The organism is Micromonospora sp. DSM 45708, assembly GCF_039566955.1.
Classification (GTDB): Bacteria; Actinomycetota; Actinomycetes; order Mycobacteriales; family Micromonosporaceae; genus Micromonospora.
This window is the reverse complement of sequence record NZ_CP154796.1, coordinates 4,620,341-4,676,222: the sequence shown is the minus strand read 5'-3', so window position 1 is coordinate 4,676,222 and position 55,882 is coordinate 4,620,341. Positions and strand designations below refer to the sequence as shown.

Below are 55,882 nucleotides of genomic sequence, written 5' to 3'. Positions count from 1 at the left end.
CCAGGCCGGCCACCGACGCGAACTCCTTGATCACCGGGTACAGCGGGGGTGAGGGACAGCGCGGGGTCAGCGGGGAGGGTGGAGGCGGGCGGCGCGGGTCAGCAGGTACTCCTGTTCGGGGCGGCTGGTGGTTCTCGCGGCGGCGGCACGATAGTGGGCCGCGGCGGCGTCGTGGTCGCCGGCCATCTCGTGCAGGTGGGCGCGGGCCGCGTCGAGCCGGTGCGAGCCGGCCAGCCGGGGATCGTCGACCAGGCCGGCGAGCGCGTCCAGCCCGGCGGTCGGCCCGTGCACCATGGCGGTCGCCACCGCACGGTTCAACGCCACCACCGGGCTGCCGGTGAGCCGCTCCAGCACCCCGTACAGCGCGAGGATCTGCGGCCAGTCGGTGGCCGCCGCGGTCGGCGCCTCGTCGTGCAGCGCGGCGACGGCGGCCTGGAGCTGGTACGGCCCCACCGGCCCCCGGGTCATCGCGTCGGTGACCAGCGTCGTGCCCTCGGCGATCGCGGCGGCGTCCCAGCGGGAGCGGTCCTGCTCGGCGAGCGGGATCAGCTCGCCCGACGGGCCGGTCCGGGCGGCGGCGCGGGCGTCGGTGAGCCGCATCAGGGCGAGCAGCCCGGCGACCTCGCTGTCGTCGGGCAGCAGCCGGTGCATCTCGCGGGCCAGCCGGATCGCCTCGTCGGAGAGGTCGACCCGCCGCAGGTCGTCGCCGAGGCTTGCGGTGTGCCCCTCGGTGAAGATCAGGTAGAGCACGTGCAGCACGGCGGCGAGCCGGGCCTGCCGGTCGGGCGGCTCGGGCAGCCGGAACGGCAGCCGGGAGTCGCTGATGCGTTGCTTGGCCCGGCTGATCCGCTGCGCCATGGTGGCCTCGGGCACCAGGAACGCGCGGGCGATCTCGGCGGTGCTCAGGCCACCCACCGCGCGCAGCGTCAGCGCGATCGCCGAGGGCGTGGTCAGCGACGGGTGGCAGCAGAGGAAGAGCAGTACCAGCGTGTCGTCCCGGTCGCCGGTCAACGGCTCGTCGGCGGCGGGTGCGGTCCGCCGGTCGTCGCCGGAGCGGCGGGCCGCGCGGTCCTCCCGGTCCCGTCGGGCCGTCTCGGCACGCACCAGTTCGATCATCCGCCGGTACGCGACCTGCGTGAGCCAGCCACGCGGATGCGTCGGCAGCCCCTCGACCGGCCACTGCCGGCTGGCCGCGAGCAGCGCCTCCTGCACCGCGTCCTCGGCGGTGGCGAAGTCACCGAAGCGGCGGGCGAGTACGCCGAGGACCTGCGGCGCCAGTTCGCGCAGCAGGCCCTCGACGACGTGCCCGGCCAGGGTCACATCTCCTGCGGCGGCCCGGACATCACCGGGTGCACCTCGATCGGCATGTGCAGCGGCCGGCCACCCGGGCCGGGCGCGGCGGAGATGAACGCGGCGATCTCGACCGCCCGCTGCGGCGTCTCGCAGTCGACGATCCAGAAGCCGGCCAGGAACTCCTTCGTCTCCGCGAACGGACCCTCGGTGACCACCGGCGCGCCGTTCTCGCCGGCCCGCACGATCCGGGCCTGCTGCGGGCCGCCCAGCCCCTCGCCCTGCACGAACTCGCCGTCGGCCATGAGCTTCGCGTTGACCTCGCCCATGAAGTCGATGTGCGCCCGGAACTCCTCCGGCGTCCAGGTGTCCACCGGCGGGAAGTCGGTCCCGGCGGCGCTGAACTGCATCAGCAGCATGTACTTCACGATTCGCTCCTCACGCCCGAGCACCGATTGTCGGTGCTTCCACGCTCAGGTAGAAGCCACCACCCCGCGTCTCGACATCCGTCAGCGAAGTTTTTCAGAAAAGTGCGGTGACCTCCCACAGCAGCGCCTGCTCCGGGTGCAGGGCCGGCAGTTGCAGGCCGACCGTCCCGAGCACCGACCCGGGCAGCGTCACCCCGGCGCCGGACGCCAGCCAACCCGGCGGGGTCAGCTCCAGCAGCGCCGGCTCCGGCACCCCGGCCGGCGGACGCACCAGGTAGCGCCGCCGCGGGTCCAGCCCCGGCAACCGCACCGCGCCTGGCACCTGGGCGACGGACGTGGCGACCCGGCTGACCGCGTACACCGCCCGGGAGCGGTCGTGGGCGACCACGCCGTGGGCCTGCACGGCCGGGTCCGGGTGGTCGACCCGGACCACCCGCCCGCCGTGCAGCAGCGGGCGCAGCCGCTTGTGCAACGCCACCCAGGCGGCCAGTTCGGCCCGGGTGGACGCGTCGATCGCGGTGATGTCCCACTCGATGCCGTGGTGGCCGAAGAGCGCGGTGACCGCCCGGAAGCCGAGGTCGTGCACGCGGTGCGTGGTGTGCGAGCGGTCCGGCCCGATGTGCGTGCCGATCAGCTCCGGCGGGAGCAGCAGGCCGGTCCAGCGTTGGACGGCCAGCCGTTCCAGCGCGTCGTTGCAGTCGCTGGCCCAGACCCGGTCGGTACGACGCAGGATCTCCAGGTCTACCCGGGCTCCGCCGGACGAGCAGCTCTCGATCTCCAGGCCGGGGTGCCGGGCGCGCAGTTCGTCCAGCAGGCGGTAGACGGCCACGGTCTGCGCGTGCACGCCGGGCCGGCCGGCGTGCCCGGCCTCGGTGAGGTCACGGTTGTGGTCCCACTTGAGGTACGCGATCCCGGCGTGCTCGCGCAGCACCGCGTCGAGCCGGTCGCGCAGGTACGCGTACGCGTCCGGGTGGGCCAGGTCCAGCACCTGCTGGTGCCGCCACGGCAGCGGCAGCCGGCCGGGTGCCTGGAGCACCCAGTCGGGGTGGGCGCGGAACAGGTCGGAGTCGGGGTTGACCATCTCCGGCTCGACCCAGAGCCCGAACTGCATGCCGTGCCCGCGGACGTGGTCGATGAGTGGTTGCAGGCCGCCGGGCCACACCTGCTCGTCGACCCACCAGTCGCCGAGCCCGGCGAGGTCGTGCCGCCGGCCGCGGAACCAGCCGTCGTCGAGCACGAAGCGTTCCACGCCCACCTCGGCGGCCCGGTCGGCGAGCGCCCGCAGCCGGTCCAGGTCGTGGTCGAAGTAGACCGCCTCCCACACGTTCAGCGTCACTGGGCGCGGCGCGGGCGGATGCCCCGGCCGGGCGCGCAGGTGGGTGTGCAGCACGTGGCTGAGCCCGTCCAGCCCGTCCGACGACCGGACCGCGTACAGCAGCGGCGTGGCGTACTCCTCGCCGGGCCCGAGCACGATCTCGCCGGGTGCGAGCAGTTCACCGCCGCCGAGTGTGGCCTCGCCGGTGGGGCGGCGCTCGGCCACCGTGACGTGGTCGCCGCTCCACGCGGTGTGCACCGCCCACACCTCGCCGTGCCCGAAGCCGAAGCCGGGCGTGCCGGCCACCAGCAGCAACGTGGCGTCGTGCCCGGTGCGGCCGTGCCGCCCCTCGCGGACCCAGGCGCCCATCGGCCACGGGTGCCGCTGCGGCTCGCGTTCCCGGCACCAACGCCCGGTCAGGTCGAGCAGCTCGGTGGCGACCGCCGGCACCGGCAGCACGGGGGTCAGCTCGCGCAGCTCGTAGCGGCCGTCGCCGTCGTTGCGCAGCCGGTGCCGCAGCGTCAGCAACCCCGCCGGGTCCAGCGTGATCTCGATCGTCAGGCTCAACCCCGCGCCCGGGTCCGCCGCCCGCACCACCACCCGCCCGCGGGAAAGGAGGGGCCCCCGGTTAACGCCTGGTGCAGGTGCGGGGGCCCCTCCTAACCGCTCGGGGGCGGGGGAGGGGGAGGTGGGTGACGGTGGGGCGGGGTCGTCGTGGACGTCGAGCCCGGTCAGCCGGAACGCCGTCGACCAGTCCCGGCCGTCGCGGTGACCGGCCAGGCCGGGCCGGCCGCCCCAGCCGGCGCTCGCCTCCGGCAGCAGCGACAGCACGGTCGGCGCGTCGAAGCTGCTCGGCACCACCGGCGGCACGGTGGCGTCGACGAGCGCGGGCAGCTCCTCGGCCGACAGTGGCCCGAGGTCGGCGCCCCAGTGCACGACCCGGGGCAGCCCCGGGCCGCGCGCGTCGAGCACCAGGCTGGTTCCGGCCCGGTGCAGGTGGAGGATCGTCATCCCTTGGAGGCTCCCAGCGTCAGGCCCCGGACGAACTGCTTCTGAAGCAGGAAGAAGATCACCAGGGTGGGGATCGCGACCAGCACCGAGCCGGCCGAGACGAGGTTGTTGTCGGTGAAGAACTGGCCGCGCAGGTTGTTCAGCGAGCTGGTCACCGGGAACTTGTCGCCGGTACGCATCAGCACGGTCGCCCAGAAGAACTCGTTGTAGATCCAGGTGACCTCCAGCGTGGCCAGCGCGGCCAGGGCCGGTCGGCACAGCGGCATGGTCACCTGCCAGTACTGCCGCCACACGCTGGCCCCGTCGACCATCGCGGCCTCGTACAGCTCGTGCGGCAGCGCCTTCATGTAGTTGCTCAGCACGAAGACGCAGAAGCCGCACTGGAACGCGACGTTGACCAGGATCAGCCCCCAGTAGCTGTCGTAGAGCAGCTCCGAGTCGCTCATCCAGGCCGGCAGCGGGATCTGGGTGAACATCCGGAACAGCGGGATCAGCAGCGCCTGCTGCGGCAGCAGGTTCGCGGCGGTGAAGAGGCCCAGCAGCGCGATGTTGAGCTTCCAACTGAACCGGGCGATCACGAACGCCACACAGGAGGCGAGGAAGAGCGTGAGCAGCACCGCCGGCACGGTGATGTAGACCGAGTTGAGGAAGTGCCTGCCGAACTCGGCGGTCCGCCACGCGGTGACGTAGTTGTCGATCGTCCAGCCGCCGAACGAGACGTAGCCGTGCACGGCGGTGTACTGGTACGAGCGGAACGAGGTGAGCACCGCCCAGAACAGCGGGAACAACCAGCCGACGGCGATCGTACCCAGGAAGAGGTGCAGCACCACCCGGGCCGGCCGCAGCGGCCGGCGGCGGCCGGGGGAGACGGCGGCGGTCATCGCTTGTCCTCCCGCATGACGGTCCAGAGGTAGACGGTGATGAAGATCAGGGAGACGGCGAGCATGATGGTGGCCAGCGCGGAGCCGAAGCCGATCCGACTCGCCTCGCCGACCACGTTCTGGGTGACCAGCGCCGAGATCAGTTCCAGCCCGTTGCGGCCCTTGTTGATGACCCAGACCAGGTCGAACGCGCGCAGCGACTCGATCACGGTCACCACCAGCACGATGATGTTGATCGGGCGCATCACCGGGAAGACGACCCGGAAGAACGTGCTGGTCTCCGAGGAGCCGTCCACGGCGGCGGCCTCCCGCAGCGACGGGTCGACGCCCTTCAGACCGGCCAGGTAGAGCAGCATGACGTAGCCGACGTGCCGCCAACCGGCGGCCACCAGCACCGCCCAGATGTTGACGTGCGGGTCGCCGTACCAGTCGGTGTCGCCGCCGAACACGCCGTTGAGCAGGCCCTGGTCCCGGCTGTAGATGAGCTGCCAGATGAAGCCGACAAGCGCCAGCGAGAGCACCACCGGCAGGTAGAGCGCGGTCTGGTAGAACCGGCTGCCGCGCAGTTCCTTGTCCAGCAGCACGGCGAGGAACATGCCGAGCGGGGTGGCGACCACGAAGAGCGCGGCCAGCCAGAGCAGGTTGTTCTGCACCGCGGGGACGAACGGCGGGTAGTTGTTCACCACGTCGTCGTAGTTCCGCCACCCGACCCAGTCGATCTCGCCGAGCGGGCCGATGCCGTCCCAGTCCGTGCCGGAGAGCAGCACGGTCGCCGCCGCGGGCAGCCAGACCAGGGCGAGGACGAGCAGCAGGGGTACCAGCACCATCAGCGTGATCACCACGCGGTCGGTGCCGGACAGGAGCCGTAGCCGTCGACCGCGACCACCGGTGGTGGTGGTCGCGGCCGGTGGCGGCACGGCGCGATCCGCTTGGATCAGGGGCAGGTCGGACATGGTGTCCTTCCCCCTTCCGCCGTCAGCTTGTGAAGATCGACTTCTTCTGGTTCTCGACGCTGGTGAGCATTCCGCCGATGTCCTTCGGGTTCTTGATGAACTGCTGGAGGGCCGGGATGATCACGGTGGAGGCGAAGTCCGGCCGGGTGTCCCGGTCCAGGAACTGGGCGATCTCGGTGGCGGAGCCGACCAGTTCGGCGGCCTTCTTCTGGAGCGCGGTGTAGCCGGCGGTGTCCGCGCCGCTGTTGGCGACCAGCGTGCTCGGGTCGTTCTTGACCGTGACGTTCGCGGCGTCCTTCGAGCCCAGGTACGTCAGCAGCTTGGTGGCGGCGTCCTTGGACTTCGGCTTGCGGGCCATCATGTAGCCGTCGATCGGCGCGTCCAGGCTCTTCGCGCCGATGGTGGAGTCGACCTCCGGGAACGTGAAGAAGTCCAGGTCCTCCAGGTCCGCGCCGCTGAACTGCTGGCCGACGAAGAGGCCGAGCAGGTACATGCCGCTCTTCTTCTGCTGCAACGACTGGGCGGCCTCCTGCCAGGTGCGGCCCAGCGCGTCCGGCTGGTGCAGGGGGAGCAGCCCGGCCCAGGTGTCGAAGACCTTCTTCACCTTGTCGGAGGTCCACGCCTCCTTGCCGGCCATCAGGTCGATGTGGAACTGGTAGCCGTTGATCCGCAGGTTGAGGATGTCGAACGTGCCCATCGCCGGCCAGCCGTCCTTGTCGGCGAAGGCGATCGGGGTCAGGCCGTCCTTCTTCATCTGCGCGCCGAGCGCGCTGAGCTGGTCCAGGGTGGTCGGCACCTGGTAGCCGCGCTGCTGCCAGACCGACTTGCGGTAGAAGACCGCCCACGGGTAGTACGACGCCGGCACGAAGTACTGCTTGCCGTCGTCGCCGGTGGACGCCTTCTTGAACGCGTCGGAGTAGCCGTCGAGCTTGCCCCACACGTCGCTGAGGTCACCGGCCAGGCCCTTGGCCGCGAAGAACCGCATCCGGTAGCCGGCGAACCAGGTGAACACGTCGTCCGGCTTGCCCTGGAGGTAGTTGTTGATGTTCTCCTGGAACGTGTTGTGGTCGACCGTGTTGATGTTGACGGTCACCCCGGACGACGTCTTGAAGCCGTCCATCACCTTGGCGATGACGTCCTTGGGTTTCGGATCCGACTGGTTCGAGCCGAGCGTGACGCTCTTCGCGTCCGTGCCGGAACCGGAGTCGGAGTCGCCGCAGCCGGCGAGCAGGCCGGTGCCGAGCAGTGCGCCCGCGCCGGCCGCGCCGGCCAGCAGTGAGCGCCGGTGCAGGCCGGCGGCGGACGGGGGGACGAGCCGGGCGAGGTACTCGGCTTGCGAGCGGGGACGAGACATGGTGCCTCCTGCGGGGACGAGGTGGCTACGAGATCCACCGAGAATCCACACGTCCGAACAGAAATAGCCGGTGGCGGTTGAAGCTACCCCTTGGTTCGGCGCTGTCAAGAGGACAAAAGGGCAGCGATAACCGTGCTGTGGCAGGGAAAAAAGATGGTAAACGTTGTAATCGCTGTCGATGTTGGAAAGTGTTGACTTGGCCGCCGAACGGGGGCAGCCTCAGCTCTCATGCGGAACTGGCACGGCGAGGGCATCTGGTACGGCGCCGACTACAACCCGGAGCAGTGGCCCGAGCAGGTGTGGCCCGAGGACGTCGCGCTGATGCGCCGAGCCGGGGTCAACCTGGTCTCGGTCGGCATCTTCTCCTGGGCCCTGCTGGAGCCGGCTCCCGGCCGGTACGAGTTCGGCTGGCTCGACCGCGTGCTCGACCTGCTGCACGACGGCGGCATCAGCGTCGACCTGGCCACCGCCACCGCCAGCCCGCCGCCGTGGCTGGCGCACCGGCACCCGGAGACGCTGCCCCGCCGCGCCGACGGCACCGTGCTGTGGCCCGGCGGCCGGCAGGCCTACTGCCCCAGCTCGCCGATCTTCCGGGACCGCTCGCTCGCCCTGGTCGAGGCCGTCGCGACGCGGTACGCCGCCCACCCGGCGGTGGTGCTCTGGCACGTCTCCAACGAACTCGGCTGCCACAACGTGCACTGCTTCTGCGACGTCAGCGCCGAGGCGTACCGCCGCTGGCTGCGCGCGCGGTACGGCGACCTGGACGCGCTCAACGCCGCCTGGGGCACCGCGTTCTGGAGCCAGCGCTACCACGACTGGGCCGAGGTGAACCCGCCGCGTGCCGCGCCCACGTTCGCCAACCCGACCCAGCAGCTCGACTTCCTGCGCTTCTCCTCCGACGAGCAGCGCGCCCAGCTCCGCGCCGAACGGGAGCTGCTCGACCGGCTCGTCACCCAACCGGTCACCACCAACTTCATGATCGGCACCGGCATCAAGCACCTGGACTACCACGCCTGGGCGTCCGACGTGGACGTGGTCGCCAACGACCACTACCTCCCCGCCGCCGACCCGCAGCCGCAGGTGAACCTCGCGCTCGCCGCCGACCACACCCGTGGCGTGGCCGGCGGCGCCCCCTGGCTGCTCATGGAGCACTCCACCAGCGCGGTCAACTGGCAGCCCCGCAACGTGGCCAAGACGCCCGGCCAGCTACGCCGCAACAGCCTGGCGCACGTCGCGCGCGGCGCCGACGGGGTGCTCTTCTTCCAGTGGCGCGCGTCCCGGGCCGGCGCGGAGAAGTTCCACTCCGCGCTGCTCCCGCACGCCGGGCCGGACACGAAGGTGTTCCGCGAGGTCAGCCGGCTCGGCGCCGACCTGCGCGCGCTCGCCGAGGTCCGCGGCAGCCGCGTCGACGCCGACGTCGCCGTGCTGTTCGACTACGAGGCGTGGTGGGGCGCGGAACTCGACTCCCATCCCAGCGTCGACGTCACCTACACCGACCGGCTGGCCGCGCTGCACGCCGCGCTGTGGCGGGCCGGCGTCACCGCCGACGTGGTGCACCCGTCCACCGACCTGTCCCGCTACCGGCTGGTCCTGGTGCCCACGCTCTACCTGATCCGCAACGCCGACGCCGACGCGCTGCGACGCTTCGTCGAAGCCGGCGGCACCGCGCTCGTCACCTACTTCAGCGGCATCGTCGACGAGCACGACCACATCCGGCTCGGCGGCTACCCGGGCGCGTTCCGTGACCTGCTCGGCGTACGCGTGGAGGAGTTCTTCCCGCTGCGCGCCGGCGAGACGGTACGCCTCGACGACGGCGCCCACGCCGACGTGTGGACCGAGTGGCTGCACGCCGAGGGCGCCGAGGTGCTCGCCGCGTACGCCGACGGGCCGCTGCCCGGCGTGCCGGCGCTGACCCGGCACGCCGTCGGCGCGGGTGCCGCCTGGTACGTCGGCACCCGGCTCGACGACGCGGCCACCGACCGGCTGGTGGCCCGGCTGCTCACCGAGGCCGGGGTCCGCCCGCCGGTGCCCGCCCCGACCGGCGTGGAGGTGGTGCGGCGCCGCTCGACGCGGCGGAGCTGGCTGTTCGTGGTCAACCACACGGACGGACCGGCCCGGCTGCCGGCCACCGGCGTCGAGCTGCTCACCGGTGAGCGGTGCGACGGGGACCTGGTGGTGCCGGCGGGGGAGGTGGCGGTGGTCCGCGAGGAGCCGGTCTGATGCTCGCCCAGCAACGGCAGAGCGCCATCCTGGAGCTGATCCGCCAGCGCGGCGGCGTCCGGGTCAGCCACCTGGTCGACCGGTTCGGCGTGTCGGACATGACCATCCGCCGCGACCTGGAGGTGCTGGCCGAGCGCGGGCTGATCGACAAGGTGCACGGCGGCGCGACGCTGGCCGGCCCCGGCTCGACCGAGGAGCCCGGCTTCGCCGCCAAGTCGGTGCGGCAGCGGGCCGAGAAGCGGGCCATCGTCGAGCGGGCCGCCGGGCTGGTCGAGCCGGGCATGGCGGTGGCGCTCTCCGCCGGCACGACCACCGCCGCGCTGGCCGCCCGGCTCGCCGGGGTACGCGGGCTGACCGTGGTCACCAACTCGATCCCGGTCGCCGACGCGCTCTACCAGAATCCCCGCGCCGACCAGAGCGTGGTGCTCACCGGCGGCATCCGTACCCCGTCGGACGCGTTGACCGGCCCGGTCGCCGAGGCGGCCATCGCCGCGCTCAACGTGGACCTGCTCTTCCTCGGCGTGCACGGGATGAGCCGGCGTACCGGCTTCACCACCCCCAACCTGCTGGAGGCGGCGGTGAACCGGCGGCTGATCGGCGCCGCCCGCCGGCTGGTGGTGCTCGCCGACCACACCAAGTGGGAGACGATCGGCATCGCCACCATCGCGCCGCTGGACGAGGCCGACGTGCTGATCACCGACGCCGGCCTGCCCGCGCCGGCCCGCCGCGAACTCGGCGACCAGGTCGGCGAGCTGATCATCGTCCCCACCACCTGACCTGCCCCCGCGCCTCCGCCCCGGCCGGCCGGATGGGCGCGCCTCACAGGCACTTCTCAGCGGCGCCGGTTAGGGTCCCCTCACCACGCGTCCGACGGTCCATGTCGGAGCGCCGTCCCGCGGGAGTGACCGATGGTCTTCAAGAAGATGTTGAGCGCGTTCGGCGTGGGCGGTCCCAGCGTCGACACCGTGCTCACCAACCCGAACACCAGGCCTGGGCTGGCCCTGGACGGGCACGTCAACCTGGTCGGCGGCGACGCGCCGGCGCGCATCGAGCAGATCACCGTCGGCCTGGTCACCCGGGTCGAGATCGAGGGCGGCGACAGCGAGTACGCCGGCATCATGGAGTTCCACCGGATGCCGGTCAGCGGCGCGTTCGAGCTGGCGCCGAAGCAGCAGCTCGCCATCCCGTTCCAGATGCCGGTGCCGTGGGAGACCCCGGTCACCGACGTCTTCGGCCAGCGGCTGCACGGCATGACGATGGGCCTGCGTACCGAGCTGGCGGTGGCGCGGGCGGTCGACAAGTCCGACCTGGACCAGGTGTCGGTGCACCCGCTGCCGATCCACGAGCGGATCCTCGACGCGTTCCAGGCGCTGGGTTTCCGGTTCAAGCACGCGGACCTGGAGCGCGGCCACATCTCCGGCGTGCCGCAGACGCTGCCGTTCTACCAGGAGATCGAGTTCTTCGCCTCGCCGCAGTACGCGCAGACGGTCACCGAGGTCGAGCTGACGTTCGTGACCAGCCAGCAGGGCGTCGAGGTGATCCTGGAGTGCGACAAGCGCGGCGGCTTCCTCAGCGCCGGGCACGACGTCTTCGGGCGGTACGCCGTCCCGCACAGCGACGCCGCGCGCACCGACTGGGCGCAGGTCGTCGACGGTTGGCTGCGGGAGACCACGTCCCGGTACGGCGGCCTGCGCGCCCAGGGCTTCGGCGGCCACTACGGCGCCCCCGGTCACTACGGCCCGCAGGGTCACCACGGTCGTCGTGGCGGCGGCATGGGCGGCATGGTGGCGGGCGCCGCGCTGGGCGTCGCCGGCGGTCTGGTGGCCGGCGAGATGCTCGAGGACGCCTTCGAGGGCGACGACGGCGGGGACTTCGGCGACGAGTGACGGCACGCGACGACGCCCCCGGGACGGATCCCGGGGGCGTCGCCGGTCGCGCGGCGCGGGTCAGCGCCGGCCTCGACGCTCCCTGCCGGAGCGGCGCGCGCTGCCCGCCTTGGACAGACCACGGCTGATCAGGTACGCGCCGGTCAGCGCGGTCAGGTACCACCAGGCCTGGTTCGGGTTGTTGATGTTCAGGCCGTTGGCGGTGGTGCCCTTCCAGAACGCGGCGATCACGACCACCGCGGCGGCTGCGGCGTACACCCAGAACTCGGTGGTGAGGAACGCCTGCTTCGTCTCGGTGCCGGGAGCGGGCATCTCCTCCCGGTGGCCGTCGTGCATCGACGGCATCGGACGGGTCGGCGACTCCATCATGCTCGACCGGTTCTGGACGTCCGACATCGGCCGGTTCATCGGCCTGGTGGATGCGGCCTGCGTGCTCATCTGGTCCTCCTCAGGATTTGATGAGTCGTACGGCACCCTCGCCCCGCTGCCGCAGGTCGGCCACGGCACGGTTCGCACACTGTGGCGGGGGCACCCTCCGACTACCCGGCCCCCGAGACAAGCTAACCGCCGGGCGCCGGCCGTATCCCACCCCACCGACTGCGCCGGTCGTGGGCCTGCGGTGCCACGTTCGACCGTTTTGTCGGTTATCGGAGGTGCCGCAACGCCACGCTCGACGACCAGGGGTGCGGGAAGGTGGGGCGGTTTCAGCGATCGGGCGTCGGGCACGCACCGGGGTACCCACACCGAGAGCTGCGAGGTGGTTGACGTGCGTGAGGACGACATCCGGCAGGACGCCGCCCGGCGGGCCGAACAGCGGGTCGCCGGCGGCGTGTACGGCGAGGGCGCGCTGGACGAGGTCACGGTGCCGCGGACCGACGAACAGCGGGTGATGCAGGAGTCGGATCGGGACGACCCGGCGCACGTGGCGGTCGACCCGGAGGTGCTGCGCGACGGCGGCCCGACCCGGGGCCAGGGCGCGCTGACCACGACCGGCGGCACGGCCGGCCCGGCCAGTGTGCGCCGGGTGGCCCGGCAGCCGGAACAGCACCGGGGCAGGGTGGCGCCGACGACCACCGGGGACGCCACCACCGGCGGACTGAGCACCCCGGCCGGCGGCTCGACGAGTGACGCCTCGGCCCCCGGCGCCCAGGTCGGCAACGTCACCGACGAGAACGCCAACCCCGGCTGAGCGTTGGTCGAGACGGGGCCCCTTCTCTACCGGAAGCGTTGAGAAGGGGCCCCTCCTTACGTCCGGAGGATGCCGAGGCGCTGGGTGGCGCGGGTGAGGGCGACGTAGAGGTCGCTGTGGCCGCGGGGGGACTCGGCGACGATCCGGTCCGGGTCCACCACCAGCACCGAGTCGAACTCCAGGCCCTTGGCCTGCTCGGTGGTGAGCACCACCACCCGGTTCGCCAGTTCCGGCTGCTCGCCGACGGCCGCCTCGGGCAGCGCCGCCACCACCGCCGCGCCCAGGTCGGCCACCCGCCCGGCCGGCACGATCACGCCGAGCCGGCCGTCCGCCAGCCCGGTCGCCTCGCGGGCGCACGCGTCGACCAGCTCGGCGGCCAGCCGGTCCGCCGGCACGGTCCGGTCCCACGGCGGTACGCCGGTGGCGCGTACCGAGCGGGGTGGACGCAGCGCCGGGTCGATTTCGGCGAGCACGTCGGCGGCGACCGCCATGATCTCGGCCGGGGTGCGGTAGCTGACGGTCAGCTCCTCCAGACGCCACCGGTCCGCCACGTACGGGGCGAGCGCCGCGCCCCAGGACGGCGTGCCGGCCAGCGCGCCGGTCTGCGCCACGTCCCCGACGATCGTCATCGAACGGCTCGGGCAGCGGCGCATCAGCAGCCGCCAGGCCATCGGCGAGAGTTCCTGGGCCTCGTCCACGATGACGTGCCCGAACGCCCAGGTCCGGTCCGCGGCGGCGCGCTGGGCGGTGGTGAGCCGGTCGGACTCCTCCTGCCGTTCGGAGAGCCGGGCGGCGTCGATCAGGTCGGTCACGCCGAGGATCTCGCCGCCGTCGGCCTCGTCCTCCACGTCGATCGAGCGGGAGCCACGCCAGATCTCCAGCACACCCTCGGCGTACTCGCGTTCCATCGCGCGGATCCGGTCCCGGCGGGCGGCGGCGGCGCGTTCGTCCTCGCCGAGCAGCTCGGCGGCCTCGTCGAGCAGCGGCACGTCGGCCGGTGTCCAGCCGCCGGGCTCCCGGTGCAGGGCGGCCCGCTCGGCGTCGGTGAGCATCGGCGCGGCGGTGGCGATCCGCTCCGGCGACGCTAACAGGTCGGCGAGCAGGCGCTGCGGGGTGAGCACCGGCCACAGCTCGTCGAGCGCGGCCACGATCTCCGGTTCCTCGCGCAGCTCACGGCGGATCTCCGCCCGGTCGGCCTCGGAGAGCAGGTTTTCCCCGCCGAGCGGGTCGGCGCCGATCCGCTCGGCCACCTGGTCGGCGAGCGCGTGCACGATCTCGATGTCGAACAGCGCGCGGGCCAGGTTGTGCGGGCGGCCGGTGCGCCGGACGCGGTCGCGGGCCTGGCGGACCGTCTCCGGGTCGAGCGTGAGCACCTCCCGCTGGGGCAGCTCGACGGTGATCGGCTCGGCCGGCACCCACTGCCGGTCCCGGACCGCGCCGGCGAGCACCTCGGTCAGCACCGCGCGACCCTTCAGCGCTGCGGTGGTCGCCGGCTCGGCCCGTCGGGCGTGCACGCCCGGGAACAGGTCGGCCTGGGTACGCAGCAGCACGCCGGTCTCGGCCAGCGCCGGCAGCACCTGGGAGATGTAGCGCAGGAACGTGGCGTTCGGGCCGACCAGCAGCACGCCGCGGGTGGAGAGCTGCTGGCGGTGGGTGTAGAGCAGGTACGCGGCCCGGTGCAACGCGACAGCGGTCTTGCCGGTGCCGGGCCCGCCCTGCACCACCATGACGCCGGGCAGGTCGGCGCGGATGATGCGGTCCTGCTCGACCTGGATCGTCTCGACGATGTCGCGCATCCGGCCGGTGCGTCCGGCGTTGAGCGCGGCGAGCAGCGACGCCTCGCCGGTGACCTCCTCGTGCGCGGTGGGGGAGGCGGCGGTGATGTCCAGCACCTCGTCGTTGAGCCCGGTGACCTTGCGGTCGCGGGTGCGCAGGTGCCGACGTCGGCGTACGCCCTGCGGGTTGGCGGCGGTGGCCAGGTAGAACGGGCGGGCGGCCGGGGCACGCCAGTCCATCAGCAGCGGGTCGTACTCGCCCGACGTGTCGAAGATGCCGATCCGGCCGATGTAGCGGGCGGCGTCGTCGTCACCGTCGAGGCGGCCGAAGCAGAGGCCGGACTCGACGGCCGAGTACTGCTCGACCTGGTCGGCGTACATCGCCACGGTGGAGTCGCGCTGCGAGCGGGCCTGCTGGGTGCCGCCGGTCAGGCGCAGCTCCTCGTCGAGCCGGCGGGCGGCCTGCTCGCGCAGCCCGTCCAGCCGGTCGTAGAGCATCGAGACGTACTCCTGCTCGCGACCGATCTCGTCGTCCTGGTGCAGCTCACCCGACACGTCGGAGTGCGTTGACAAGCGGGCTCCTCATTGACTAAAATTGCCGCAGGAATGGCATTCAAAAGCCATTCCTTTTCTGTGTCTGAACTGAGAAAGATAGCGCGTCGCCCGCCATTCGACCAAGCCCGGACACGGCTCGGGGCCCGACGTTCGATCAGCCCTTCGCGGCCTGGTAGAGCCGCTCCGGTGTGACCAGACCGGCCACCACCCGACCGTCGTCGGTCAGCAGCACGCTGAACAGCTTGCCGCTGAGCAGCCGGCCGCTGCCCCAGTCGCCGCTGACCTTCGGCAGGTCACCGAGCACCTTTGCCAGCATGTCGGCGTCCGGCGCGTCCGCGCCGGCCTTCGCGCCGCCGGCCTTGGCCGCGCCGTCGAGCGTGGCCGGGTCGCCGAGCTTGGCGACCACCACCGTGGTCCAGCCGGTGCCGACGGTACGCACGTCCGGCCGCTCCGCCCCGCCGGGCCGCCTGCCCGGCGACTTGTCGGGCGCCTTGCCGGCCGGGCCGGGGCGCGCGCCGGCCGTCTCCTCGGTGACCTTCACACCGGGCGGCGGGTTGAAGTGGAACTGGTCGGCGTCCGGCGTGCGGAAGTCGACCTGGGTGAACGCCACCTCGAACGCCGGCTCGTCCTGACCGTCGGCGAGCACCTCGAAGCGCAGCGGCACGTGCTCCTTCGCGTCCAGCGCGATCCGGACCTGGTGCACCAGCGACGCCGTGTCGCGCGGCGTGAGCACCAGCTCGTACGCGTCCCGCCCGGCCACGGTGGCGGACCGGCCGACGGTCACCGCGGTGGTCGGGTCGATCGCGGCCAGCGCCTGCTGGGCGGCGTCGGCCGGGGTGGCCGGCGCGGACGGCAGGGCCTTGCCGTCGGCGGGCAGCCGGCGGTGGACGGCGGTGTTCTCCCGGCTGCGCCAGGTCCAGACGTCGCGGCCGTTGCGCAGCACGTCCTGCTCGCCGAGCGTGTCGACCAGGGCGATCCGCTGCCGGTCCTCGCCGCCGTACCAGACGCGCAGCGTGTGCGTGCCGCTGACCAGGCCGGCCAGTTCGTTGCCGGTGGCCCGGCCGGCGAGCGCGGCGATCGGCGGCAGGCCGAGGTCGGCGCGCTGCACGACGGTGCCGGAGAGCCCGTCCAGGCGGGACGTACGCAGGTCGTCGAGCAGTTGGGCGGCGCTGCGCGGCGGCAGGGCGGGGTCGGCGCCGGCGGCGAACGTGCCGACGGCGGCGCCGCCCCCGATCACGGCGACCCCCGCGGTCACCGGGACCAGCCAGCGCAGCACGGCGCGGTTCTTCATCACGGACATAAGTGTGCACCTCCTGCGCCCCATGCTGCGGGATCGTCGCTGTGACCACGCTGAGGAGATCCCCTACGGGTGACCCGGTGGTGGCACCCTGGACCGGTGCGGTTGCTGGTGGTGGAGGACGAGACGCGGCTCGCCGCGGCGCTGCGGCGGGGCCTGTCCGCGGAGGGCTTCGTGGTGGACGTGGCGGCCACCGGCCCGGCCGGGCTGGACGCGGCCCGGCACGGCGACTACGACGCGATGATCCTGGACGTGATGCTGCCCGGCCTCTCCGGCTACGAGGTGGTGCGCCGGTTGCGGGCCGAGCAGCGCTGGTTGCCGGTGTTGATGCTGTCCGCCAAGGACGGCGAGTACGACCAGGCCGACGGCCTGGACTGCGGCGCCGACGACTACCTCACCAAGCCCTTCTCGTACGTGGTGCTGCTGGCCCGGCTGCGGGCGCTGCTGCGCCGGGGCGCGCCCCGCCGGCCGGCCGTGCTCACGGTCGGCGACCTGCGGCTGGACCCGGCCCGGCGGCGGGTCACCCGGGCCGACGTCGAGGTGGCGCTGACCAGCCGTGAGTACGCGCTGCTCGACTACCTGATGCGCCGTCCCGGCGAGGTGGTGTCCAAGACCGAGCTGCTGGACCACGTCTGGGACGCCTCGGTGGACACCGCCCCGAACGCGGTGGAGGTCTACGTCGGCTACCTGCGTCGCAAGATCGGCCGGGAGCGGCTGGAGACGGTCCGCGGCGCCGGTTACCGGTTGGCCACATGATCCGTCGGCTGCGGAGCCCCGGCCTGCGGGCCCGGCTGCTCGCGTTGGGCGTGCTCGGCCTGGTGCTCGGGTTCGCGCTCGGCGGGGCGCTGCTGCTCGGCGCGCTCGGCTGGACGCTGCAACGCTCGGTCGACGCGGAGGCGCTACGGACCGCCGACGCGGTCGCGTTGCTCACCGCCGAGGACGCGCTGCCGGACCCGCTGCCGGTGGCCGGCGGGCAGTTGCGCGTACAGGTGGTGGACGGGCAGGGCCGGATCCGGGCCGCCTCGATCGACGCGGACCGGCTGGTGCCGATGCTCGGCCCGGACCGGTTGCGGCCCGGCCAGCGGCAGCGGCTGGTGGTGGACGGCCAGCGGGTCGGCCTGTCCGGGCCGGTCCGGGTGGTCACGGTGCCGGCCGGTACGCCGGCGGAGCCGCGCACGGTGCTGGTGGCCAAGTCGCTCTCCGACGTGCGGCACAGCCTGCACGTGGTGCGCAACCTGCTGCTGGTCGGCTTCCCGCTGCTGGTGGCGGGCCTGGCGGTGGTGGCCTGGCGGGTGGTGGGCGCGACGCTGCGCCCGGTGGAGGAGCTGCGCAGCGGCGCCGCCGAGATCACCGGGCGGGCCGGGGCGGAACGGCTGCCGGTGCCGGCCGGGCAGGACGAGATCCACCGCCTCGCGGTCACGCTCAACGACATGCTGGACCGGCTGGCCGCGTCCCGGGACCGGCAGCGGGCGTTCGTGGCCGACGCCGCGCACGAGCTGCGCAGCCCGTTGACGAACATGCGGACCGAGCTGGAGGTGGCCCGGCGTCTCGGTGACGACACCGACTGGCCGGCGGTCGCCGACGACCTGCTCGCCGACACCGAGCGGCTGAGCCGTCTGGTCGACGACCTGCTGCTGCTGGCCCGCCTCGACGAGGCCGAGGCGCACCCCGCGCGGCCGGCGGCGGTGGGTCCGGTGGAACTGGGTGAGCTGCTGCGCGGCGTGGCGGCCCGCTACCCGTCGCCGCCGGTGCGGCTGGCGGTGCCGGCCGGGGCGTGGTGGACCGAGGGGGATCCGGGGGAGCTGCGCCGGGTGCTGGTCAACCTGGTGGAGAACGCGCTGCGGCACGCGCACGCCGAGGTGCGGCTGGCGGTCACCGGCCCGGAGGGCGCGTACCACCTGGTCACGGTGACCGACGACGGGCCGGGCATCCCGGCGGCGGACCGGGAGCGGGTGTTCGCCCGTTTCACCCGGCTGGACGACGCGCGGGCCCGGGACGCCGGCGGCGCGGGCCTCGGCCTGGCCATCGTGCGGGAGCTGGTGCGCCGGGCCGGCGGCACGGTGGAGCTAACGGACGCGACGCCGGGCGCCGCCGTGCCGGGGCTGCGGGCGACGGTACGGCTGCCCACGCTGGTCGAGCCGGACCCGGAGTGACAGTCAGCGGCGTCGCTTCGTGCAGACCGGGGCGGCGCGGGCGACCGTGTCGGTGGACCAGACCAGCGCCACGGTGAAGCAGTAGTCGGTGGTGCGGTCGAGCCCGTAGGCGATGTAGTCGCCCGAGCCGGCGGGCAGTGTCGCGAACGTGTGCTGCGGCTGGCCGGCGCGGCCCCCGGCGACCACCACCGGCCCTTCCGCGCCGGCCGGGTACGTCCAGCTCAGCACGATGCTGTCGCGTCGGTCGGTGAGCGCGAACCGGCCCGGTGGGGTGCCCGGGGAGGCGGCCGGCCGGGCACTTGCGGTCGGGCGCGCGGAGGTCGGCGGCGGTCCGCTCGTCGGCGGTCCGCCCGACGGGGCGGCCGGGGTGTCGTGGCCACCGCCCACCCGCGACACGCCGGCGATCACCGCGATGGTGCCGAGCAGCAGCGCCACCACCACGCCGAGCACCGCCAGCGGCAGCCAGGGCCGTTCGCGCCGGGGCGTGGCGGGGGGCCGGGGCACGTGCACCGGCAGGTAGCGCGACGGCGACTCGGGGGCCGGGGGCGGCGGCACCCGGCGTACGCCGGGCGGCGCGTCGTCGGCGAGCCCGACCACGGTGGGCGGCAACGCGTCCTCGCCCGGCGGCCAGGGCTGCTCGGCCGACCCGCCGGCCCGTCGGGGGTCGGCCGGCTCGTCCGGCGGCCAGGGCTGGTCGGCCGGCTGCCAGCGCTGCTCCGCGGGCCCGTCGGGTCGCCAGGGCTGCTCATGCTCCGGCGGCCACGGGTAGTCGTCGAACGGCTCGCCGTCGGCCTCGGGCGGGGTGCGGGGCGTGGGCACGTGCCCGGCGTCGGTGGCCCGGCCCGGCGGGTGGTAGAGCGGCGTCTGCACCGGCTCGTCGAGCGCGGGCGGCGTGTAGGGCGGCAGGTCGGGTGGACCCTCGACGGGTGGGGCGACCCGGGCGGCGGGCACCACCGGCGTCCGTGGCGCGGGTGGCTCGGGCGCGGCGCAGACATGGTCGGGGTCGGCGGCGGCCCGGGCCAGGCCGGCCACCTGGACGGCGAGCGGGTCGTCCACGGCCAGGTGCTGGCGGCACAGGTCCTCGGCGAGCGCCAGGTGCTCGTGCGCCTCGGCGTACCGGCCGCAGTCGCGTTCCATGGCGCCGAGCTTGGCCAGCATCTTGATGCCGCTGGGGTGGTCGTCGCCGTAGACCTCGCGGTGCAGCTCCCACGCGTCGGCGAGGCGGTCGCGGGCCACCTCGCACTGACCGCGTGCGTATTCCACCGTGGCCAGGTCGGCGTGCGCGGCCAGCACCCGCTGCGACTCGGGCCCGTCGCGGGCGGTCAGCTCGATGATGACGTCGGAGTAGAGCCGGGCGGCGCGGGCGTCGCTGCCGACCCGGTGCAGCACCGCGGCCAGCGTCGCGGCGGCGGTGACGGTGCGTTCGTCGGAGCGGCCGAACAGGCGGGTGGCCGCCGCGTACGCGAACGCGGCCCAGCCGCGCGCGGAGTGCGGTTCGCCGAGCGCGACGAGCAGTCGCGCCTGGAGGCCGGCCGCCTCGGCCAGCTCGGGGGAGGCGTTGCCGGGGCGCGGGTCGGCGTCGCTGAGCGCGTCGGCGAGCAGCCGTTGCGCACCGGTGAGGTCGCCTTCGGACACCAGTTGGTGCGCCTGGACGGTCAGGTCAGCGAAGCCGGAGGACACGCCCCATCGTGCTCATCCGGCGACGGTAAGTACAACCCCCGGAGTGGATCAGTTTGGTGCCGATTGGGTCAAGTGGTCGGCGAGCGTCTCGCTGATCCGGCGGAGCTGGTCGACCTGGGCCGGGCTGAGCGCGTCGAACAGGTGCCGGCGTACCCCCTCGACGTGCCCGGGCGCGGCGGCGCCCAGCGTGGCGAAGCCGTCGTCGGTGAGCACGGCGAGCTGGCCGCGCCGGTCGGTGGGGCAGTCCTCCCGGCGGATCCAACCGGCGGCCTCCAGCCGGGCGGCGGCGTGCGAGAGCCGGCTGCGCGAGGAGCCGGTGGCATCGGCCAGCTCGCTCATCCGCAGCCGCCGGTCGGGGGCCTCGGAGAGCCGGACCAGGATCTCGTAGTACGCGTGCGGCATGCCGGCGTCGCGTTGCAGCTCGCGGTCGAGCGTGTCCATCAGCGCGCGGGAGGCGGCGAGGAAGGCCCGCCAGGTCCGCTGCTCGTCGGGGTCCAGCCACCGGGTCATGACGCCCATCATAGCGCCAATGGTTGAACGCTCAATCAAAACGCGGTACCGTCGAGGGCATGGGAATCCACCGGCTCAACCACGCCGTCCTCTACGTCAGTGACCTGGAGCGCAGCGTCGCCTTCTACCGCGACGTGCTGGGCTTCCGCCGGGTCCCGATGACGCCGGACGGCTTCCGCGGCGCCGCCTTCCTCCAGGCGCCCGACTCCACCAACGACCACGACCTCGGGCTGTTCGAGATCGGCGCGGCGGCCGGGGCGTCCCAGGCCGGCCGGGGCACCGTCGGCCTCTACCACCTCGCCTGGGAGCTGGACACGCTCGACGAGCTGGCCGCCACCGCCGAGCGGCTGGCCGCCGCCGACGCGCTGGCCGGCGCGTCCGACCACGGCACCACCAAGAGCCTCTACGGCCGCGACCCCGACGGGCTGGAGTTCGAGATCGTCTGGATCGTCCCGGCGAACCTGCTGGACGACGCCGCGCTCACCGCCCGCAAGCGGATCGGTCGGCTCGACCTCGACCGGGAACGGCAACGCTACGGCGGCCAGACCCGCGGCGGCGTGGGCGTCTCCGTCCCGGCCTGACCGGGGTTCCCGGCCGGCCGCCCGGTCGGGTGCGGTAGAAACGGCACCATGTCGACCGACGCCGTCCTGCGCGAGCTGCTCGTCCGCCAGCTCGACCACTGGCTCCCCGCGGCGCTGCACCGGGCGCGGCGGGCCACGCTCGCCCTGGCGTACGCCGGGGGAGACGCCGGCGGCGCGGAGGCGGCGCTGCGCGTGGTGGCCGAGTTCGCCGACCGGCTGCGCGGGCGGCGGCTGACCGTGCTGGTGCTGGCCGAGGGCGACGCGGAGCTGCCGGCACGGCTCGGCGCCGCCGAGGCCGCCCTCCCGGCGGACGTGGCCGTGCACCTGGTGCCCGGCCGGCCGGACCGGCTGCCGGTGGCGCTCAAGGCGGCCGGCGCGGCCGGCGCGCCGCTGCTGGCCGTGGTCGACGGCGGCGAGCCCGACCCGGCCCTGCTGGCCGCCGTGGCCGCCGGCCGCCCGGCCGAGCTGCTGCTGGTGACCGCGCCCGGCCGGTCGCTGCGGCCGGCGTTGACCGGGGCCGGTTTCCCGTTGGTCACCGAGGTGGAGCTGGTGCCGGAGGACGGGCCGGCCCGGCTGCTCGGCTACGCCACCGGTTCCGACCGCGGCCTGGAGACGGTGAAGGACGCGCTCTGGGCGGTCGACGGGTTCGCCGGTGTGCGTTACCGCGACCCGGCCGACCCGGCGGGACCGCTGCTCGACGTCACGCTCGACCCGGAGGCGGGCCCGCTGCGCCGTGAGCTGTTGGCCGAGCTGGCCCGCTCCGGCCCCCGTACGGTGACCGAGCTGCGCCGGTTCGCGGCCACCGCCACTGTCTACCGGACCGCCGACGCCAACCGGGCGCTCGCCTCGCTGCTCGCCGGCGGCGCGGTGACCCGCGACCCGGAGCCCGGCCGGCTCGGTGGGGACGTGGTGATCAGCGCCGTGAGGACCGCTGGGTCATCTGCCTGACCACCACCGACGCGCCGGTGGCGACCACGCCGATGCTGAACACCATCTGCGCGCAGACCGCCACCCGGGCGATCTGCCCCTGTGCGTGCACGTCGCCGTAGCCGATCGTGGTGAGCGTGGCCAGCGCGAAGTAGAGCGCGTCGATCCGGGTGCGCAACCCGACGAACTCACCGGGGCGGGTGTTCGCCACCACGTAGTCGGCCAGCGCGAAGACCAGCAGCCCGGCGATCAACGCGATGGCGAGGCGGGTGAGCGCGCGGTCCTCCGCGTCGCCGGTCGGCTGGTCGCGGGTGAGCTGACGCCGGACCTGGCCGGTCACCAGGAACGCGACCGCCGCCACCAGCAGCACCGTGGCGACGGAGCGCAGGGCCAGCCGCAGCCCGTTCGGATCCGCCTCGACCGGGACCAGGAAGTAGCCGGTCAGCATCAGCGCGGAGGCCGCCACGGCCCGCCGCCGCATCCGCCGCGGGGTCAGGTCCACCATGTCGCGATTGTGCGCCCTGGACCCGGTCGCGTCGGCGGAACACCGGACCGGGCGACGAACTCCGGTGCCGACGGACCGTCGGCACCGGAGTTCGTCGCCCGGGGATCAGGCCTTGTCCTGCTTCCAGGACAGCGGCCCCGGAAGGTCCACGCGGTGGGCGCGGGTGTTCGAGTTCCAGGACCAACGGCCGATCTTGATGCTCCACGAGGAGAACCCGTTCTGGGTGAAGTGGAGGATCAGTGGCCCGTACTTCTTGCGCTTGCGGAACTGGACGCCCATCGGGGGTGCCTCCTTCGATCTCCCTGCTTCTGCGAGGGGAACATGCCCGGATCGACGAAACGCGAAACCCGGTGCGGTCCGGTCTGGACGGTGGGCGTCGCGCCCGGCACAATCTCTATCCAACGGGTAGGTGTTAAGGGGTGGTAAATGCTGGTGGAGGCGGGTTGTAACAAAGCCAGCAATGAAAGTCTCACTGACTGGAAGAGCGTTGACCGGCGGGGACGACGGTCGGCAGCATGAGGGCATGTCGCAGCGGGACGAGCTTCTCCTCACCGCTCGCGTGCACGTCGACCTGGTCCGGCACGCGAGCGCGCTCTGTTGAGCCAAGCGCTCGTCGTTCCCCCCTCTCCGCCCGTCCGTTCCCGTCGCCGGCGCATCGTGGCCCGGCGCGGCACGGCGTGCGCTCCGCCCCCACGTGGGCCCCCTCCACCGCATCGTGGACAGATCAGGAGACACCGCCATGCCCTCGACCAGCTCACCCCGGCGTGCCCTCGCCGCCGCCGTCGCCCTGCTCGCCCTCACCGCCGCCACCGGCTGCGGCGCCCGCGCCGCCGCCACCGGCAGCCAGACCACCGAACTGCGCTACCAGGGCTCGGTCGGTCAGGTGACGCTCCCCGAACTCGCCGCCGACCTCGGCTACCTCGGCGACGTGACGCTCACCTGGATCGGCAACGTCACCGGCGGCCCGGCCGACATCCAGGCCACCGCCACCGGCCAGAGCGACTTCGGCGGCGCGTTCAACGGCGCGATCGTCAAGCTCCAGACCGCCAACGCGCCGATCACGGCCGTGGTCAGCTACTACGGCTCCGACGCACAGACCTTCCAGGGCTACTACGTGCGCGACGACAGCCCGATCCGCGGCCCGCGCGACCTGATCGGCAAGCGGGTCGGCATGAACACGCTCGGCGCGCACGCCGAGGCCGTGCTGCGGACCTGGCTCGCCAGGGGCGGTCTGACCGCCGACGAGATCGGCCGCGTCGAACTTGTCGCGCTGCCGCCGGTCAACACCGAACAGTCGCTGCGCGCCAAGCAGATCGACGTCGCGGTGCTCGGCGGTGTGATCCGCGACAAGGCGGTCGCGGCCGGCGGCATCCGCACCGTGTTCACCGACTTCGAGCTGCTCGGGGCGTTCAGCGCCGGCAGCTACGTCTTCCGCGACGACTTCATCGCCCGCAACCCGGACACCGTCCGCGCGTTCGTCACCGGTGTGGGCAAGGCCATCGAGTGGGCGCGCACCCAGCCCCGGGCGACCGTGGTGGCCCGACTCAAGGAGATCATCGGCAAGCGGGGCCGCAACGAGGACGCCACCCTGGTCGACTACTGGAAGTCCAGCGGCGTGGCCGAGACCGGCGGCGTCATCACCGACCGGGAGTTCGCCACCTGGATCGACTGGCTGGCCGACGCCGGCGAACTCAAGGGCGCCCGGCCGAAGCCGGGCGACCTCTACACCAACCGGTTCAACGCGTTCGCCAACCCGGGCGGTGGCGCGTGAGCACCGACAAGATCCGCTTCGACCGGGTGCGCAAGGTCTTCCCGGGCCGGCGTGCCGGCGGCGGCGCGGTCACCGCGCTCGACGACCTCACCCTCGGCGTACGCCCCGGCGAGTTCCTCGTCGTCGTCGGCCCCAGCGGCTGCGGCAAGTCGACCCTGCTCGACCTGCTCGGCGGGCTGACCACCCCGACCGCGGGGCAGGTGCTCGTCGACGGCCGGCCGGTCACCGGTCCCGGCCTGGACCGGGGCATCGTCTTCCAGCAGTACGCGCTGCTGCCCTGGCGCACCGCCGCCGGCAACGTCGCGTTCGGCCTGGAGGCCAAGGGCCTGCCCCGCGCCGAACGCGCCGAACGCGTCGCCCACCACCTGGAACTGGTCGGCCTCACCGGCTTCGCCGACCGTTACCCGCACGAGCTGTCCGGCGGCATGAAGCAACGCGTCGCCATCGCCCGCAGCCTCGCGTACGACCCGGACGTGCTGCTCATGGACGAGCCGTTCGCCGCGCTCGACGCGCAGACCCGCGACTCGCTCCAGGACGAGCTGGTCCGGATCTGGCAGGCCACCGGCAAGACCATCGTGTTCATCACGCACGGCATCGACGAGGCCGTGCACCTGGGCGGACGGGTCGCCGTGATGACGTCCCGCCCCGGCCGGATCAAGCAGGTCATCGACATCGAGCTGGGCGACCGGGAGGCGGAGGAGGACGTCCGCTCCACCGACGCGTTCCGGCACCACCGGCACCAGATCTGGACGCTGCTGCGCGACGAGGTACGCGCCGCGCAGTCCGCCGTCCGCGAGGAGGCCCGCGTTGGTTGACGTCGCCGCACCTCCGGCCCGCCCGGCGGCCCCGCCCGCCCCGGCCGTCGCACCCCGCCGTCCCGGCCGGCTGCTCGCGCTCGGCGGCCGGGCCCTGCACCGCAGCGTCGCGCTGCTGGCGCTGGCCGCGATCTGGGAGACCGTGCCCCGCACCGGCCTGGTCGACCGGGTCTTCCTGCCCCCGCTGTCCGAGGTGCTCGTCGCCTGGTGGGAGCTGCTGCGCAGCGGGCAGCTCGCCGAGCACGTCGGCGCCAGCCTGACCCGCTCGCTGACCGGGTTGGCGCTGGCGGTGGTCACCGCCATCCCGCTCGGCCTGCTGATCGGCTGGTACCGGCCCCTCGCGGACCTGCTCAGCCCGCTGCTGGAGGTGTTCCGCAACACCGCCGCGCTGGCGCTGCTGCCGGTCTTCGTGCTCATCCTCGGCCTCGGCGAGACCTCCAAGATCGCGCTGGTGGTCTACGCCTGCTCCTGGCCGATCCTGCTGAACACCATCGCCGGCGTGAAGGGCGTCGACCCGCTGCTGGTGCGCTCGGCCCGCTCGATGGGCCTGGACCACCTGCGGCTGTTCCAGAAGGTGATCCTGCCGGCGTCCGTGCCGACCATCTTCACCGGCGTCCGGCTGGCCGGTGCCTACTCGATCCTGGTGCTGGTCGCCGCCGAGATGGTCGGCGCGAAGGCCGGGCTCGGCTACCTCGTCAACTACGCGCAGTACAACTTCGCGATCCCCGACATGTACGCCGGGATCATCACCATCTCCGCCATCGGGCTGGTGGTCAACCAGCTCCTCGTCGCCGGGGAACGTCGCTTCTCCACCTGGCGCGTCGACGTCACCACCGCCTGAGAGGAACCGCCATGACCCGCACCCTGCACCTGAACGCCTTCCTGATGGGCGTCGGCCACCACGAGGCCGCCTGGCGGCACCCACGCACCGACCCCGGCCGCCTCGCCGACGTGCGGCACTTCCAGGAGCTGGCCCGCATCGCCGAGCGGGGCACCCTCGACTCGGTCTTCCTCGCCGACGGGCTGGCCGTCGGTCCGGCCGTCCGGCACAACATCCAGGCCGTCTTCGAGCCGCTCACGCTGCTCGCCGCGCTGGCCACCGTCACCGAGCGCATCGGCCTGATCGCCACCGCCTCGACCACCTACACCGAACCGTTCAACCTGGCCCGCGCGTTCGCCTCGCTCGACCACCTCAGCGGCGGCCGGGCCGGCTGGAACATCGTCACCTCCGCCCAGGCCCGCGAGGCGCGCAACTTCAACCTGGACGACCACCCCGCGCACGCCGACCGGTACCGCCGCGCCGCCGAACACGTCGACGTGGCGATCAAGCTCTGGGACAGCTGGGAGGACGACGCGCTGGTGCTCGACACCGCCGGTGGTGTCTTCGCCGACACCGACCGGGTGCACGAGATCGCGCACACCGGCGAGCGGTTCCGGGTGGCCGGGCCGCTCAACACGCCCCGACCGCCGCAGGGTCGCCCGCTGCTGGTGCAGGCCGGCTCGTCCGCCGACGGCATCGCGTTCGCCGCCCGCTACGCCGAGGCCGTCTTCACCGCCCAGCAGACGCTCGCCGACGGCCAGGCGTTCTACGCCGCGCTCAAGCGGGCCACCGCCGACGCCGGCCGTGACCCGGAACTGGTCAAGGTGCTACCCGGTATCGCACCGGTCATCGGGGGTACCGAACAGGAGGCCCGTGCCCTCGCCGACGAACTGGAGGCGCTGATCGTGCCCGAACACGCGCTCGCCCAGCTCTCCGGCATGACCGGGCTGGACCTGACCGGCCGACCGCTGGACGGGCCCCTGCCCGACCTGCCGGACGCCACCACCGTGCAGTCGCACCAGAGCCGCTACCAGCTCGTCGTCGACCTGGCCCGGCGGGAACGGCTCACCCTCCGGCAGCTCATCGGCCGGCTCGGCGGCGGGCGCGGGCACCGCGTCGTGGTCGGCACGCCCGAGCAGATCGCCGACCAGATCGCGCTCTGGTTCACCCAGGGCGCCGCCGACGGCTTCAACGTCATGCCACCGCTGCTACCCCACGGACTGGAGGCCTTCGTGGACCACGTCGTACCCCTGCTGCGCCGGCGCGGGCTGTTCCGGTCCGAGTACACCGGGCGCACCCTGCGCGAGCACTACGGCCTGCCCCGGCCGGCCGGCGTCCACGCCGCCCGAGAGCTGGTGGCGTCGTGACCACCGTGGACGGGCCGAGCACCGGCACCGTCGAGCTGCGCCCGGTCGACGTCGACTCGTTCCGTGGCCTGCTGCGCCGGCAGGCGTCCACGGTCACCGTGGTCACCACGCCCGGCCTGCGCGGTGACCGGCTCCTGCCGACGCTGCCGCCGGCCGGCTTCACCGCCACCTCGTTCACCTCGGTGTCGCTGGACCCGCCGCTGGTCTCGGTCTGCCTCGGTCGCGCGTCGTCGAGCTGGCCGACCGTCGCGCACGCCGAGCACGTGGCCGTGCACCTGCTCGCCTCCGGCCAGCAGGAGATCGCGCAGATCTTCGCCACCAGCGGCATCGACCGGTTCACCGCCCACCCCGGCTGGACCACCGGCCCGTTCGGGGTGCCGCTGATCGGCGACGCGCTGGCCGTGCTGCTGTGCCGGGTGGTCCGCCGGATCGCCGCCGGCGACCACACCATCGTGCTCGGGGAGCCGCTGGCGCTCGGCGCCGGCGAGGACGGCGACCCGCTGCTGCACCACCGGGGCCGCTACACCACCACGATCGAGGACTGGTCCGACTCGTGGTGACCGCGCCCGCCGACGAGCTGCTCGCGCTCGACCGGGCCGCCCAGGACCTGCTGTTCCGGGCGGCCCGCACGGCCACCGCGTTCACCGCCGAACCGGTCGACGACGCGCAGGTCCGGGCCGTGCACGACCTGGTCCGGTACGGCCCGACCGCGATGAACGCGCAACCGCTGCGGGTGCTGCTGCTGCGCTCGCCGCAGGCCCGGGCGCGGCTGCTGCCGTACGTCAGCGCCGGCAACCGGGAGAAGACGGCCGGCGCGCCGCTGACCGCGGTGCTCGCCGCCGACGTGGACTGGCACGACCGGCTGCCCGAGCTGTTCCCGCACCGCCCCGGCGCGCGGGACTGGTTCACCGGCGACCCGGCCGGCCGGGAGGCGCAGGCCCGGTTCAACGCCGCGCTCCAGATCGGCTACCTGGTGCTCGGGGTCCGCGCCGCCGGGCTGGCCGCCGGCCCGATGGCCGGGTTCGACGCGCCCGGCGTGGAACGCGAGTTCTTCCCCGACGGGCGGCACCGGGTGCTGCTGCTGATGAACATCGGCCGCCCGGCCCCGGACGCCTGGCGGGAACGGCTGCCCCGGCTGCCGTACGAGGAGGTCGTCACCACCCTGTGATCAGCGCGGCTCCCACGCGTCCGGCTGGGTGGTCAGCTTGCGCACGTGCGCCGGCAACCGGCCGCTGACCAGCTCCTCCAGGCTCACCTCGTCGACCACCCGCCGCACCGAGGCGCGCACCGCCACCCAGAGCCGGGGCAGGTTCTCCGCCGCGCCCTCGTAGCGGGTCTCCTCGGGACGCAGCCCGCGTACCCCGGCGAGCGGACCGTCGACGGCGCGCAACACCTGCCCGATGGTGACGTCGCGCGGTGGCCGGGACAGCGTGTAACCGCCCTCGGCGCCGCGCTGGGCCCGGACGATCCCGGACCGGCGCAGATCGGCCAGGACCGCTTCGAGAAACTTGCGGGGCATGTCCTGCTCCGCCGCGATGGCCTGGGTGGACAGCAGGGTGGGGTACGCGGTGGCCAGGCTCAGGGCTGCCCGGACCGCGTAGTCGCCGCGCGCGGAGATCTGCACACTGCCATCATGCCCGGCCGGGCGGCGCGGGGGAGTCGGCGGGCGGGCGCGGACGCACCAGACGGACGGGCAGCGGCTGCTCCCGGGCGGCCCGGAACGCCCCCGGACTCACCCCGACCTCCCGGGTGAAGAAGCGGCCGAAGTTGGTGGGCTCGGGAAAACCGAGCTGCCGGCCGATCCGGGCGATCGGGTCGTCGGTGGCGGCCAGCAGCCGGCACGCCTGCAACGCCACCCGCTCGTCGATGACCTGCTTGGCGCTGCGGCCGGTCACCGCCAGGCAGGCCCGGGTCAGGGTACGCACGGAGCAGCCGAGCTGGGCGGCGTAGTCCTCCACCCGGCGGGTGTGCCGGTAGCCGCGTTCCACCTCGCGGCACAGCCGCCGGAACGTCACCGCCTCGGTCCCCGGCGCCGGCCGCCCCTTCTCGCCGCACGGCAGCAGGCTCAGCCGCAGCAGCAACACGGCGAGCTGGTGACGCAGCAACGCCGTGGCGGCGGGCACCAGCGCGTGCCGGTCGGCGTCCACCGCCAGCTGGGACACCTCGGTGATCACCGCGTCGGCGTCCTCACCGGCGAGCTGGCGGTGGGTGGGCACCGCGTCCGGGTCGACGTCGAGGCCGCGCAGCGCGTCCGGCCCCCAGCTCACCACCGTGGCGTCGAGCTGCTGGCCGAGGCAGCGCAGCGCCTGGCCGGGGCGGGCGTGCAGCAGCGTGCCCGGGCGGCAGGGCACGGCCCGGAAGTCCAGCTCGGCGGTGCCGTGGCCGTGGGTGACCAGGATCAGCAGATCGCGGTCGAGCAGGATCGGCCGGTGCCAGCCGGGTCCGGCGGTGAGGTCGTCGAGCGCGCCGGTGACGATCTCGTCGGTGTCGAGGCGGGCGTCCGAGAGGCCGATGCGGGTGGCCGGGGAGGGCTGACCGGTAGTGACCATCATCCCGACGGTAACCGGCCCGGCCGCACGTTGCATCTCGACGGTTCCACCCCGCCCGGACACCCTTGTCGGGGTGCACCACGGACGGTTAGGTTACCGATCGGTAAGGCCGGGGTCGGGCGACCGGCCCGGCGGCGACGGCGATGGGATGGGCATGACGGATCTGTTCTCGGTCGACGGCAAGACGGTCCTGGTCACCGGCGGCTCGCGGGGGATCGGGCTGATGATCGCGCGCGGTTTCGTGCGGGCCGGCGCCCGAGTGATCATCTCCTCGCGCAAGGCCGACGTGTGCGAGGCGGTGGCCCAGGAACTCTCCGCCGAGGGGCACTGCGAAGCCATTCCGGCGGACCTCGGCAGCGACGCCGGCGCGCTGGCGCTGGCCGAAGCCGTCCGGCAGCGCCACGACCGGCTCCACGTGCTGGTCAACAACGCGGGCGCCACCTGGGGCGCGCCGCTGGAGGAGTACCCGGAGAGCGCGTTCGACAAGCTCTGGGCCGTCAACGTCAAGGCCGTGTTCCGGCTCACCACCGCGCTGCTGCCGGCGCTGCGCGCCGCCGCCGGCCCCGACGACCCGGCCCGCGTGATCAACATCGGCTCGATCGACGGCATCCGGGTGCCGTGGATGGAGGTGTACGCCTACTCCGCCACCAAGGCCGCCGTGCACATGCTCACCCGCGGTCTCGCCCACCAGCTCGCCGGCGAGGCGATCACCGTCAACGCGATCGCGCCCGGGCCGTTCGAGAGCAAAATGATGGCGTTCGCACTCGACGACCCGGAGTCGCGCGCCGCCATCGAGCAGCAGGTGCCGCTGGGCCGCATCGGCCGCCCCGACGACATGGCCGGCACCGCGATCTACCTCGCGTCACGCGCCGGCGCGTACCTGACCGGAGCGGTCATCCCGGTCGACGGTGGGATCACCACGCGCGGCTGACCGCGTACCCCGGGCGAGACGGCCCGGGGCCGCGCGGACTCGGCAGATCCGCGCGGCCCCGGGTTTCGCCGTGGTCAGCGACCGGCGAGCAGCCGGTTCACCGCGGTGTCGACGTCCAGGTGCTCGGCCTCCCGGCCGCGCGGGACGACGACGTAGGTCCGGCGCAGGAAGCGCACCAGCACGCTGCGCGGCACCTCGAACAGGGCGTTGCCGTCCGGTGACGACAACGCCAGCGCGACGAAGTCGCCGCGCGGGGTGGCCCACGGCCAGACCCGCACATCACCGATGCCGGCCGGCTCGTCGAGCCCGGTGACCAGCAGTTCGCGTGCGAACGACCAGCTCACCGCCTCGCCGCCGGCCGACTCGGCATGGAACAGGACATGGACCGCGTACGGGTCAGCAGGGTCGTAACGCAGACTGGCACGCACCGGCAAGGCGGTGGCGTCAGGCGCGACGAGCCTTAGCGACGTCTCGACCTCTACGGTCGTCGGTCGGATGACACTCATGGACGTTCTCCCCCCGGCACCGCTGCGGAACGCGCGTGTCCCGCTTTTCCCATACTCAGGTGCTGCTCCTGGCTACGCTCCGCCATACGCTGACTTCACCCAGTGGTGGGAAGGGGGTCGGAAAGCTCTCGGGGCCGGGAGACCCCGAGTAGGATTTCCGGTTCCGCCCACTCCGTCGTCCCGCCCGGCAACGGGTGGTTCAGTCGTCGACTTACTCCGGTAACGTCCAGTCCTCAGCAGGGGTGACGGTCCCGCGCGACACTGGGGGTGGAAATGGTCACGAGGGGATCCTCGGTGGCATCGCGGGCCACTGGCGGTTCGCCGGAAGATGCGGCCCGAACGGCCAGAAATCGGGGGTACGAAGTGCCGGTCGACGGGCGTTCCCCAGCCGCTCCCACCACGCCGCGTCGGCAGGGCTGGCGGGGTCGCCTGCACACCACGCTCGACCTGATCCGGGCCAACCCCACCGGCCGCATCGCGCTGCGGATCTTCATCGGCATCCTCGGCGCCGTCGTGGTCACCGTCGGCATCGCGCTCATCCCGCTGCCCGGCCCCGGCTGGCTGCTCGTCATCGCCGGACTCGGCGTCTGGGCGGTCGAGTTCCACTGGGCCCGCCGGCTGCTCGCGTTCACCCGCCGGCACGTCAACGCCTGGACGCGTTGGGTGACCAGCCGATCGCTGCCGGTGCGCTTCGTGCTCGGCCTGGTCGGGCTGCTCTTCGTGTCGGTGGTGGTGTGGCTGTCGCTGAAGTACAGCCTCGGCATCGACGTGGTGGCGCGGGTGCTGCACTACCTCGCGACGCACTGAGGCCCGGTTTTTGGTCCGGGCCGTCGATCGGGTAGAGTCATGCGCGCTGAGGGCGATTAGCTCAGCGGGAGAGCGCTTCGTTCACACCGAAGAGGTCACTGGTTCGATCCCAGTATCGCCCACGCAGGTCAAAGGCCACTTCCCGGCTTCGGGAGGTGGCCTTTCTGCTGTCGTACAGCAGCTTTGTACAGCAGTTCTCGTCAGTGGCTGAGTGAGTCGCCGAGGCGCTTGAGCGCTTCTCTCGTCTTTGTCGATGTGACCTGCGTGTAGATCTCCATCGTTACGGAGAAGCGGGCGTGCCTCAGCACCTGCATGGCGACTCTGGGATGGACGTCGAGGTCGGCCAGGAGGGTGGCGCAGGTTCTTCTGGCGTCGTGGACGGTGATCGGCTTGACGCCTGCCTTGTCGCACCGCGTCTGCCAGGAGCGTTGGAAGTTGCGCGGCTCGATCGGTGTGCCGTAGCGGGTGGTGAGGACGAGTCCGCTTTCGTGCCATGCCTTGCCGGCGGCTGCTCTCGCCTCGTCGCGTTGCTCGCTCCGCAGTTTCAGGGCCGTGAGGCAGATGTCGGGCAGGGGGAGGGTGGCGTCGGACGCCTGGGTCTTGGTGTCGCGGTGCAGGAGCTGCCCGCGTACGCGTTGGAGCTGGCGACCGATGGTCAGATCTCCGGCGTCGAGGTCGACGTCTGCCCAGGTCAGTCCCAGCGCCTCCCCCTTGCGCAGTCCGGTGACGAGGACCAGGGCGTAGGCGGCGTAGAGCGGGTCGTCGTCGGCTCTCGCGGACTCCAGGAACTTCCGGGCCTCGTCGCTCGACCAGGACTTGCCCCGGCGGCGGCGAACAGTGGCGAGGGTGACCGCGACAGCGGGGTTCTTGGTGATGAGGTCTTCGGCCTGGGCGTGGGAGAGGGCGGCCCGCAGCGCGGCCCGGATGTCGCTCACTGTGCGCGTCGACGGGACGGCCTGGCAGCAGCGGCCGACCGCGCAGCAGCGCCGCTTGTGCTTCGGGCGGACGGTGTCCTTGCCCTGTGCGCAGCACTGGCAGGTGCGAGCTATCTGGTTGATCCAGGTCTGCACGTCGCGCGACTGGAGCCGGTCGAGCCGCTTCGTCCCGAGGCCGGGGGCGATGTAGCGGCGGACAAACGTCTCGTAGGTGGCGTAGGTCAACGGTGCCCGGTTCGGCTGGATGATCTCGGCCAGCCAGTAGGTGAGGAAGCTGCCGACCGTGGGGACGCTTGTCGCCACTGGTCCCTGCTTCGCCTGCTGGTGCAGTTTGATCCACTTGTCGTGGACTGCCTCTCGGGTCTTGCCGTAGACGTACTTGCGGGTGCGCCGGCCGTCAGGCTTGGTGACCCAGACGTAGGCGGCGAAGCCGTTCCGGTACGGGAAGATCGAGCCTTCGCCGTTGGCGCGTGCGCGGGCGGGCATCAGGCGGCCTCCTGGCGCTCGACCTGCTCGCGGATGTAGTCATCGACCCATTCGGGGAGGATGCGGCGGTACTTGCCGTCCTTGATGGAACGCAGCTCGCCGGTGGCGATCTTCATCTTGACCTTGGAGATGCCAAAGCCGAGCAGGACGGCGACCTCGGCGGGGGAGTACCAGCGGGGGGTGAGTTCTCGGCTCATGCGGCCACCCCCAGCCACGCCTCGTGGGCGAGTTCTTCCCGTCCGATGCGTCTGCTCTCGCGGCGCTGCCGCGCGGCGGTGTTGGCGAGCAGGGCGTCGCCTTCGGTGAGCCAGCCGGAGCCGAGGTAGGTGAGGGTGCCGACGGTGATCGTGTCGGCCGACTCGTCGTCTTCCTCGCGGCGGTAGGTGGCGCGGGTGTCGCGGAGCTGGCCAAAGGTGACGGAGTAGCGGCGGGCTTTGGTGAGGAAGTGGCCGCCGTAGCCGAGCATGTGTGTCCAGCGGCGCAGCCCGGCGTAGGGGTTCGGTTTGGTGTCAAGGCTGTCTTGACGGTCGCCGGCTGTTGCGGCGCCACCGCTCCCGTTGGTCTGGGTGGGGCGGCCGAGGTGCCAGCAGGCGTCGATGAGGCGGGCGGTGTGGTCGCCTTCGGGGTCGGAATAGTCGTCGATGGTGGAGGGAATGAGTCGGGTGGAGCTGTGGCCGGTGGCTTCGGTGGCCTTGGTGGCGTACTTGGCGAGGTAGGCGGCGACCTTGCTGTCGGTCAGCTCGCCGTCGCTGCTGTTGATGCGTCGCACGTCGACCTGCTCGCCCCAGGCGATCAGCCATCCCTGTGGCTGGTCGGGATGGGGTGGTGTGGTGACGGTGATCTGCCGGGCGGCTGCGTGGACGGCGGCCTCCAGGTCGTCGACGGTAATGCCGGCCGGAGGCGGCACGAGCGTGTTTGGGTCGGCGGGGTCAACGCCGTCGAGGCGTAGCAGGGCGTGGAAATGCACGGCGGCCCGGCGCTGCATCTCGGCGACCTTGCCGTGGGATACGCGCACGGGCGGCACCCAGCGGACGGTGCCGGCGGCGGTGACGATGCCGATCTTCGGGATGCCGCGTTGGCGGCAGAGCGCGGCGAGGTGGCGTTCGATGGCCTGCTTGGTGCGTCGCCACAGCTCGCCGGAGAAGTAGTTCCAGACGACCTGGTGGGCGTGGTCATAGCAGTCGAGGCACAGCGGCTTGCCGATCCGTGGATCGTCGGCGTCGTGGCGGGCAAAGCACGCCGCCGGCTGTCCGTGCTCACAGGTGCCGGCGTTGCTCCGAGCGCGGCAGGGCGCGGGTCGGCAGTCGCAGCGCTGCCGGTTGCGGCAGGTGTGGCGTGGGACGTGGCGGTGGTGGACCGGGCCGAAGGACGGGGCGGTGAAGGTGGCGAAGACGACCGGGTGCCGGCCGACCGATGCGGGGACGCCCTTGCCGCCGGTCAGGCCGCGACAGACGACCTGGTAGGCATCGCCCTGGTAGACCCAGGCGCAGTCCGGGCAGGCCGATTCACGGCGGTTGCCGCATGCCTTGTAGAGCGTGCGGTCGGGCAGCTCGTCGGTGTGCAGTTGGCTGGTGATGCGGCCGGTGTTCCGGTCGACGGCGGCGATGGTGCCGGTGAGGCGGATCGGTCGGGAGCAGCCGCCGGCGGGGCGGGTGTGCTCCAGCCAGCCGGAGAACTCCGGCGAGTCGGCGCGGTGCAGGACCTGGGCGTCGCGGCCGGCGGCGAGGCCGGGGCGGTAGGCGGTGAAGATGGTTTTCTCCTCTTCAAGGGGTGGCAGGGACGGGAGACGAAGCACCACCAGCCGTGGACGCTGTGTCCGCTGGTGGTGTTCGTCGTGTCTCCTGGCACCGCCGAGAGGGCGGCTGACGCCGGAGGGCGGAACCGTGGTCGTGCCACTTCCCGCCGATGGGTCATGTCCTTTCACGCTCGTGGACTTGGCAATTGGGGCCGGCACGGGTGGGGAGCCTGGGATATCGGCATCCGGCGGGTTGCCGCAGGCTGTACCCACCCGTGAAGTGCGAATCCGGGCCATCGTGGACGGCGGGGAAGGCCGTACTGGGCAGCTCAGCGGATTCAGGCCGGCATAGTGGCCGGGGTGGTCGAGAGCCGGCGGGGACGTGGCCCGCATCAGCGGCAGGAAGGCCGCTCAGCGTCTCCGACATCGAGTCCAGCGATCCGGCAGGAAGGCCGCGCTGGCGTGCTCGACGACGCCAGAGTAGCACCGGGTGTCGATGCGTCAACCCGTCGTGACCCAGCTCTACCGGCCTGGCGAACCCACTTCACGTCGCGCTTCCTGCGTGTCAGCAGACGCACTCGAAGGACAAGCCACTACTCGATGGGGTTGCGATCCAGGCTGCCCGGACGGGGCCATGCCGCTGCGTCTCCGCCCAAGTATCGAACAGCGCTGCGGCGCGGAGCGGCCCGATGGGAGCGAACTTGAACCCTGTGTCTTGGACATCGAGCCGGTCAAGGCCGACCAGATCGGCCTCGTCGTCGAAGGCCATCTCCAAGTCGAGCCGCCACAGTTCGCGCTGCCGGTAGGGATCATCATGGTCACCGACATCAGCGATGGCCAGCTGCCGGGTGAAGGTCAGAATCAGGCGGCTGTCGCTCCATGACCGTCGGCCCCACTGAATGATGAAACCATCGGCATCGGAGTCCGGAGTTGGATCGAGGCCGTCGATGTCCAGTTGTAGGAACTCAGTGAACGCATCCCACGCCGCCTCGACATCGGTCACTGAATTCTCCCTGACGCCATGCCGTCGCAGGATTTGCGCGAACACGTCAACGTTGGTCCGCCAAGGGATGTGCACGTGCTCAGCATGCCCCGATGGACCCGGCGACTGCCGGCCGGTGTGGGAGGACTTTCCGTACGTCTATCAAGGCGGCCCTGAACGGGCCGCACGCGCCGCCGCCTGGGCGCGTGTCCGTCGCTCCGCTGGCGCTCCGACTCCGGCCACGCAACACGCCCGGCGGCTGGCGCGGAAGCGGTAAGCCCAAGGGGCCGCCGAAGACGGGTTAGCAAGAAGAGTGGTGAGATCCGTCGCCGGCAGCCGGCCGCGCCGCGCTTGAGCAGCGCGGCGCAGGTAACGCGCCGCCGGGTCTGCGCAGCAAGCCCCAAGCATGGGGGCGGTGTCCGCCGAGGACCTGGCGGTCGTCCAGGAGCCGACTCCGCAGCCGCTCGCGGTCAGGTCAGCTGCTCACCTGGGAGGGGAGGGGTGCCCGCCGATGGCCAGCTCCGACCCCAGGAGCCGGGTCCGCACCGGTCCAGGTCAGGTCAACTGCGCTCCTGTGGCGGTGTCCGCGTGGGGCATGGTCCGCGACACGAAAACCGACTCAGCCCGTTCCGGCAGGTCCGTCCGTACGTCAAGGCCCGCTTGACCCGTTGCGGAACAGCGACGGCATGTCGGTAGGCGACGGCCAGGCGACGGCCAGGCCCCGCTAGCGGCTGGTTCCTGTATCTCCCTCTTGCTGTAAGGGAATAATCCGTTCCCCAGGGATGCGGAGCTCGATAGGGGCGTTCAAGACCTCGTAAGGCAAGGGCTTTCTTGCCGCCCTGTTGAGGAGTGCTCGCCAGATTGGCGTGAAGCTCGCATAGATGATGGCGTTGAAGTGCTCCGCTTCCTTGTTCAGTTCCTTGCTCAACTCAGCATACTGCTGCTCCTGATATGCAAGCTGAGCCATGCCCTCTTGAATTCGGAAGGCTGTCAGGTGGTTAAAGGCGCTGGTGAGCGCTTCGAGGCAGTTGCGCGCGGGAATCTGAACCTGCATAGTTGCGCGCATCTCAAGGTCAGCGAACGCGTCGAGCGTGGCTCGCTGCGCTGCCCGAGCCTCGTTGAGGTCAAACTTTATGGAAACCTTCTTACCCGCCTGCTGTTGATCGGCGGCCTCTTGGGCGAGGTCTCGCATCTTCTGCACCCGAGAAGAATAGACCCACAGGGCTTTTCGAAATGCGATTGCCACTTCTCGCCGCTTCTCCATTTCCGAGAAGATGCGTTCGCGCATAAAGGAATCCGACGTTGTTCGTCGACTTAAGCGAGCGCCGAGCGCCACACCGAAAACGGCAATAGCGGCTGCGAAAACGGGAGAAAGGCTTTTCGCAACTTCAGCCCAGTTGGTCATGGCGACATCGTAGGCCCGGACCGGGTAAGGGACCATGCACGCGGTCACGCCGGGCAAGAGGCGAGGACGGCAACCAAGCCCTCGGCAAGGTGGGGCACACACGGGGCACAAAACACCGTCAAACGCCGTCAATCAGCCACCAACGCTGGCAGCCCCAGGCGGCGCGTGAGCAGGCGTCTGGTGTTGTTCCCGCTGGTGGCGGCGAAGCTGCTCTTAGTTCCGCTTCAATTCGTCGGCATCGCCCTGGCTCGGCAGCCCGTCTAGTCAGCCTGACGGTAAACCGGGTGTCGGACCGACGACCGGCGGGGCGAAGGCGGCGGCCAAGTCCTGACCCGGGGGTACGGGAACGCGGCGAGAGTAAAGTTGTTTCAGATGCCGGCGAAAGTCACCAGGGGTCGCGGGCCGCTCGGGCATGCGTTGGTCCACGGTATGTATCAATGAAAGAACCAGTCGACTATATGTCCCTGAGAACTACGCATCACTACGGCGCCGACAAACGGGAGGCTTCTTTTCTCTAAGTGGTCTTGGCAATGAGCTGTGCCGTAGAAGGTGCCCAGATCCCCGCCGGACCGGTCCTGAAGCTGATACTTGTCGCCACTCGGCCCGAGAAAATTAACGGGTATTCCGCTTCGACTCGCCGACGCCGAAGCGCCGGAGGCGAATCCATTGATCAACGCTGCCACTGCAAGGCTTGCCAAAAGATCGAAAGCAAAGGCGACGGACATGTAGGCGATAACTCTGGTTCGAAGTAGTGCGGCGTCCACTGAGATTGTGGAATCGTGAGCTGCCTCATGACGCCATGCCGCAATTCTGCCGAGCTTCAGCACGCTTCCATTTGCTAGGCCCGCCGCAGCGAAGTCAAACCCTACCTCGCGTAACGTATCGCCGATTTGGTCGTATAGCTGGACGGCATCAACCGCTGCCAGAAAATCTCGCAGAGTGCCAGCTCCCACATTAGAGGTAGACCACCCAAACGCCCAATCGGAGAACGAGTAGGAGTTAGATCGAGAGGAGGCGATGGCATCAGCGTGCAGTTGAGCGAGAGCGACGATGTCCGGGGTGTCTAAGCCTTCGCCCCGCTGGCTGAGCCGGAAGCGGACCGCTTCCACTACGCCTTTAGTGGCCGCAATCTGGAGTCCCTTCGGCAATTGGTCGAAGGGCGGGCGATCATCAGCCGTCGACACGAGTCGGAGTAGTTCGCCAATGCGACCTCTGATGAAGTGTTCGAAGCAGGCGAAAGCTGATACAGAAAGACCGTTCTTGAGGAGCCTGATTGCTTCTGCCGCCGGGGTTCCCGGGAGCGCCGTGTCTTGAATACCGCCGGAGTCGAGGTGGGTGATCAAGGCATTCAAGCTCTTGATTAATCGTTCGCGTGCGTCCATCTCGCTCAGCCTTGTATCAGCTGGGCAATGCGCTCTACCCTATAGGTCAGTCGCTTTGGCGAGGTGGCTTGATTTAGGCCGAATTGGGGGTCATGGGCTGTAATCTCATCAGTTGCTTCTATAATTTCATTTCTTCGGCTTGCAGCCTTCTCTACGTCGATCTCAGCGCTGGCCGCAACCGCCAGCATCTGGGCGTCGTACAACTGCACTGATCCGGAAACAGTCCTCGCAAACCCAATCTTGGCCTGGAATGCCCTCTCGCCCCAAATTTTCTGGCATCCGTGCAGTGCGCGACGGAAATCGGCCGCGTATCGCTCTAGCGTGTCTTCCTTATCGTTAGCATGGCGCATCATGAAATGATCGAGGAAGTCCGACACGGGGAGCTGGCGCGGGATCCCATCCGCTGCGAAGGCGATGAAGCGCAAGACATACTCGACGTCTTGCATGCGTCGGTATCGATCAGAATCATCGGTTATTTTGAATTGAGCCCGCAGGAACGGAGCGCTGGAAAGCCGTATAAGAAGATCATTAAGGGGGCCTTCGAAGGCAATATTGCGGACTTCTTGATTGTTGAGCGCCTGCCCCCCCTTGTTGAGGCGAACAAAGACCTCGTATTTAAGAGTAGGGTCTGACTGATTTAGCAATGTTACCGCTCGTATATGTGGCCGCATGTGCAGGGATTTGACTATGGCATCAGGAAGGTCATAAATCTTGCTGCCGTTCAACTCCGGGAAAGCTTGCAGGGATTTCAACACAAGCTCGCCGCGCATGAAAGAATGGATGGCGTAGATGCGCTGGGAGCCATCGATAATGCTGTACCTGAAGTCTTCGGTTTGAGCAAAGTAGAGCGGTGGTACAGGGATATTTAGAAGAAAAGATTCAATTAGGGCCGACTGGCGGGCTTGATCCCAACGGCGACGTCGCCGTGTCTCAACAAGAGGATCTATGTAGCCTTCCTCGACCATCGACGCGATCGTCATCATCGAAAAGTCGCTTGTCTGCGTAACCAGGCGCTCTTGCGCTTGGAAGAACCGGTCGACCGCGTCACCGTGCCACATGGACGGATCCTAGCTACTGCGTCTCCGGCTTCTCCAGGTAGACCAGCCTGGTTGGTACCTGCCTCCTCACGGGGCCGTCGCTGCCCTTCAGGCACGCATGGTGTCGTCCGTGCCCGGCCGTCGGCTCCCGCCAGCGACCGGCGGTGGCCCCCAAAAGATGGAGCCCGGGTCAGACGGCGAGGGGAGGCAGCCAGGAGGCAGCGAAAGCAGCAGCGACGGCCGGCGGCGAACGACACGGGACGGCGAAGTGGCCATGGTCGCCAACACAGAACGGTGCCTGACAGCACTCAACGTTGAGGCCCAGCCGCGTTCACACCGAAGGCGCGCCCGACGAACGTGCCATCCGATGTAGACAACTTTGCCCAGCGAGGGTCGGCCTGGGGCGTCGGCGGAACGGCTGTCGACAGCAACGCTGACAGGCAACGGGCCGGGACGAGGGCAGCCGTCGGCCGCTGGAGCCGGACAGTTGCCCCACGTCGCGCACGCGCCTGGACGACACCGGATGGGGCACGCCGTTTCTGTAAACGAGACGTCGCGACTCGATCTCGGATGGCTCAAGGTGACCAGTGGCGCGAGCAAGGGCGATGCGGCCAGCTACGCGCGAGGTGAGGCCGGGCCAGCTGCCAATGTTTCTAGTCGAGGAGCAAGCGAATGAGCAAACGCGATGCCGGAGTCAAATCCTCACCCCAGCGAATCACGGCCGTCGCGAACGGCTACAGACCGCCGGCATCGCGCCACCATCTCAGAGGAGCGTCGTCGAGCCCCCATCGCACGTTGTCGGCCGCGGCCTTGCGATCAGAAAACCTCGGTGGTAACAACTTCCACTCCTGAGGGCGGCAGTGAGCCTCGGACTCCTGATCGCGTGGGCTAACCACCCCGGGCGGCAATGTCGTGCCGAAACCAATGCACGCGAACCGCACACTCTCAGTGGTCACGCCATTTGCCTCGCCGACGTCTGCGTTCCGAAGGTCTGCGTCAGCCAACTTCGCACCGGACAGCTCCGCGCCCCACAATTCGGCGCTGGCCAGGTCTGCGTAGCGCAAGTCCGCGTTCAGCAGGAACGCGGTGTTCAGGTTCGTGCCGCCGAGGTCTGAGCCAATCAGATTCGCCCCGCTCAGGCCTGCGGCGTTCAGGTCCGCCCCGCTCAGGTCCGCGCCGAACAGGTCCGCCCCGCTCAGGTCTACACCTCTCAGGCTCGCCCCATGCAGGTCTACACCTCTCAGGCTCGTATGGGAGAGGTCGATGTTGTCGCCGATTCCGATCCGGTCCTGATTGGCTTCACGGCGGCCGAGCACAGTCAGAGCGGCCTGGATGTCGACCGGGGGCGGAGGGGAAGTCGGCGGCTTTGCCAACTGACTCGGCGGACTGGGACTCAGGTTGGGCGCGGGGGCGTGAACCCGAACGAAGGCGGCGAGCAGCTGGACGACAGCGGGATGGTCGACGCCAGAGTCCCGCATGATGCGTTCCAACGCGTAGATGGCACCGAGGCGAACATCGACCTTTTCCGGGCCCGGCTGTCCCAACTGCTCGACTGCTGTGGTGAACCGCTCGGTGATCTGCCCCTGCTCGGTGAGGCGCTGCTGCTCTCGGTTTGCCTCGTTCGTGATGTACAGCCCGATGCCGACGAAGAGCACCGAGACGAGGCTGCCGATCGCGAGCACTCGTTGCCAGGGGTCGGGCTTCACACTTGGCGGTCGGGCGGTGTGGGCACGAAGCCTCCGATGGGCGAGCGTTGAGACCGGGCTGCTGGCACACCGACGGCGGCGCGAACGCGGCGGAGTAGGCACAAGTCTATTTCACTTGATGCCCGCTACTCACTTTTGATCGAGTCGCGTGTGCGGCGGTAGCGCCGACAGCAGCGCTGACAGCAACCGACCGGGACAAGGGCAGCCGCTTGCGGCCGATCACGGACAGCCGCCCGAGGTCGCAGACATGAACGGACCCCGCCGGACGGAGCGCCCAGAACTCACAAGCGAGGGGTCGGGTGGCCGGGGTGGTGCGGCCAGTAGGTGCTGCCTGTCGAGCATGGTGGGAGCGGCGCGGATACTGGCTGGGTGGTGGAGAAGCAGGCGACGGAGTTGACCCGGTGGACCATTCACGGCGAGCGGGTCGTGGACGACACCCGCCGAGCGCGGCTGAGCATTGCCGAGGTCGAGCTGCCCGACGGGGTTCGGTTCGAGCAGTACGTGATCCGGGCTCCCCGGTCGGCCATGGTCGCCGTGCTCGACGACCAGGAGCGCCTGCTGTTGATGCGGCGGCACCGGTTCGTGTTCGACCGGTGGGTGTGGGAGGTGCCCGGCGGCTATGTCGACGGCGAGGAGCAGCCGGCGGCGTGTGCGGTGCGGGAGGTTGAGGAGGAGACCGGCTGGCGCCCGCAAGGCGTCGAGCCGCTGCTGTCCTTCCAGCCGTGGGTCGGTACGGCCGACGCCGAGAATATGCTGTTCCTGGCCCGGCAGGCAGAGCACATCGGCACGCCGGTGGACGTGAATGAGGCTGAGCAGGTCGCCTGGATCCCGCTCGACGAGGCGTATCGGCTTGTGGCTCAGAGGGAGATCGTCGGTGCTGGCACGGTAATCGCGGTGCTGGAGTTGGTCGCGCGTAAGGCCAGGGGAGAGCTGTAAGCGTCAGCGTCGAGGGCCGAGGGTGGCGTCGATGCGGGCGGTGAAATGCCGAACGGTGGGAAGCCGCCGGCGTGGGGCGAGCTGGGTTTGCAGGTCGCGCAGGTAGCGGACGGCTCTGGCGGAGCGTAGCTGTTTGGTCAGGGTCAGAGCCTCCGCACCTATGGCGCAAGCGCGGTCAGTTTCGCCCTGTTGGGCCTGGATGCTGGCGAGCAGGGCGAGGTTGAAGGCTCTGCCGCGTACGTAGCGGTTGTCCATGCGCAGGGAGCGGGCGGCGAAGCGTTCGGCGTGGGTGTTGCGGCCGAGGGCGTGGAAGCAGTGGCCGAACTTGGCCGACAGGTACGCCTCGTCGAAGTAGCTGAGCCATTGCGGTTCGGTGCTGCGGTCGGCCCGGTCGAGGGCTTGTTCCGCCTCGTGCAGGGCAGCGGCGCAGGCTCGTTCGTCGCGGGCTTTGGCTAGTGCGTGGGCTTCCATGACGTGGGCTTCGGCGGCTAGGACGGGGAACCCGGCGCGTCGGGCAGCCTGGCCGGCGGCGCGGGCGAGATCGAGGCCGGTGGCGGTGTGGCCGAGGTAGGTGGCCTGGTGGCTCATCGCAGCGAGGATTTCCGCGCCGAGGCCGTCGTCTCCGGCGGCGTGAGCGAAGTCCAGGGCGAGGGTGAGGTACCGCTGGGCGATGCCGTGTTCGGCTGTGTCGTAAGCCTGCCATCCGGCGAGTTGGGCTAGTTCGGCTGCGGCACCGAGCAGCCGTTGACCGGTGCGGTGGTCGTATCGGCCGTCGGTGAGCAGTGGGGTCACCTCCTGGTGAAGGTAGCGGGCCACGGTGTCGCGGGCGTGCCCGCCGCCGTACTGGTTGTCCAGCCCGCGGTAGGTCGCGGTCATCGCGCGAATGGTGTCAATCTGCGGTTGACCGACGGCGTTCCGGCCGGGCTGGGTCACCGGGGCCGGATCGGGGGCCGTGAACCAGCGCAACGCCGGCAGGGTGTAGCCGGCGGAATTGAAGGCCACCTGCCGGAGCACATCTCGACGGTTCACGTCACCTCGCCAAAGCTCTATGGCACTGCGGACGTCGTCATGCCAGGTCCGGGTGGTCGGTGATTCGCTGGGCCGACCGGGGGTGAGGTGGGCCGGTGGGGACGGCACGGTGGCCTGTTGGGGTGCCAGGCCCATCACTATTCGCGCCTGGTCGGGCATCCGGCATCCGTCGGCGATCCGCTCCAGGACGTCGATCGAGGTGACTTTGCGTCCGGCCATGATCCGGCTGACATAGCCCTGTTCCAGCCCGACGGCGGCCCCGATCCGGCTCTGACTCGCGCCGGTGAGGCTGGTGATCCAGCGGAACAGCCCGCCGATGTCGCGGGCGGCCAAGGCGGTCAGCACCTCGCCGTGTGACCATGCGTCCTCTGGTATTCGAAGCGGGTCGAGCAGCACGGCGGCTCCCAGCGTCGCATTCCGACTACTCATGGTGTTCAAGCCAAGAGCGTATGGCGACCATTCGCGCTGGTCGAACCGTCCCATGTCACGGTGACATGTCCGCTGGCCATGGAGCCCATCCATAGCCTTCCGTAGCTTCTCCGTCACCTGGGGGTGACGGGAGGTGTGAGGTGCCGGGTAAGGGCGACGAGTCGGCGGTGAGCCGGGGCGAGCAGATCGAGGCGGCTGAGCGGGAGGCGGCGAAGCGGCGGCTTCTCGCCCAGGCGGAGGCGGATCGGATTCCGGTGGAGGAGACGACCCGGGCGGTGCCGGATCGGCGGTGGCGTCGTGGGCAGCGTTGAGGTGTTGCCGGTGGGGCGGCGGGTGGCGTACTGGCGGGGCCGGCGGAGGTTGTCGCAGCAGGTGTTCGCTGACCGGCTCGGCAAGTCGAAGAGCTGGGTAGACAAGGTGGAGCGGGGCGTGCGGCGGCTGGGCAAGCTGTCGACGCTTCAGGAGATCGCCCGGGTACTCCGTATCGACACCGCAGCACTTGTCGGCCAGGACGCCGCACCGGTCCAGGCGAAGGGTCGCGCGGACGGCGTCGACCGTATCAGAGCAGCTTTGTCCAGCTACGAGATCCCGTTGAGCAAGCTGGCAGGTGGCCCGGTGGTGCCGGTGGATCGGGTGCTGCGGGATGTGGGGTACGCGTGGACGACGTTCCAGTACGCCCGCTATCCGCAGGTGGTCGACCTGGCACCGGACCTGCTCACCAACGCGCAGCGCACCCATGTTCACGATCGGGGCTCGGGTCGCGGGCCGCTGGTCGAGGCGTACCGGGTCACCGCCGCTCTGCTGGTCAAGCTCGGCGACGCTGAGCTGGCGTGGTTGGCCGTGGATCGGGCGATGTTCGCCGCCACCGGCGACCGGGAGCTGGTGGCCGCGGCAGCCGTGCAGCTCGGCCAGGTGTTACGCGCGCTCGGGAGGGCGCGGGAGGCGAGGTCGGTGATGCTCGCTGCCGCGTACCGGATCGCTCCATCCGTAATCGAGTACGGCGGACCGGTGGAGTTGTCCCTGTGCGGGACCCTGCTCATCCAGGCCAGTCTGGCGGCGGCGCAGGACGGCAACGAGTCCGCCGCCGGTGAACTTCTCGACGAGGCCGCCGGCATGGGGGAGCAGGTCGGTGACGGGTGCGACCATCACCGCACCGGCTTCGGGCCCACCGCCGTCGACCTGGCCCGCGCCGCCGTAGCCGTCGAGGTCGGCGATGCTCATGCGGCGATTGCCTGGCACGAGAATGCCACGGCGCGTTCCGGCTGGCGAGGGCTACCCACTGAACACCGCGCCGCGCACCTGCTCGACGTCGCCCGCGCCTACCTGCACGCCGGGGACGTGGGCAACGCGGCTCGCCTGCTGACCGAGGCCGAGCGCACCGCATCGGCCGAGATCACATGTCGGCCTGTCGCCCGGGACATCCTGGCCGAGGTTGCTCGCGACCCGCGCGCCCCGACCACGATCGCGAAGCTCGCCGCCACGCTCGGGGTCGGCTGAGCAGCGCTACACGAGGACGAGAAGTACAGCAGTGAAGTACAGCAACCGTGCCAGCCGAACCGAGCCGAGAAGCGCCTCATCAGGCCGGTTGACCTCGCATCGAGCCCGATCCGACCCGCTCGCCGAGAGTTCACACCGAAGTGTTCACGCGTCGCTGCTCCCCGCCTGGCTGGTGTCGGCTGTCGTCTCGAAGCTCGCTGACGTCAGCCAACAGGGCTTCGTTACATCGACGCATGCACTGGCTGCCATCGCCGTGACGCCGGCATGCATCCCGAGAGCTGAGACTCGAATCCCACCGGAAACCTGCTGATCAGGGCGTTCTGCTCGGTGACCTCTTCGGCGAGCTTGATGTGGTCAAGTGGGGTCGCATCGGTCGGTCTGATAGTGCCGCCCCGGCTGGAGCTCAGGGCAGCCGGGCGAGCAGCTCGGTGACGTCCGCCCGGGTGGGGAGGCCGCCCTGCGCGCCGACGGCGCGGGTGGAGAGCGCGGCGGCGGTCGCCGCGAACCGGGCGGCCTCGGCCAGCGGGGTCCCGTCCACCAGGGCCGCGGTGAGCGCGCCGCAGAAGCAGTCGCCCGCCCCGGTGGTGTCGATCACCGGCACCGTCGGGGCGGGCACCAGGTCGTACCGGTGCCCGTCGCGGACCAGCGCGCCGGCCGCGCCGAGGGTGACCACCACCTGCCGCACCGGCAGCGTCGCGAGGGCCCGTCGGGCGTCGTCGACGTCGTCGACCGACAGCCCGGTGAGTTGGGCCAGCTCGATCCGGTTCGGCACCAGCACGTCCACCTGGTCGAGCAGGGCCGCGTCGACCGACCCGGCCGGGGCCGGGTTGAGCACGCGGAGCGGTCCGGTGACGGCGAGTGCGGCGCGCACCGCCGCCGCCGGGATCTCGCACTGGACCAGCACGGCCGCGGGTGCCGGGTGGGCGGGGGCGACATCGGCCGGCGCGAGCCGCCGGTTGGCGCCGTCGAGCACCACGATGGAGTTCTCGCCGGTGGGGTCGAGCAGGATCAGCGCCTCCCCGGTGGGGGCGTCGTCGACGCGGCGTACCCGGGAGACGTCGACCCCGGCGGAGCGCAGGGCGGCCAGCAGGGTCTCGCCGGCGGCGTCCCGGCCGACGGCGGCGCGGAGCGCGACCCGGCGGCCGAGCCGGGCCAGCGCGACCGCCTGGTTGGCGCCCTTCCCGCCGGCACCGGTCTCGGCGTCGCCGGTCAGCACCGTCTCACCGGGACGGGGCAACCGGTCGAGCCGGATCACCCGGTCGAGGTTGGCGCTGCCGACCACCAGCACCTCGACCGGGTCGTCCGCCGCCGGTCCCGGGTCCGTCACCGGGCCGCCAGCCAGGTGAGCAGGCGGGCCCACAGCTCGGGGTAGCCGGGCCAGGCCAGGAAGGACGGCGGGGCCCAGTGCGGCGCGAGGTCGGAGGTGAAGACCCCGGTACGCCCCGCGCCGACCTGCCGGACGGCGATCAGCGGGTCCGGGCCGACGGTGACCAGCACCTCGCCGTCGTCGCGGGCGGTGGTGCGGTTGTAGCCGAGCAGCGCCGGCCACTCCGTCTGCTGGTCGGGCAGGGCCGGGTGACTGGTCAGCACCTTCGGCTGGACGCCCTCGGGGGCCTCCACCCGGTCGTCGCCGCCGCACAGGTCGACCGGGAGCAGGTCGGCCAGCGGGCTCTGCCCGTACCGGGCCTTGCCGTCGATGCCGGAGAAGGAGAGGTACCCGCCGACCATCAGCAGCGCGCCGCCGGTGCGGACGTACTCCCGGATGGTGGCGAGCCGGTTCGGCTCGCTGGCGGAGGTCCGGAAGACCGCCGGGGTGAGCAGGAACGTGTTCGCCCCGACGTCGCTGATCACCACGCAGTCGTACCGGCGGAGGTCCTCGACGGTGGTGGGCAGGTCGTCGGCGATGCGATGGGCGGGGATGTGCTCCACCTCCCAGCCCCGGGCCCGCAGGACGGCCTTGAACTCCGCGCCGCCCTCCTGGTACTCGCTGTTGGTGAAGCTGTCGAAGCCCTTCTGGTGGATCAGGTGGATGAACCACGACTCTCCGAGCAGCAGAATTCTCACGGCCGGACTCCTTACTCGATGGTGCCGCTCGGGAAGTGTTCGCGGAACTGCCAGTCGTGTTCGGGGACGATGACGTCCGCCTCGCGGTGCAGGCGGGCGTAGCCCCGCATCAGCTCGGGCAGGTTCCAGAACGAACCCATCGGCCAGTTGAGCTCAAGATTGCGGTAGTTGTACATGACGTCGCTGGTCAGGCAGACGGTGCCGAGCGCGGTCTCGACCATGACCACCATGCAGCCCGGGGTGTGACCGCCGATCTTGATCAGGCGGACCCCGTCGGCGATGTCGACGTCGCCGTCGATCACGTCCAGCCGGTCCCGGATGGCGGTGATCTTGTAGGAGTAGTCGGGGTAGTAGAACATGCAGAACGACGGTGGGGCGATGGCCTGCGGCAGCTCGTCGCGTTGCACGACGAACCGCGCCCGGGGGAAGAGCTCGTTGTTGCCGACGTGGTCGAAGTGCAGGTGGGTCAGGACGACCACGTCCACGTCCTCGGGACGGACCCCGTGCCGGGCCAGCCCGGCCACGAGGTCCTGGTCCTCCGCGCGGGAGGCGACGAAGTCGACCCCGTAGCGGCTTTGCATCGCCGACACCTCGTCGATGGCCCCCAGGCCGGTGTCGATGAGGATGGTCTTGTCGGTGCCCTCGATCAGCCAGACCGGCACCGGCACCATCACCCCCTCGGTGACCTGCCCGTTGCGCCGCCGGATGTCGTTCCGGAAGCCGTACGGCAGGACCCGGGACCGGTCCAGGTCAGGGTGTGCGCCACTGTTCAGCAGGCTGACCGAGAGGGAACTCTCCAGCTCACCGGTGACGATCTGGTGGATCCGCAGCATCGCCGCTCTCCCGTCCGTTGCTCGGTGCCGTCAGAAGCCGGTCTCGTCCGCGCCGAACTTCTCGACGTACTTGTTCCAGGTCTGCTCGACCAGGAAGTGCTTGCCGGCGTCGGCCGCACTGGGGATGGAGCCGTTCGAGGTCAGGTAGGAGTTGTCGCCGTCCCAGGTCTTCTTCCAGTAGGAGACGCCACCCGGGTCGAGGATCAGCTCCTTGGTCGCCTTGGCGTTCGGCGCGTACAGCTCGAACTTCTGCCAGAAGTCCTGGAAGCCCTGCACGGTCAGGTTCGCGCCGGTGTCCTTGTTCAGCCGGTCAGTGATGATCTTGCCGCACTCGGCGGTGTTGGCGTCGCAGTACCGGACGATCCGGTGGAAGGTGTTCACCAGCTTGAGCAGCGCCTCCTCGTTCGCCGTGGCGAAGTCGGTGGTGGTGACCAGGCCGTTGATCGGCGGCGGGGCGAGGTCCGGGCCGGAGGCGAGCACCGGCATTCCCTCGGCGGTCGCCCGCACCCGCTGCGGGATGCCCCCGAGATAGGCGTCCCCGGTGCCGCTGAGGAACGCGGCCAGCCCCTGGTCCGGGTCCAGGTCGACGATCTTGACGTCCTTCTGGGAGAGCCCGACCGACTCCAGCGCGGCGACCACCTGCTTGCCCATGTCGGTCGACATGGTGGTGACGATGGTCCGCCCCTTGAGCTGTTTGAACGTCTCGGCGCGGGCGTCGGCCTCGGAGAGGCCACCGGCGACGTACTCGTCCAGGGACTTCAGGCCGGAGCCCTTCTTGCCCATCAGCGCCGAGCCCTCGGTGAACGGGTTCCAGGCGTACCAGTAGACGACGTTGGTCGCCTTGTTGGCGACCGAGACCACGCCGGTGGTGTTGTTGATCGCGGCGTCCACGCCGTCGGAGGCGACCGCCGGCATGATGGCGTCCCAGGCGAGCGACTTCAGCTCGACGTTGAGCCCGGCCGCCTTGAACCACCCCTTCTCCTCGGCGATGATCGGGATCATCGTGTCCTGGAACGGGGAGATGCCCAGCCGGATCGTGGTGGTGCCGTCCTCGGCGGGGCCGGAGTCGGCGTCGGAGTTGCAGGCGGTGGCGGCCAGGGCGAGCGCGGCGACGGTGAGACCGAGGGCCAGCTTCCGGCTTGTCCGGGAGGCCGAGTGGGGGAATGACATAGTCGTGCTCCTTCTCAGAAGAGCTTCCAGACCGACGTTCAGGAAGAGCTTTCGGACCAACGGGTGACGCGGGCGCTGACGATCTTGATGAGCCGGTCGACCAGGACCGCCTCGATGGCGATGACGATGGTGCCGATCAGCACCACGGGGGTGTTCAACGTCCGGCTGGCCTGCATGATCAGGCGGCCGATGCCCTGTTCGGCGCCGAGGAACTCGGCGGCGACGACCACCGCGAAGGCGAGCGCGCTGCCGATCCGCAGCCCGGAGACGAGTTCGGGGACGATGGCGGGCAGGATCACGGTCCGGTAGACCTGCCCCTCGCGGGCACCGAGCGAGCGGGCCGCGCGACCGTAGACCGGGCTGACGTTGTTCGCCGACACGATCGTGTTGACCACCATGACCATGAAGCAGGCCAGGGAGCCGAGGAAGAGCTTGCCGCTGTCACCGATGCCGAACCACAGGATGACGAACGGAATCAGGGCCACCGGCGGCACCGGCCGCAGCGCCTCGATCAACGGGGTCAGGGTGAAGAGCAGCACCCGGGAGCGGACCATCAGCAGCCCGACCAAGACCCCGACGGTCGAGCCGAGCAGCCAGGAGAAGAGGACCCGCAACAGGGTGGCGGCGGCGTCCGGGAGCATGCTGCGCCAGATCTGTTGTACGGCGGCGAGCACCTCGCTCGGGGCGGGGAAGTAGAGCGGCTTCACCGTGCCGGTGAGGTCGGTCAACGTCCACCAGAGCAGCAGCAGCGCCACGATCACCCCAGCGCCGAGCCCGATCCCGACCAGGGCGGACCGGTCGCCGGAGCGGGGACGGGGCAGTTGTGCCTCGGTCGCGGTCACGCCGACACCTCCCGCAGGCTCCGGGAGATCTGGATTCGCAGGTCCTGGAAGGCCGAGCTGCCCCGCAGGTCCAGGTCGGCGCGGCGGTCGAACGGCACGGTGATGTCCTGGTGGACCCGGGCCGGTCGGGGCGTCATCACGATCACGCGTTCGCCCACGAAGAGCGCCTCCTCGATGTCGTGCGTGACGAAGACGATGGTCTTCGGCTCGGCGACGTTGACCGCGTGCAGCGCCAGCCACATCGCCTCGCGGGTGAAGATGTCCAGCGCCCCGAACGGCTCGTCCAGCAGCAGGACCTCTGGGCCGGAGGCGTACGCGCGGGCGATGTCGACCCGCTTGCGCATGCCGCCGGAGAGCTCCTTGGGGTACGCCTCGGCGAAGTCGGCCAGCCCGACCAGCTCCAGGTAGCGGTCTACCCGCTCGCGTCGGGTCGCCCGGTCCACCCCGCGCAGCCGCAGCCCGTACTCGACGTTGCGGCGTACCGTCAACCACGGGAAGACCGCGTCGGACTGGAAGACCACCGCCCGGGAGCTGTCCGGCCCGGTGACGGGTCGACCGTCCACCAGCAGTCGGCCGGCGCTCGGGTGCAGGAAACCGGCGATCAGGTTCAGCAGCGTCGTCTTGCCGCATCCGCTCGGCCCAACCACACAGACAACCTGGTGCTTCTCGATCCGCAACGTCGTACGGGACAGCGCCAGCACGTCGCCCCGACGGGCCCGGAACTCCTTGCTGACGTCCTCGATCTCAATGACCGTCACGGTCGTCACCTCCTGTCGTGGCCGGCGGCGGGGCGGTGGTGCCCCGCTCGGTCAGGCTGACCGGCAGCACGTGCCGTCCGGGCTCGGCGTCCGACCCGGGGTGGCCGAGCACCCGGAGCAGGACGGTCGCGGCGAGTGATCCCATGCCGACCGCGTCCTGCCGGACGGTGGTCAGGCCGGGGGTGACGTGCCGGGCGGCCCAGATGTCGTCGAAGCCGACCACCGAACAGTCGACCGGCACGGTCAGGCCGGCCTCCCGCAGCGCCCGCAGCGCGCCCAGCGCCACCAGGTCATTGAGGGCGAAGATGGCGGTGACCTCGCCGGCGCGGATCAGGCTGGTCAGCTCGACGGCGGCCTGGTAGCCGGACTCCTCCTCGAAGGTGCCCTTGACCACGGTCGGCGCCCGCCCCGCCAGCTCGATCCAGGCGGCGACGAAGCCGTCGACCCGCTGGATGCCGCTGACCAGATCCGGGCTGGCCCCGATCACCGCCGCCCGGCGGTGCCCGAGCCCGGCCAGGTGGTGGGCGGTGAGCACGCCGCCGGCCCGGTTGTCCGACACGACGGTGGCGGCGGCCAGCTCGCCCAGCTCCTCGTCCACCGCCACCATCGGGATGCCGGCGAGCAGCTCGGCGAGGTGCGGGGTCGGGGCCGGGGCGCCGGCCGCGTAGACCACCCCGTCGACGGCCTGCGACTTCAAGGTCTCCAGGTAGAACAGCTCGCGCTCGGAGGTCCAGCCGGTATTGCCGAGCAGCACGTTGAAGCCCCGCTCGATCGCGGTCTGCTCGACTCCCTTGGCCAGCTCGGCGAAGAAGCTGTTGCCGATGTCTGGCACCAGCAGCCCGAGGGTGCGGGTGGTGCCCCGGGCCAGGTTCTGCGCGGTCCGGCTCGGCACGTAGCCGAGGTCGCGCATGGCTTCCCGGACGAGATCCTGGACCCGTTGACTGACCGGCCGGTTGCCGCTCAGAACGTGGGACACGGTCGCCCGGCTGACTCCGGCCCGAGCGGCCACGTCACTGATCGAGACCGACATTCCACCTCCTACGCAAACCGGTTTGGCAAACCGGTTTGCGCCACTGTAGGGGCCGGTATAACAGCACGTCAAGAGGGAGTTCTGGGGATGTCCGGCAACTTCGGTGGTGGTCGATGGATCCGGGTGCCGGGCGTCCTGCTGCGCAGCTCGTCGTCTCGCATTGTGGGAGCCATGAGTGGACGAGCTGCGAGGGCCTGCACAGCGCCCAAGTCGTTGCGGCATTACGGTCCGGCCCGTGCGGCACTCGACCGGGTCGGTGCAGCTCAAGTCGGTCAGCGGCAACCGGACGACTGCGCGCGGAAGGCCAGCACCGACCACGACTGAGGCTGCCGGACATCGGGGGAGCGGGTTGGGAGCAGGCGGACGCACTGAACGGCGTTGAACCACGCGGAGTGCTCAACCGTTTGGGGCGGCCGTCGACGGCGCTCTATGTCGCCTGGTAGGGGAGTATCCGCAGGGCAGGGCGGTAAGGAGCTGCTGGAGGATCCCGCGATGGCCGTCTCTTACACCACCAGCGCGGACGTGACCCCGAGCGGTACGTGATGGCGTGAGCTGGGACGCGGATGAGGATGTCCGCTGGGTGGTGGAGGGGCCAATCGTGGTGTTTGATTCGGCGCGGCCCGGAGCGGAGTTGGAACCCGACAATCACCTCGTGATCGATCTACGTCGGGGCGAGTGCCGCGTCCGTGCGACATACCACGCCGCTGGTGACAACTGGATGATCCTCGTTCAGCTTCAGCCCGTGCCATGAGCTCGCGCGGCAGGAGGTAGGGGCGGGCTTGATCAGGCATCCGGATCTGCCGCTGGCCGCACGCCCGATCAGCATCCGCTCGTCCCGACGATCGGAGCTGATGGCTCGGCTGGTTTCAGTCCTCGAGTGGATCCCAGTGGTTGCTGTAGCGCAGCAGTGATTGGGCCAGGTCGGGGTGAGTGGCCGCCCACACGGTGTCGAACAGGAACCACTGCTGGTACCCGAATGACTGACCACAGTGCATGGTGACTTGGGCGAGATGTTCGTCGACCTTGATGCGCGATGCGTCGGGGCGTCGGCCGTCGACGTATCGGCCCGTTGTGAGAAGCTCCATGGCTTCGCCGTGGGCGGCGCCGTGCTTCTTAGGCAGGTTGGGCCACGGGTCGGCGTTGAGGTTGAAGCCGGGCCATCTGTTACACCGGTCCAGCGCCGGGGTGATGGCGTCTTCTTCGGGCGCGACGAGCGCTCGCAGGACCAGCAGCTCGGGTGGCCATGCTGCACCGCTGTCGGGGTCCGCGGTCCGGAGATGTCCGGCCAGTTCCCACAACCCGACCCTCGGGAATACCAGCGGCTGGGAGCAGGCGAGGCTTTCGCCGTCGTAGAACGTGAGGAACACCGCGTACGTGCTGGCGTCACCGTTACTGGCGGGCGTAACGACTGTCACCGGCACATCGGCGACGAACGACGTCAACTCACCTCCCGCACCAGGCAACGGCCACGACTGGAACAGGTATGCCAACCGGTCGTGGGCGGTCGCGACCACCTCGTCATCGAGGAAGAAGTAGGCCAGTTCCACCTCGTCGTCATCGGTCCGTACCCGAAGGCTGTGATCGTCGAGGCGGATGACGTCCTCGTCACCCTCGACGTACAAGTGCTCATGCAGGAGCTCGCGCAGCTCGCTGGTCGTTGCCGGCCGAGACAGACCGTGCTTCCGCGCCGCCTCGAAGACAGAATCGAGGCCGTAGACGTCACCGCCCAGCTCGTCCTCGACCCAGGACTCCGGATCGTCGCAGTCCCAGCCTCGCCGGAACCAATTCAGCACGGTCTCGTCCGGCAGCCGCCGGACCCGCTTGCTCAACCGGCCCTCGTAGTGGGAGCGATAGACGAAATGCACGGCACGACGGTACTGCAGCCGGTCCCGCAGATGTGGACGGCCGGAGCCACTCTTCTGCCGCTGATAAGGCGCGGCATCCCTGAGCATGTCGGGTTGACAACCCGCCCCGAAACGCTGGGGCGTCTTGCGCTGCTTGCCCCAGAAGCGGCCCTGACCGGCGTCTCCGCTGGTCAGGGCCGCGATCTCAGGTCGAGGCGGGGCCCGGTCCGTCGACCGCCACGACGGGACGCGGTGAAAGTGTTACCTCCTGGTCCACTTCTGGTTCGGTTGGCCGTTGCAGGTCCACACGATCAGCGCGGTGCCGTTGCCGGTTCCCCCGCCGGACGCGTCGAGGCACAGCCCGGACCGGGCGGAGACGATCGTGCCGTCCTGCTTGAGGGTCCAGCGCTGGTTGGTCTGGCCGTTGCAGCCCCAGATGCCGACCGTGGAGCCGGGCGTGGTGCCCTGGTTGAGGACGTCGAGACAGACGGACCTGCCGAACGCGCGCAGCTCACCGGCAGAGGTCGGCAGCCACTGCTGGTTCTCGCCGCCGTTGCAGTCCCAGAGTTCGGCCTGCGCACCCCAGGTCGACGTGTTGTCGGTGACGTCCAGGCACCGGCCGGACTGGCTGCCGACGAGCGAGAAGCTGACCGGCACCCAGTCGCCGGTGGCCGTGTCGATGCTCCAACTCTCGTAGAACGACGGCATGGCGGCGCTGCCGGCGGTGAAGGTGATCGGCAACCAGATCGGCAGGGAACTGTTCAGGTCAGCGGCGTTCCACCGGTCGCCGAGGTAGACGTAGCTGGTCCGGGTGCTGCCGGCCACCGGCAGGATGAACGACGTCTGCGAGTTGAACGTCTTGCTCCCGGCGGGCGCGAAGGTGGCGTAGCTGCTCCACGGCCCGCTGAGCGAGGTGGCCGAGGCGTAGCTGTTGTCGTTGCTGGACCAGCCGGTCAGGTGTGAGCCGAAGATGAAGTACCGTCCGGCGACCTTCACCATGGCCGGGGATTCGAGCGTCGGCAGCAGCGCCGTCACGGCGACGGCCTTGGTGTAGTCGGTCGACAGCCGGTCGATGCGCAGCCCGTTGGCGCGGTCCTCGGTGAGCAGGTAGGCGGTGCCGTCGTCGTCCTTGAACAGCCCCAGGTCCCGGCTCTGGTAGCCGAGTGGGCGGGATGACCCGAGGTAGGTGTAGGGGCCGCACGGGGTGTCGCTGATGGCCACCCCGGCGCGGGCGTCGCCGTAGCTGCTGTTGTCGATGTGCATCCACATGACGTACTTGCCGGTGCCGCTGTTGTAGATCACCTTGGGTCGCTCGACGATCCGCCCGGCGGCCAGATCGCCGGTGCCGTTGTCCGCCTGACCTCTGACCAGGGCGTTTGGCCTGCGGGTCCAGGTGACCAGGTCGGTCGAGGAGTAGCAGGCGACGGCCGTGAACGTGGAGCCGGCCGTCTTGTCCTCGCCGACCAGGTAGTACAGCGACCCGACCTTGAAGATGCCGGCGCCGTGCGCCTGGAGGCGGGCGCCGCTGGTGTCGTACCAGATCGCCCCGGGGGTGAGGGTGGCGGGCGCGGCGAGTGCCGGGCTCGCGGTGAGCACGGTGACGAGCGAGACGAGTACGGCGGTGACCGCCGCTGTCCATCGTCGTGTTCCTGCCATGGACGGTTTCCCTTCGAACGGTGGTGGTGGGTGGTGGTCGGTGGCGCTGG

At 70.9% G+C, this 55,882-nt stretch carries 55 protein-coding genes and 1 tRNA gene; 22 read left to right on the top strand and 34 right to left on the bottom strand.

Annotated features, from left to right (window positions below):
* Positions 1–66: 66 nt before the first annotated feature.
* The 6 genes from VKK44_RS19790 to VKK44_RS19765 all read right to left on the bottom strand — a co-directional run bounded on the left by VKK44_RS19790 (position 67) and on the right by VKK44_RS19765 (position 7,232).
* The gene (locus VKK44_RS19790) at positions 67–1,314 is read right to left on the bottom strand and encodes an RNA polymerase sigma factor (RefSeq protein ID WP_343447826.1); all 1,248 of its coding nucleotides are present in this window, start codon (positions 1,312–1,314) and stop codon (positions 67–69) included.
* Between the two features lie 2 nt (positions 1,315–1,316).
* Positions 1,317–1,709, bottom strand: a complete 393-nt coding sequence (locus tag VKK44_RS19785) for a YciI family protein (RefSeq protein WP_343447825.1) — start codon at positions 1,707–1,709, stop codon at positions 1,317–1,319.
* Positions 1,710–1,812: 103 nt separating this feature from the next.
* A complete protein-coding gene (locus VKK44_RS19780; RefSeq protein WP_343442646.1) occupies positions 1,813–4,044 on the bottom strand; it encodes an alpha-galactosidase in 2,232 nt (743 codons plus the stop codon).
* Positions 4,041–4,925 (bottom strand): carbohydrate ABC transporter permease, encoded by an 885-nt coding sequence (locus tag VKK44_RS19775; protein ID WP_343442645.1) that lies wholly within the window; start codon positions 4,923–4,925, stop codon positions 4,041–4,043. The genes VKK44_RS19780 and VKK44_RS19775 overlap by 4 nt, the downstream gene beginning before the upstream one ends.
* On the bottom strand, positions 4,922–5,878 hold the full coding sequence (locus VKK44_RS19770; protein WP_343442643.1) for a carbohydrate ABC transporter permease: 957 nt from the start codon (positions 5,876–5,878) through the stop codon (positions 4,922–4,924). Before VKK44_RS19770 ends, VKK44_RS19775 begins: the two co-directional genes overlap by 4 nt.
* Positions 5,879–5,900: 22 nt before the next feature.
* Positions 5,901–7,232: an ABC transporter substrate-binding protein gene (locus tag VKK44_RS19765; protein WP_343442641.1), complete on the bottom strand. Its 1,332-nt coding sequence runs from the start codon at positions 7,230–7,232 to the stop codon at positions 5,901–5,903.
* A gap of 228 nt (positions 7,233–7,460) precedes the next feature.
* On the opposite strand from VKK44_RS19765, the gene VKK44_RS19760 reads away from it, so the two are divergent.
* The 3 genes from VKK44_RS19760 (at position 7,461) to VKK44_RS19750 (ending at position 11,338) form a co-directional block, all read left to right on the top strand.
* Positions 7,461–9,452: a beta-galactosidase gene (locus VKK44_RS19760; RefSeq protein ID WP_343442640.1), complete on the top strand. Its 1,992-nt coding sequence runs from the start codon at positions 7,461–7,463 to the stop codon at positions 9,450–9,452.
* The gene (locus VKK44_RS19755) at positions 9,452–10,228 is read left to right on the top strand and encodes a DeoR/GlpR family DNA-binding transcription regulator (protein WP_343442639.1); all 777 of its coding nucleotides are present in this window, start codon (positions 9,452–9,454) and stop codon (positions 10,226–10,228) included. The genes VKK44_RS19760 and VKK44_RS19755 overlap by 1 nt, the downstream gene beginning before the upstream one ends.
* Before the next feature lie 132 nt (positions 10,229–10,360).
* Complete coding sequence (locus tag VKK44_RS19750; RefSeq protein WP_343442638.1) at positions 10,361–11,338, top strand: sporulation protein; 978 nt, start codon at positions 10,361–10,363, stop codon at positions 11,336–11,338.
* A 60-nt stretch (positions 11,339–11,398) separates the two neighbouring features.
* On the opposite strand, the gene VKK44_RS19745 is transcribed toward VKK44_RS19750, so the two are convergent.
* Positions 11,399–11,776 carry a hypothetical protein gene (locus VKK44_RS19745; RefSeq protein WP_374709171.1) on the bottom strand — a complete coding sequence of 126 codons (378 nt, stop codon included), beginning with the start codon at positions 11,774–11,776 and terminating at the stop codon, positions 11,399–11,401.
* 328 nt (positions 11,777–12,104) lie between these two features.
* Here VKK44_RS19745 and VKK44_RS19740 point away from each other — a divergent pair, with 328 nt between their 5' ends.
* Positions 12,105–12,527 carry a hypothetical protein gene (locus tag VKK44_RS19740; RefSeq protein WP_343442637.1) on the top strand — a complete coding sequence of 141 codons (423 nt, stop codon included), beginning with the start codon at positions 12,105–12,107 and terminating at the stop codon, positions 12,525–12,527.
* Between the two features lie 56 nt (positions 12,528–12,583).
* Here VKK44_RS19740 and VKK44_RS19735 read toward each other — a convergent pair whose 3' ends face one another.
* Together VKK44_RS19735 and VKK44_RS19730 are read right to left on the bottom strand one after the other, a co-directional pair.
* A complete protein-coding gene (locus VKK44_RS19735; RefSeq protein WP_343447823.1) occupies positions 12,584–14,800 on the bottom strand; it encodes a HelD family protein in 2,217 nt (738 codons plus the stop codon).
* A 211-nt stretch (positions 14,801–15,011) separates the two neighbouring features.
* Complete coding sequence (locus VKK44_RS19730) at positions 15,012–16,157, bottom strand: LolA family protein (protein WP_343442636.1); 1,146 nt, start codon at positions 16,155–16,157, stop codon at positions 15,012–15,014.
* 96 nt (positions 16,158–16,253) lie between these two features.
* Between VKK44_RS19730 and VKK44_RS19725 the strand changes: the two genes are divergently transcribed.
* Both VKK44_RS19725 and VKK44_RS19720 read left to right on the top strand, forming a co-directional pair.
* Positions 16,254–16,910, top strand: a complete 657-nt coding sequence (locus VKK44_RS19725; protein WP_343442635.1) for a response regulator transcription factor — start codon at positions 16,254–16,256, stop codon at positions 16,908–16,910.
* The gene (locus tag VKK44_RS19720) at positions 16,907–18,307 is read left to right on the top strand and encodes a sensor histidine kinase (protein WP_343442634.1); all 1,401 of its coding nucleotides are present in this window, start codon (positions 16,907–16,909) and stop codon (positions 18,305–18,307) included. The genes VKK44_RS19725 and VKK44_RS19720 overlap by 4 nt, the downstream gene beginning before the upstream one ends.
* Positions 18,308–18,310: 3 nt before the next feature.
* Here VKK44_RS19720 and VKK44_RS19715 read toward each other — a convergent pair whose 3' ends face one another.
* A complete protein-coding gene (locus VKK44_RS19715) occupies positions 18,311–19,987 on the bottom strand; it encodes a tetratricopeptide repeat protein (RefSeq protein ID WP_343442633.1) in 1,677 nt (558 codons plus the stop codon).
* Positions 19,988–20,035: 48 nt separating this feature from the next.
* Positions 20,036–20,506 carry a MarR family winged helix-turn-helix transcriptional regulator gene (locus VKK44_RS19710; protein ID WP_343447822.1) on the bottom strand — a complete coding sequence of 157 codons (471 nt, stop codon included), beginning with the start codon at positions 20,504–20,506 and terminating at the stop codon, positions 20,036–20,038.
* Positions 20,507–20,556: 50 nt separating this feature from the next.
* On the opposite strand from VKK44_RS19710, the gene VKK44_RS19705 reads away from it, so the two are divergent.
* Positions 20,557–21,078, top strand: a complete 522-nt coding sequence (locus VKK44_RS19705) for a VOC family protein (protein WP_343442632.1) — start codon at positions 20,557–20,559, stop codon at positions 21,076–21,078.
* A gap of 48 nt (positions 21,079–21,126) precedes the next feature.
* On the top strand, positions 21,127–22,026 hold the full coding sequence (locus VKK44_RS19700) for a hypothetical protein (protein ID WP_343442631.1): 900 nt from the start codon (positions 21,127–21,129) through the stop codon (positions 22,024–22,026).
* Here the strand turns inward: VKK44_RS19700 and VKK44_RS19695 are convergent.
* Complete coding sequence (locus VKK44_RS19695) at positions 21,992–22,510, bottom strand: potassium channel family protein (RefSeq protein ID WP_343442630.1); 519 nt, start codon at positions 22,508–22,510, stop codon at positions 21,992–21,994. The genes VKK44_RS19700 and VKK44_RS19695 overlap by 35 nt on opposite strands.
* Positions 22,511–22,615: 105 nt before the next feature.
* Positions 22,616–22,789, bottom strand: coding sequence for a DUF4236 domain-containing protein (locus VKK44_RS19690; RefSeq protein WP_064498970.1), 174 nt, complete (start codon positions 22,787–22,789; stop codon positions 22,616–22,618).
* 181 nt (positions 22,790–22,970) lie between these two features.
* Between VKK44_RS19690 and VKK44_RS31030 the strand changes: the two genes are divergently transcribed.
* The 7 genes from VKK44_RS31030 (at position 22,971) to VKK44_RS19660 (ending at position 28,451) form a co-directional block, all read left to right on the top strand.
* The gene (locus tag VKK44_RS31030) at positions 22,971–23,111 is read left to right on the top strand and encodes a putative leader peptide (RefSeq protein ID WP_458351547.1); all 141 of its coding nucleotides are present in this window, start codon (positions 22,971–22,973) and stop codon (positions 23,109–23,111) included.
* Between the two features lie 138 nt (positions 23,112–23,249).
* Positions 23,250–24,281 carry an ABC transporter substrate-binding protein gene (locus VKK44_RS19685; protein ID WP_343442629.1) on the top strand — a complete coding sequence of 344 codons (1,032 nt, stop codon included), beginning with the start codon at positions 23,250–23,252 and terminating at the stop codon, positions 24,279–24,281.
* Complete coding sequence (locus tag VKK44_RS19680) at positions 24,278–25,096, top strand: ABC transporter ATP-binding protein (RefSeq protein ID WP_343442628.1); 819 nt, start codon at positions 24,278–24,280, stop codon at positions 25,094–25,096. The genes VKK44_RS19685 and VKK44_RS19680 overlap by 4 nt, the downstream gene beginning before the upstream one ends.
* A complete protein-coding gene (locus VKK44_RS19675; protein WP_343442627.1) occupies positions 25,089–25,937 on the top strand; it encodes an ABC transporter permease in 849 nt (282 codons plus the stop codon). Before VKK44_RS19680 ends, VKK44_RS19675 begins: the two co-directional genes overlap by 8 nt.
* An 11-nt stretch (positions 25,938–25,948) precedes the next feature.
* Positions 25,949–27,283 carry an LLM class flavin-dependent oxidoreductase gene (locus VKK44_RS19670; protein WP_343442626.1) on the top strand — a complete coding sequence of 445 codons (1,335 nt, stop codon included), beginning with the start codon at positions 25,949–25,951 and terminating at the stop codon, positions 27,281–27,283.
* Complete coding sequence (locus tag VKK44_RS19665) at positions 27,280–27,843, top strand: flavin reductase family protein (protein ID WP_343442625.1); 564 nt, start codon at positions 27,280–27,282, stop codon at positions 27,841–27,843. Before VKK44_RS19670 ends, VKK44_RS19665 begins: the two co-directional genes overlap by 4 nt.
* On the top strand, positions 27,837–28,451 hold the full coding sequence (locus VKK44_RS19660; RefSeq protein WP_343442624.1) for a malonic semialdehyde reductase: 615 nt from the start codon (positions 27,837–27,839) through the stop codon (positions 28,449–28,451). Before VKK44_RS19665 ends, VKK44_RS19660 begins: the two co-directional genes overlap by 7 nt.
* On the opposite strand, the gene VKK44_RS19655 is transcribed toward VKK44_RS19660, so the two are convergent.
* Both VKK44_RS19655 and VKK44_RS19650 read right to left on the bottom strand, forming a co-directional pair.
* Positions 28,452–28,907 carry an RrF2 family transcriptional regulator gene (locus VKK44_RS19655; protein WP_343442623.1) on the bottom strand — a complete coding sequence of 152 codons (456 nt, stop codon included), beginning with the start codon at positions 28,905–28,907 and terminating at the stop codon, positions 28,452–28,454. It abuts the gene before it with no gap.
* A 7-nt stretch (positions 28,908–28,914) separates the two neighbouring features.
* On the bottom strand, positions 28,915–29,832 hold the full coding sequence (locus tag VKK44_RS19650; protein ID WP_458351546.1) for a helix-turn-helix transcriptional regulator: 918 nt from the start codon (positions 29,830–29,832) through the stop codon (positions 28,915–28,917).
* Between the two features lie 154 nt (positions 29,833–29,986).
* Between VKK44_RS19650 and VKK44_RS19645 the strand changes: the two genes are divergently transcribed.
* Positions 29,987–30,763: a glucose 1-dehydrogenase gene (locus tag VKK44_RS19645; RefSeq protein WP_343442621.1), complete on the top strand. Its 777-nt coding sequence runs from the start codon at positions 29,987–29,989 to the stop codon at positions 30,761–30,763.
* Positions 30,764–30,837: 74 nt separating this feature from the next.
* Here VKK44_RS19645 and VKK44_RS19640 read toward each other — a convergent pair whose 3' ends face one another.
* Positions 30,838–31,269, bottom strand: coding sequence for an SsgA family sporulation/cell division regulator (locus VKK44_RS19640; RefSeq protein ID WP_007457244.1), 432 nt, complete (start codon positions 31,267–31,269; stop codon positions 30,838–30,840).
* Positions 31,270–31,542: 273 nt separating this feature from the next.
* Here VKK44_RS19640 and VKK44_RS19635 point away from each other — a divergent pair, with 273 nt between their 5' ends.
* Both VKK44_RS19635 and VKK44_RS19630 read left to right on the top strand, forming a co-directional pair.
* Positions 31,543–32,076: a TIGR02611 family protein gene (locus tag VKK44_RS19635; RefSeq protein ID WP_343442620.1), complete on the top strand. Its 534-nt coding sequence runs from the start codon at positions 31,543–31,545 to the stop codon at positions 32,074–32,076.
* A gap of 50 nt (positions 32,077–32,126) precedes the next feature.
* Positions 32,127–32,198: transfer RNA gene (locus VKK44_RS19630), tRNA-Val, on the top strand.
* A 78-nt stretch (positions 32,199–32,276) separates the two neighbouring features.
* Here VKK44_RS19630 and VKK44_RS19625 read toward each other — a convergent pair.
* From VKK44_RS19625 to VKK44_RS19590, 8 genes are all read right to left on the bottom strand, one after another.
* Complete coding sequence (locus tag VKK44_RS19625; protein ID WP_343442619.1) at positions 32,277–33,497, bottom strand: tyrosine-type recombinase/integrase; 1,221 nt, start codon at positions 33,495–33,497, stop codon at positions 32,277–32,279.
* Entirely contained in the window at positions 33,497–33,694 is a 198-nt protein-coding gene (locus tag VKK44_RS19620) for an excisionase family DNA-binding protein (protein ID WP_343442618.1), read from the bottom strand. Before VKK44_RS19620 ends, VKK44_RS19625 begins: the two co-directional genes overlap by 1 nt.
* Positions 33,691–35,247 (bottom strand): replication initiator, encoded by a 1,557-nt coding sequence (locus VKK44_RS19615; RefSeq protein ID WP_343447821.1) that lies wholly within the window; start codon positions 35,245–35,247, stop codon positions 33,691–33,693. Before VKK44_RS19615 ends, VKK44_RS19620 begins: the two co-directional genes overlap by 4 nt.
* 550 nt (positions 35,248–35,797) lie before the next feature.
* On the bottom strand, positions 35,798–36,235 hold the full coding sequence (locus VKK44_RS19610) for a hypothetical protein (protein ID WP_343442617.1): 438 nt from the start codon (positions 36,233–36,235) through the stop codon (positions 35,798–35,800).
* A 703-nt stretch (positions 36,236–36,938) separates the two neighbouring features.
* Positions 36,939–37,619: a hypothetical protein gene (locus VKK44_RS19605; protein ID WP_343442616.1), complete on the bottom strand. Its 681-nt coding sequence runs from the start codon at positions 37,617–37,619 to the stop codon at positions 36,939–36,941.
* Between the two features lie 434 nt (positions 37,620–38,053).
* The gene (locus tag VKK44_RS19600; protein WP_343442615.1) at positions 38,054–39,001 is read right to left on the bottom strand and encodes a hypothetical protein; all 948 of its coding nucleotides are present in this window, start codon (positions 38,999–39,001) and stop codon (positions 38,054–38,056) included.
* Between the two features lie 5 nt (positions 39,002–39,006).
* Positions 39,007–40,059, bottom strand: a complete 1,053-nt coding sequence (locus VKK44_RS19595) for a DUF262 domain-containing protein (protein WP_343442614.1) — start codon at positions 40,057–40,059, stop codon at positions 39,007–39,009.
* 713 nt (positions 40,060–40,772) lie between these two features.
* A complete protein-coding gene (locus VKK44_RS19590) occupies positions 40,773–41,693 on the bottom strand; it encodes a pentapeptide repeat-containing protein (RefSeq protein WP_343442613.1) in 921 nt (306 codons plus the stop codon).
* Positions 41,694–42,113: 420 nt separating this feature from the next.
* Between VKK44_RS19590 and VKK44_RS19585 the strand changes: the two genes are divergently transcribed.
* Positions 42,114–42,680 carry an NUDIX hydrolase gene (locus tag VKK44_RS19585; RefSeq protein WP_343442612.1) on the top strand — a complete coding sequence of 189 codons (567 nt, stop codon included), beginning with the start codon at positions 42,114–42,116 and terminating at the stop codon, positions 42,678–42,680.
* Between the two features lie 3 nt (positions 42,681–42,683).
* Here the strand turns inward: VKK44_RS19585 and VKK44_RS19580 are convergent, their stop codons facing one another.
* Positions 42,684–44,105, bottom strand: coding sequence for a helix-turn-helix domain-containing protein (locus VKK44_RS19580; RefSeq protein ID WP_343447820.1), 1,422 nt, complete (start codon positions 44,103–44,105; stop codon positions 42,684–42,686).
* 173 nt (positions 44,106–44,278) lie between these two features.
* Between VKK44_RS19580 and VKK44_RS19575 the strand changes: the two genes are divergently transcribed.
* Entirely contained in the window at positions 44,279–44,449 is a 171-nt protein-coding gene (locus VKK44_RS19575; RefSeq protein ID WP_343442611.1) for a hypothetical protein, read from the top strand.
* Positions 44,436–45,635: a helix-turn-helix domain-containing protein gene (locus tag VKK44_RS19570; RefSeq protein ID WP_343442610.1), complete on the top strand. Its 1,200-nt coding sequence runs from the start codon at positions 44,436–44,438 to the stop codon at positions 45,633–45,635. The genes VKK44_RS19575 and VKK44_RS19570 overlap by 14 nt, the downstream gene beginning before the upstream one ends.
* A 403-nt stretch (positions 45,636–46,038) precedes the next feature.
* On the opposite strand, the gene VKK44_RS19565 is transcribed toward VKK44_RS19570, so the two are convergent.
* From VKK44_RS19565 to VKK44_RS19535, 7 genes are read right to left on the bottom strand one after another with little or no spacing between them, the layout of a single operon-like run.
* On the bottom strand, positions 46,039–46,962 hold the full coding sequence (locus VKK44_RS19565; RefSeq protein WP_343442609.1) for a ribokinase: 924 nt from the start codon (positions 46,960–46,962) through the stop codon (positions 46,039–46,041).
* Positions 46,959–47,699: a glutamine amidotransferase gene (locus tag VKK44_RS19560; protein ID WP_343442608.1), complete on the bottom strand. Its 741-nt coding sequence runs from the start codon at positions 47,697–47,699 to the stop codon at positions 46,959–46,961. Before VKK44_RS19560 ends, VKK44_RS19565 begins: the two co-directional genes overlap by 4 nt.
* Positions 47,700–47,710: 11 nt before the next feature.
* Positions 47,711–48,532 (bottom strand): N-acyl homoserine lactonase family protein, encoded by an 822-nt coding sequence (locus VKK44_RS19555; RefSeq protein WP_343442607.1) that lies wholly within the window; start codon positions 48,530–48,532, stop codon positions 47,711–47,713.
* 30 nt (positions 48,533–48,562) lie between these two features.
* Positions 48,563–49,702, bottom strand: coding sequence for an ABC transporter substrate-binding protein (locus VKK44_RS19550; RefSeq protein WP_343442606.1), 1,140 nt, complete (start codon positions 49,700–49,702; stop codon positions 48,563–48,565).
* A gap of 38 nt (positions 49,703–49,740) precedes the next feature.
* Positions 49,741–50,544 (bottom strand): ABC transporter permease, encoded by an 804-nt coding sequence (locus tag VKK44_RS19545; RefSeq protein ID WP_343442605.1) that lies wholly within the window; start codon positions 50,542–50,544, stop codon positions 49,741–49,743.
* Complete coding sequence (locus VKK44_RS19540; RefSeq protein WP_343442604.1) at positions 50,541–51,302, bottom strand: ABC transporter ATP-binding protein; 762 nt, start codon at positions 51,300–51,302, stop codon at positions 50,541–50,543. The genes VKK44_RS19545 and VKK44_RS19540 overlap by 4 nt, the downstream gene beginning before the upstream one ends.
* Complete coding sequence (locus VKK44_RS19535; RefSeq protein ID WP_343442603.1) at positions 51,289–52,278, bottom strand: LacI family DNA-binding transcriptional regulator; 990 nt, start codon at positions 52,276–52,278, stop codon at positions 51,289–51,291. Before VKK44_RS19535 ends, VKK44_RS19540 begins: the two co-directional genes overlap by 14 nt.
* Positions 52,279–52,879: 601 nt before the next feature.
* Here VKK44_RS19535 and VKK44_RS19530 point away from each other — a divergent pair.
* Positions 52,880–53,083 (top strand): Imm21 family immunity protein, encoded by a 204-nt coding sequence (locus VKK44_RS19530; protein WP_343442602.1) that lies wholly within the window; start codon positions 52,880–52,882, stop codon positions 53,081–53,083.
* A 115-nt stretch (positions 53,084–53,198) separates the two neighbouring features.
* Here VKK44_RS19530 and VKK44_RS19525 read toward each other — a convergent pair whose 3' ends face one another.
* Both VKK44_RS19525 and VKK44_RS19520 read right to left on the bottom strand, forming a co-directional pair.
* On the bottom strand, positions 53,199–54,197 hold the full coding sequence (locus VKK44_RS19525) for a hypothetical protein (protein ID WP_343442601.1): 999 nt from the start codon (positions 54,195–54,197) through the stop codon (positions 53,199–53,201).
* A 240-nt stretch (positions 54,198–54,437) separates the two neighbouring features.
* Entirely contained in the window at positions 54,438–55,832 is a 1,395-nt protein-coding gene (locus VKK44_RS19520) for an RICIN domain-containing protein (protein WP_343442600.1), read from the bottom strand.
* Positions 55,833–55,882: the final 50 nt, after the last annotated feature.

Bases quoted from the DNA above. Each gene is read 5' to 3' on its own strand.
- VKK44_RS19785 (WP_343447825.1), bottom strand. From the start codon at position 1,709: ATGCTGCTGATGCAGTTCAGCGCCGCCGGGACCGACTTCCCGCCGGTG.
- VKK44_RS19780 (WP_343442646.1), bottom strand. From the start codon at position 4,044: ATGACGATCCTCCACCTGCACCGGGCCGGAACCAGCCTGGTGCTCGAC.
- VKK44_RS19775 (WP_343442645.1), bottom strand. From the start codon at position 4,925: ATGACCGCCGCCGTCTCCCCCGGCCGCCGCCGGCCGCTGCGGCCGGCC.
- VKK44_RS19770 (WP_343442643.1), bottom strand. From the start codon at position 5,878: ATGTCCGACCTGCCCCTGATCCAAGCGGATCGCGCCGTGCCGCCACCG.
- VKK44_RS19765 (WP_343442641.1), bottom strand. From the start codon at position 7,232: ATGTCTCGTCCCCGCTCGCAAGCCGAGTACCTCGCCCGGCTCGTCCCC.
- VKK44_RS19760 (WP_343442640.1), top strand. From the start codon at position 7,461: ATGCGGAACTGGCACGGCGAGGGCATCTGGTACGGCGCCGACTACAAC.
- VKK44_RS19755 (WP_343442639.1), top strand. From the start codon at position 9,452: ATGCTCGCCCAGCAACGGCAGAGCGCCATCCTGGAGCTGATCCGCCAG.
- VKK44_RS19750 (WP_343442638.1), top strand. From the start codon at position 10,361: ATGGTCTTCAAGAAGATGTTGAGCGCGTTCGGCGTGGGCGGTCCCAGC.
- VKK44_RS19745 (WP_374709171.1), bottom strand. From the start codon at position 11,776: ATGAGCACGCAGGCCGCATCCACCAGGCCGATGAACCGGCCGATGTCG.
- VKK44_RS19735 (WP_343447823.1), bottom strand. From the start codon at position 14,800: ATGCTCTACGACCGGCTGGACGGGCTGCGCGAGCAGGCCGCCCGCCGG.
- VKK44_RS19730 (WP_343442636.1), bottom strand. From the start codon at position 16,157: ATGTCCGTGATGAAGAACCGCGCCGTGCTGCGCTGGCTGGTCCCGGTG.
- VKK44_RS19720 (WP_343442634.1), top strand. From the start codon at position 16,907: ATGATCCGTCGGCTGCGGAGCCCCGGCCTGCGGGCCCGGCTGCTCGCG.
- VKK44_RS19710 (WP_343447822.1), bottom strand. From the start codon at position 20,506: ATGGGCGTCATGACCCGGTGGCTGGACCCCGACGAGCAGCGGACCTGG.
- VKK44_RS19705 (WP_343442632.1), top strand. From the start codon at position 20,557: ATGGGAATCCACCGGCTCAACCACGCCGTCCTCTACGTCAGTGACCTG.
- VKK44_RS19700 (WP_343442631.1), top strand. From the start codon at position 21,127: ATGTCGACCGACGCCGTCCTGCGCGAGCTGCTCGTCCGCCAGCTCGAC.
- VKK44_RS19695 (WP_343442630.1), bottom strand. From the start codon at position 22,510: ATGGTGGACCTGACCCCGCGGCGGATGCGGCGGCGGGCCGTGGCGGCC.
- VKK44_RS19690 (WP_064498970.1), bottom strand. From the start codon at position 22,789: ATGGGCGTCCAGTTCCGCAAGCGCAAGAAGTACGGGCCACTGATCCTC.
- VKK44_RS31030 (WP_458351547.1), top strand. From the start codon at position 22,971: ATGAAAGTCTCACTGACTGGAAGAGCGTTGACCGGCGGGGACGACGGT.
- VKK44_RS19685 (WP_343442629.1), top strand. From the start codon at position 23,250: ATGCCCTCGACCAGCTCACCCCGGCGTGCCCTCGCCGCCGCCGTCGCC.
- VKK44_RS19670 (WP_343442626.1), top strand. From the start codon at position 25,949: ATGACCCGCACCCTGCACCTGAACGCCTTCCTGATGGGCGTCGGCCAC.
- VKK44_RS19650 (WP_458351546.1), bottom strand. From the start codon at position 29,832: ATGGTCACTACCGGTCAGCCCTCCCCGGCCACCCGCATCGGCCTCTCG.
- VKK44_RS19645 (WP_343442621.1), top strand. From the start codon at position 29,987: ATGACGGATCTGTTCTCGGTCGACGGCAAGACGGTCCTGGTCACCGGC.
- VKK44_RS19640 (WP_007457244.1), bottom strand. From the start codon at position 31,269: ATGAGTGTCATCCGACCGACGACCGTAGAGGTCGAGACGTCGCTAAGG.
- VKK44_RS19635 (WP_343442620.1), top strand. From the start codon at position 31,543: ATGGTCACGAGGGGATCCTCGGTGGCATCGCGGGCCACTGGCGGTTCG.
- VKK44_RS19625 (WP_343442619.1), bottom strand. From the start codon at position 33,497: ATGCCCGCCCGCGCACGCGCCAACGGCGAAGGCTCGATCTTCCCGTAC.
- VKK44_RS19620 (WP_343442618.1), bottom strand. From the start codon at position 33,694: ATGAGCCGAGAACTCACCCCCCGCTGGTACTCCCCCGCCGAGGTCGCC.
- VKK44_RS19605 (WP_343442616.1), bottom strand. From the start codon at position 37,619: ATGACCAACTGGGCTGAAGTTGCGAAAAGCCTTTCTCCCGTTTTCGCA.
- VKK44_RS19600 (WP_343442615.1), bottom strand. From the start codon at position 39,001: ATGGACGCACGCGAACGATTAATCAAGAGCTTGAATGCCTTGATCACC.
- VKK44_RS19595 (WP_343442614.1), bottom strand. From the start codon at position 40,059: ATGTGGCACGGTGACGCGGTCGACCGGTTCTTCCAAGCGCAAGAGCGC.
- VKK44_RS19555 (WP_343442607.1), bottom strand. From the start codon at position 48,532: ATGCTGCGGATCCACCAGATCGTCACCGGTGAGCTGGAGAGTTCCCTC.
- VKK44_RS19550 (WP_343442606.1), bottom strand. From the start codon at position 49,702: ATGTCATTCCCCCACTCGGCCTCCCGGACAAGCCGGAAGCTGGCCCTC.
- VKK44_RS19520 (WP_343442600.1), bottom strand. From the start codon at position 55,832: ATGGCAGGAACACGACGATGGACAGCGGCGGTCACCGCCGTACTCGTC.